General features: G+C 73.0%; 50 protein-coding genes (2 of these 50 running past the window's edge). 26 read left to right on the top strand and 24 right to left on the bottom strand.

The genetic code is table 11. The features are described 5' to 3' along the window. The 3 genes from galE to LX83_RS26665 all read right to left on the bottom strand — a co-directional run. Positions 1-836 carry the 5' portion of a UDP-glucose 4-epimerase GalE gene (gene galE / locus LX83_RS26675; protein WP_253776178.1) on the bottom strand. The gene continues 127 nt to the left of window position 1, outside the view, so only the first 836 of its 963 coding nucleotides appear in the window; it begins with the start codon at positions 834-836; the stop codon falls past the left edge of the window. A 91-nt stretch (positions 837-927) separates the two neighbouring features. Further along, entirely contained in the window at positions 928-2,199 is a 1,272-nt protein-coding gene (locus LX83_RS26670) for a galactokinase (RefSeq protein WP_253776177.1), read from the bottom strand. Further along, entirely contained in the window at positions 2,196-2,894 is a 699-nt protein-coding gene (locus LX83_RS26665; protein ID WP_253776176.1) for a metal-dependent transcriptional regulator, read from the bottom strand. The genes LX83_RS26670 and LX83_RS26665 overlap by 4 nt, the downstream gene beginning before the upstream one ends. Positions 2,895-3,037: 143 nt before the next feature. On the opposite strand from LX83_RS26665, the gene LX83_RS26660 reads away from it, so the two are divergent. Then, positions 3,038-4,015: a sulfurtransferase gene (locus tag LX83_RS26660; protein ID WP_253776175.1), complete on the top strand. Its 978-nt coding sequence runs from the start codon at positions 3,038-3,040 to the stop codon at positions 4,013-4,015. Between the two features lie 80 nt (positions 4,016-4,095). Here LX83_RS26660 and LX83_RS26655 read toward each other — a convergent pair whose 3' ends face one another. Then, positions 4,096-4,725 carry a DUF3558 family protein gene (locus LX83_RS26655; protein ID WP_253776174.1) on the bottom strand — a complete coding sequence of 210 codons (630 nt, stop codon included), beginning with the start codon at positions 4,723-4,725 and terminating at the stop codon, positions 4,096-4,098. 332 nt (positions 4,726-5,057) lie between these two features. Between LX83_RS26655 and LX83_RS26650 the strand changes: the two genes are divergently transcribed. The 3 genes from LX83_RS26650 (at position 5,058) to LX83_RS26640 (ending at position 9,416) form a co-directional block, all read left to right on the top strand. Continuing rightward, positions 5,058-6,236, top strand: coding sequence for an acetoin utilization protein AcuC (locus LX83_RS26650; protein ID WP_253776173.1), 1,179 nt, complete (start codon positions 5,058-5,060; stop codon positions 6,234-6,236). 109 nt (positions 6,237-6,345) lie between these two features. After that, the gene (locus tag LX83_RS26645) at positions 6,346-9,045 is read left to right on the top strand and encodes a bifunctional acetate--CoA ligase family protein/GNAT family N-acetyltransferase (protein ID WP_253776271.1); all 2,700 of its coding nucleotides are present in this window, start codon (positions 6,346-6,348) and stop codon (positions 9,043-9,045) included. Between the two features lie 125 nt (positions 9,046-9,170). After that, entirely contained in the window at positions 9,171-9,416 is a 246-nt protein-coding gene (locus LX83_RS26640; RefSeq protein WP_253776172.1) for a hypothetical protein, read from the top strand. Between the two features lie 15 nt (positions 9,417-9,431). On the opposite strand, the gene LX83_RS26635 is transcribed toward LX83_RS26640, so the two are convergent. Together LX83_RS26635 and LX83_RS26630 are read right to left on the bottom strand one after the other, a co-directional pair. After that, positions 9,432-9,899: a contact-dependent growth inhibition system immunity protein gene (locus LX83_RS26635; protein WP_253776169.1), complete on the bottom strand. Its 468-nt coding sequence runs from the start codon at positions 9,897-9,899 to the stop codon at positions 9,432-9,434. A 220-nt stretch (positions 9,900-10,119) separates the two neighbouring features. Further along, positions 10,120-11,460, bottom strand: coding sequence for a YeeE/YedE family protein (locus LX83_RS26630; RefSeq protein ID WP_253776167.1), 1,341 nt, complete (start codon positions 11,458-11,460; stop codon positions 10,120-10,122). A 270-nt stretch (positions 11,461-11,730) separates the two neighbouring features. On the opposite strand from LX83_RS26630, the gene LX83_RS26625 reads away from it, so the two are divergent. Next, complete coding sequence (locus tag LX83_RS26625; protein WP_253776165.1) at positions 11,731-15,603, top strand: ABC transporter substrate-binding protein; 3,873 nt, start codon at positions 11,731-11,733, stop codon at positions 15,601-15,603. Between the two features lie 264 nt (positions 15,604-15,867). After that, a complete protein-coding gene (locus LX83_RS26620; RefSeq protein WP_253776162.1) occupies positions 15,868-16,341 on the top strand; it encodes a carboxymuconolactone decarboxylase family protein in 474 nt (157 codons plus the stop codon). Here LX83_RS26620 and LX83_RS26615 read toward each other — a convergent pair. Further along, a complete protein-coding gene (locus LX83_RS26615; protein ID WP_253776160.1) occupies positions 16,317-16,901 on the bottom strand; it encodes a GNAT family N-acetyltransferase in 585 nt (194 codons plus the stop codon). The two genes, LX83_RS26620 and LX83_RS26615, sit on opposite strands and share 25 nt — an antisense overlap. A gap of 248 nt (positions 16,902-17,149) precedes the next feature. On the opposite strand from LX83_RS26615, the gene LX83_RS26610 reads away from it, so the two are divergent. Together LX83_RS26610 and LX83_RS26605 are read left to right on the top strand one after the other, a co-directional pair. Beyond that, the gene (locus tag LX83_RS26610) at positions 17,150-18,535 is read left to right on the top strand and encodes a bifunctional glycosyltransferase family 2/GtrA family protein (RefSeq protein WP_253776157.1); all 1,386 of its coding nucleotides are present in this window, start codon (positions 17,150-17,152) and stop codon (positions 18,533-18,535) included. Then, on the top strand, positions 18,532-20,961 hold the full coding sequence (locus LX83_RS26605; protein ID WP_253776155.1) for a glycosyltransferase family 39 protein: 2,430 nt from the start codon (positions 18,532-18,534) through the stop codon (positions 20,959-20,961). Before LX83_RS26610 ends, LX83_RS26605 begins: the two co-directional genes overlap by 4 nt. Positions 20,962-21,049: 88 nt before the next feature. Here LX83_RS26605 and LX83_RS26600 read toward each other — a convergent pair whose 3' ends face one another. Together LX83_RS26600 and LX83_RS26595 are read right to left on the bottom strand one after the other, a co-directional pair. Beyond that, on the bottom strand, positions 21,050-22,279 hold the full coding sequence (locus LX83_RS26600; protein ID WP_253776153.1) for a CU044_5270 family protein: 1,230 nt from the start codon (positions 22,277-22,279) through the stop codon (positions 21,050-21,052). Continuing rightward, positions 22,272-22,877 (bottom strand): RNA polymerase sigma factor, encoded by a 606-nt coding sequence (locus LX83_RS26595; protein ID WP_407649670.1) that lies wholly within the window; start codon positions 22,875-22,877, stop codon positions 22,272-22,274. Before LX83_RS26595 ends, LX83_RS26600 begins: the two co-directional genes overlap by 8 nt. A gap of 145 nt (positions 22,878-23,022) precedes the next feature. Between LX83_RS26595 and LX83_RS26590 the strand changes: the two genes are divergently transcribed. Both LX83_RS26590 and LX83_RS26585 read left to right on the top strand, forming a co-directional pair. Beyond that, complete coding sequence (locus LX83_RS26590) at positions 23,023-23,766, top strand: response regulator transcription factor (RefSeq protein WP_253776148.1); 744 nt, start codon at positions 23,023-23,025, stop codon at positions 23,764-23,766. Beyond that, positions 23,766-25,319 carry a sensor histidine kinase gene (locus LX83_RS26585; protein ID WP_253776146.1) on the top strand — a complete coding sequence of 518 codons (1,554 nt, stop codon included), beginning with the start codon at positions 23,766-23,768 and terminating at the stop codon, positions 25,317-25,319. The genes LX83_RS26590 and LX83_RS26585 overlap by 1 nt, the downstream gene beginning before the upstream one ends. Before the next feature lie 16 nt (positions 25,320-25,335). Here the strand turns inward: LX83_RS26585 and LX83_RS26580 are convergent, their stop codons facing one another. Together LX83_RS26580 and LX83_RS26575 are read right to left on the bottom strand one after the other, a co-directional pair. Then, the gene (locus LX83_RS26580; RefSeq protein WP_253776143.1) at positions 25,336-25,935 is read right to left on the bottom strand and encodes a hypothetical protein; all 600 of its coding nucleotides are present in this window, start codon (positions 25,933-25,935) and stop codon (positions 25,336-25,338) included. After that, complete coding sequence (locus LX83_RS26575) at positions 25,928-26,623, bottom strand: hypothetical protein (protein ID WP_253776140.1); 696 nt, start codon at positions 26,621-26,623, stop codon at positions 25,928-25,930. Before LX83_RS26575 ends, LX83_RS26580 begins: the two co-directional genes overlap by 8 nt. Positions 26,624-26,803: 180 nt before the next feature. Here LX83_RS26575 and add point away from each other — a divergent pair, with 180 nt between their 5' ends. From add to LX83_RS26555, 4 genes are read left to right on the top strand one after another with little or no spacing between them, the layout of a single operon-like run. Continuing rightward, positions 26,804-27,850, top strand: a complete 1,047-nt coding sequence (gene add, locus LX83_RS26570) for an adenosine deaminase (protein WP_253776136.1) — start codon at positions 26,804-26,806, stop codon at positions 27,848-27,850. Further along, positions 27,847-28,356, top strand: coding sequence for a cupin domain-containing protein (locus LX83_RS26565; protein ID WP_253776133.1), 510 nt, complete (start codon positions 27,847-27,849; stop codon positions 28,354-28,356). The genes add and LX83_RS26565 overlap by 4 nt, the downstream gene beginning before the upstream one ends. Positions 28,357-28,378: 22 nt before the next feature. After that, the gene (locus tag LX83_RS26560) at positions 28,379-29,170 is read left to right on the top strand and encodes a GntR family transcriptional regulator (protein ID WP_253776131.1); all 792 of its coding nucleotides are present in this window, start codon (positions 28,379-28,381) and stop codon (positions 29,168-29,170) included. Positions 29,171-29,205: 35 nt separating this feature from the next. Then, complete coding sequence (locus LX83_RS26555; protein ID WP_253776129.1) at positions 29,206-29,634, top strand: HIT family protein; 429 nt, start codon at positions 29,206-29,208, stop codon at positions 29,632-29,634. A 14-nt stretch (positions 29,635-29,648) separates the two neighbouring features. Here the strand turns inward: LX83_RS26555 and LX83_RS26550 are convergent, their stop codons facing one another. Then, on the bottom strand, positions 29,649-30,542 hold the full coding sequence (locus LX83_RS26550; RefSeq protein ID WP_253776126.1) for a hypothetical protein: 894 nt from the start codon (positions 30,540-30,542) through the stop codon (positions 29,649-29,651). 763 nt (positions 30,543-31,305) lie between these two features. Between LX83_RS26550 and LX83_RS26545 the strand changes: the two genes are divergently transcribed. Continuing rightward, positions 31,306-32,337, top strand: coding sequence for a transcriptional regulator (locus LX83_RS26545; RefSeq protein ID WP_253776124.1), 1,032 nt, complete (start codon positions 31,306-31,308; stop codon positions 32,335-32,337). Between the two features lie 574 nt (positions 32,338-32,911). Here LX83_RS26545 and LX83_RS26540 read toward each other — a convergent pair. The 4 genes from LX83_RS26540 to LX83_RS26525 all read right to left on the bottom strand — a co-directional run bounded on the left by LX83_RS26540 (position 32,912) and on the right by LX83_RS26525 (position 37,500). Continuing rightward, positions 32,912-34,090 carry an RtcB family protein gene (locus LX83_RS26540; RefSeq protein WP_253776121.1) on the bottom strand — a complete coding sequence of 393 codons (1,179 nt, stop codon included), beginning with the start codon at positions 34,088-34,090 and terminating at the stop codon, positions 32,912-32,914. A 128-nt stretch (positions 34,091-34,218) separates the two neighbouring features. After that, positions 34,219-35,736, bottom strand: coding sequence for an aldehyde dehydrogenase (NADP(+)) (locus LX83_RS26535; protein WP_253776120.1), 1,518 nt, complete (start codon positions 35,734-35,736; stop codon positions 34,219-34,221). Positions 35,737-35,738: 2 nt separating this feature from the next. Then, positions 35,739-36,557, bottom strand: coding sequence for an NAD-dependent epimerase/dehydratase family protein (locus LX83_RS26530; protein WP_308204055.1), 819 nt, complete (start codon positions 36,555-36,557; stop codon positions 35,739-35,741). 106 nt (positions 36,558-36,663) lie between these two features. Beyond that, on the bottom strand, positions 36,664-37,500 hold the full coding sequence (locus LX83_RS26525; protein ID WP_253776118.1) for an IclR family transcriptional regulator: 837 nt from the start codon (positions 37,498-37,500) through the stop codon (positions 36,664-36,666). 149 nt (positions 37,501-37,649) lie between these two features. Between LX83_RS26525 and LX83_RS26520 the strand changes: the two genes are divergently transcribed. The 7 genes from LX83_RS26520 (at position 37,650) to LX83_RS26490 (ending at position 44,970) form a co-directional block, all read left to right on the top strand. Next, positions 37,650-38,957, top strand: coding sequence for an ABC transporter substrate-binding protein (locus tag LX83_RS26520; RefSeq protein WP_253776115.1), 1,308 nt, complete (start codon positions 37,650-37,652; stop codon positions 38,955-38,957). 140 nt (positions 38,958-39,097) lie between these two features. Next, entirely contained in the window at positions 39,098-39,946 is an 849-nt protein-coding gene (locus LX83_RS26515; protein ID WP_253776112.1) for a carbohydrate ABC transporter permease, read from the top strand. Next, positions 39,943-40,884 carry a carbohydrate ABC transporter permease gene (locus LX83_RS26510; RefSeq protein WP_253776109.1) on the top strand — a complete coding sequence of 314 codons (942 nt, stop codon included), beginning with the start codon at positions 39,943-39,945 and terminating at the stop codon, positions 40,882-40,884. Before LX83_RS26515 ends, LX83_RS26510 begins: the two co-directional genes overlap by 4 nt. Positions 40,885-40,924: 40 nt before the next feature. Then, positions 40,925-41,836, top strand: a complete 912-nt coding sequence (locus LX83_RS26505) for a 5-dehydro-4-deoxyglucarate dehydratase (RefSeq protein ID WP_253776107.1) — start codon at positions 40,925-40,927, stop codon at positions 41,834-41,836. Beyond that, positions 41,833-43,092, top strand: coding sequence for a glucarate dehydratase family protein (locus LX83_RS26500; protein ID WP_253776105.1), 1,260 nt, complete (start codon positions 41,833-41,835; stop codon positions 43,090-43,092). The genes LX83_RS26505 and LX83_RS26500 overlap by 4 nt, the downstream gene beginning before the upstream one ends. Next, positions 43,086-44,309, top strand: a complete 1,224-nt coding sequence (locus LX83_RS26495) for a hypothetical protein (protein WP_253776103.1) — start codon at positions 43,086-43,088, stop codon at positions 44,307-44,309. The genes LX83_RS26500 and LX83_RS26495 overlap by 7 nt, the downstream gene beginning before the upstream one ends. Positions 44,310-44,463: 154 nt before the next feature. Then, a complete protein-coding gene (locus LX83_RS26490; RefSeq protein ID WP_253776101.1) occupies positions 44,464-44,970 on the top strand; it encodes a hypothetical protein in 507 nt (168 codons plus the stop codon). Between the two features lie 75 nt (positions 44,971-45,045). Here the strand turns inward: LX83_RS26490 and LX83_RS26485 are convergent, their stop codons facing one another. Next, positions 45,046-46,674 carry a fumarate hydratase gene (locus LX83_RS26485; RefSeq protein ID WP_253776269.1) on the bottom strand — a complete coding sequence of 543 codons (1,629 nt, stop codon included), beginning with the start codon at positions 46,672-46,674 and terminating at the stop codon, positions 45,046-45,048. Positions 46,675-46,840: 166 nt separating this feature from the next. Between LX83_RS26485 and LX83_RS26480 the strand changes: the two genes are divergently transcribed. After that, positions 46,841-47,860 (top strand): phosphotransferase family protein, encoded by a 1,020-nt coding sequence (locus LX83_RS26480; protein WP_253776098.1) that lies wholly within the window; start codon positions 46,841-46,843, stop codon positions 47,858-47,860. Between the two features lie 316 nt (positions 47,861-48,176). Here the strand turns inward: LX83_RS26480 and LX83_RS26475 are convergent, their stop codons facing one another. The 4 genes from LX83_RS26475 to LX83_RS26460 all read right to left on the bottom strand — a co-directional run bounded on the left by LX83_RS26475 (position 48,177) and on the right by LX83_RS26460 (position 53,110). Next, positions 48,177-49,148, bottom strand: coding sequence for a sigma-70 family RNA polymerase sigma factor (locus LX83_RS26475; RefSeq protein WP_253776095.1), 972 nt, complete (start codon positions 49,146-49,148; stop codon positions 48,177-48,179). 268 nt (positions 49,149-49,416) lie between these two features. Continuing rightward, on the bottom strand, positions 49,417-49,842 hold the full coding sequence (dtd, locus tag LX83_RS26470; RefSeq protein ID WP_253776092.1) for a D-aminoacyl-tRNA deacylase: 426 nt from the start codon (positions 49,840-49,842) through the stop codon (positions 49,417-49,419). Next, positions 49,839-51,389 carry a DUF7782 domain-containing protein gene (locus LX83_RS26465; protein WP_253776089.1) on the bottom strand — a complete coding sequence of 517 codons (1,551 nt, stop codon included), beginning with the start codon at positions 51,387-51,389 and terminating at the stop codon, positions 49,839-49,841. Before LX83_RS26465 ends, dtd begins: the two co-directional genes overlap by 4 nt. A gap of 128 nt (positions 51,390-51,517) precedes the next feature. Then, the gene (locus LX83_RS26460; protein ID WP_253776087.1) at positions 51,518-53,110 is read right to left on the bottom strand and encodes a PucR family transcriptional regulator; all 1,593 of its coding nucleotides are present in this window, start codon (positions 53,108-53,110) and stop codon (positions 51,518-51,520) included. Positions 53,111-53,225: 115 nt separating this feature from the next. Between LX83_RS26460 and LX83_RS26455 the strand changes: the two genes are divergently transcribed. Then, positions 53,226-54,494, top strand: a complete 1,269-nt coding sequence (locus tag LX83_RS26455) for an amidohydrolase (protein ID WP_253776085.1) — start codon at positions 53,226-53,228, stop codon at positions 54,492-54,494. Between the two features lie 105 nt (positions 54,495-54,599). Further along, the gene (locus LX83_RS26450; RefSeq protein ID WP_253776082.1) at positions 54,600-54,914 is read left to right on the top strand and encodes a DUF3099 domain-containing protein; all 315 of its coding nucleotides are present in this window, start codon (positions 54,600-54,602) and stop codon (positions 54,912-54,914) included. A gap of 113 nt (positions 54,915-55,027) precedes the next feature. On the opposite strand, the gene LX83_RS26445 is transcribed toward LX83_RS26450, so the two are convergent. Then, positions 55,028-55,963 (bottom strand): carbohydrate kinase family protein, encoded by a 936-nt coding sequence (locus LX83_RS26445; RefSeq protein WP_253776079.1) that lies wholly within the window; start codon positions 55,961-55,963, stop codon positions 55,028-55,030. Continuing rightward, positions 55,951-56,877 (bottom strand): pseudouridine-5'-phosphate glycosidase, encoded by a 927-nt coding sequence (locus LX83_RS26440; RefSeq protein ID WP_301328927.1) that lies wholly within the window; start codon positions 56,875-56,877, stop codon positions 55,951-55,953. The genes LX83_RS26445 and LX83_RS26440 overlap by 13 nt, the downstream gene beginning before the upstream one ends. Before the next feature lie 112 nt (positions 56,878-56,989). Here LX83_RS26440 and LX83_RS26435 point away from each other — a divergent pair, with 112 nt between their 5' ends. After that, on the top strand, positions 56,990-57,256 hold the full coding sequence (locus tag LX83_RS26435; RefSeq protein WP_253776076.1) for a DUF3039 domain-containing protein: 267 nt from the start codon (positions 56,990-56,992) through the stop codon (positions 57,254-57,256). 100 nt (positions 57,257-57,356) lie between these two features. Here LX83_RS26435 and LX83_RS26430 read toward each other — a convergent pair whose 3' ends face one another. After that, positions 57,357-57,671, bottom strand: partial view of a cation:dicarboxylate symporter family transporter gene (locus tag LX83_RS26430; protein ID WP_301328926.1) — the 3' end only. It continues 1,089 nt past the right edge of the window; the window shows 315 of its 1,404 coding nt (coding positions 1,090-1,404); the start codon falls outside the window, past its right edge; the stop codon is at positions 57,357-57,359.

Genomic DNA, 57,671 nt, shown 5'->3' with positions numbered 1-57,671 from the left:
TCGCCGGCGCGGCGCGGGGCCACGGCCGCGGGGATCGGGTGGCCGGTCACCGCGCGGCAGGTGTCGATCACCTGCCGCACCGAGAAGCCGGTGCCGTTGCCGAGGTTGTAGATCTGGTGCTCACCGGGCTTGGCGTGGTCCAGGGCCAGCAGGTGGGCGTCGGCCAGGTCGGTGACGTGGATGTAGTCGCGCACGCACGTGCCGTCCTCGGTGGGCCAGTCCTCGCCGTAGATCTGCACCTGCTCCCGCTGGCCCAGCGCGACCTGCAGCACGAGCGGGATGAGGTGCGTCTCGGTGGCGTGCCGCTCACCGAACCGGCCGTGCGCGCCGGCCACGTTGAAGTAGCGCAGGCTCACCGCGGCCAGCCCGTGCGCCGCGGCGTAGGAGGTGATCGCGTAGTCGATGGCCAGCTTGGTGGCGCCGTAGGTGTTGGTCGGCTGGGTGGCCGCGGTCTCCGGGATCGGCACCACGTCCGGCTCGCCGTAGGTGGCCGCGGTCGAGGAGAAGACCAACCGGGGGGTGCCGTGCTCGCGCATGGCGTCCAGCAGTCGAACGGAGGTGATCACGTTGCCGTGCCAGTACTTGGCCGGGTCCTGCATGGACTCGCCCACCAGTGACTTGGCCGCGAAGTGCAGCACCCCGTCGAAGCCCTCGCCCAGCAGCGAGCCGGCCACGTCGGCGAGGTCACCCTCGACGAACCGGCAACCGTCGGGAACCGCGTCCGCGTGGCCGGTGGACAGGTCGTCCACCACGACGACCTCGTGCCCGGCCTCCACCAGCCTGGCGGCGCACACGCTGCCGACGTATCCCGCACCGCCCGTCACGAGCAGCTTCACCGCGTACCTCGTCTTTCCGTGGAAGGGGTTGTTGGCCAGCCGCCCCGCCCGCCGGCCCACCGGCCGGACAGGAGGGGTTGTGCCGGCGAGACTACTGATCCCGCCCGGCACCGGCCGACGGCACCGCCGTGAACAGCCGCGGCGTGGCCAGCGACCGCTCGGCGAAGGCCGTGAGCACCGCCCGCTCCACGGATTCCCGCTCGTCGGAGCGCACCAGCGCGATCGCCGAGCCGCCGAAGCCACCGCCGATCATCCGGGCGCCCAGGGCACCCGCGGCCAGCGCGGCGTCCACGGCGACGTCCAGCTCCAGACAGGAGATGCGGTAGTCGTCGCGCAGGCTCACGTGCGAGGCCGTCAGCACCGGCCCGACCTCGGCCAGCTGCTTGTCCCGCAGCAGCGCCACAGTGGACAGCACCCGGTCGTTCTCGGTGACCACGTGCCGGACCAGGGGCCGCAGCTGTTCGGGCAGCCGCGCCAGGGCGTCGGTCAGCCCGGCCGACTCGACCTCGCGCAGCGACGGCACGCCCAGCAGTTCGGCGGCGCGCTCACAGCCCCGCCGCCGCTCGCCGTAGCCGGACTCGCTGTGCGAGTGGTTCGCCCGGGTGTCGATGACCAGCACGTCCAGTCCGGACGCGGCCGCGTCGAAGGCCACCTGCTCGGTCTCGAACGACCGCACGTCCAGGAACAGCGCGTGCGCCTCGACGCAGCACAGCGACGCGGTCTGGTCCAACAGGCCGGTCGGGGCACCGACGAAGTCGTTCTCGCTGCGCTGCACCCACCGGGCGATCTCCTGCCGGCTGGGCACTGCGCTGGTGGGTGCTGTGCTGGTGGGTGCTGTGCTGGTGGGTGTCGGGCTGGCCGGCACCGTGCTGGTGGGTGTCGGGTGGCTGGCCGCGTCCTCGGCCGGGTCGACCTCGATGCCGGCCAGCCCGAGCAGGGCCAGCGCGACCGCGCACTCCAGGGCGTGCGACGAGGACAGGCCCGCGCCCGTGGGCACGTCACCGGCGATCACCAGGTCGGCGCCACCGGCCAGCAGCCCCTGGTCCCGCAGCACCCAGGCCACGCCGGCCACGTACGCGGCCCACCCGGTGACCCGCCCTGGCTCCAGGTCGGCCACGGCCACCGGGGCGGCGTGCTGGAGGGCGCCGTCCGAGCCGAGCGTGGCCGCGACCAGCTGCCCGTCACCGCGCGGGGCCGCGGCCACCGCGGTGCGGTGGGGCAGGGCGAACGGCAGCACGAAGCCGTTGTTGTAGTCGGTGTGCTCGCCGATCAGGTTGACCCGGCCGGGAGCCGACCACACGCCCACCGGGGGACGCCCGTGCACCTCGGCGAAGGTCGTCGCCGCGCGCTCAGCCGGCCTCACCGGGGCAGCACCATGACGGCGTGGGCCACGGACAGGTCCAGTTCGGCGGTGTTGTCGTTGCCGGAGACCTGCACGGTGCGCACGGCAGGGGCCTGGGGCAGCACCCGCACGGTGGCGCCGGGGACCACGTTGGCCTCCTTCAGGTCGGCCATCAGCTCCGGGTCGAGCTGGACGTGCTCGGCGATGCGGCGCACCTCGACCTCGCCGCCGCCGCGCCGGGCCACCTCGTCCACCCGCACCAGGCCGGGCTCCACCGGCGGCGCCGGCTTGCCGCCGTTGCCCAACCGGTCCAGACCGGGGATGGGGTTGCCGTACGGGGAGGTGGTGGGGTTGTTGAGCAGCTTGACGAGCTTGCGCTCGACCGCCTCGCTCATCACGTGCTCCCACCGGCACGCCTCGCTGTGCACGTGCTCCCACTCCAGGCCGATCACGTCCACCAGCAGCCGCTCGGCCAGGCGGTGCTTGCGCATCACCGCGATCGCCAGGTCCCGCCCCTGCGAGGTCAGCTGGAGGTGCCGGTCCTCGGCGACCATCACCAACCCGTCCCGCTCCATCCGGCCCACCGTCTGACTGACCGTCGGGCCGCTCTGGCCCAGCCGCTCCGCGATGCGGGCGCGCAGCGGCACAACACCCTCTTCTTCCAGTTCGAAGATGGTCTTGAGGTACATCTCAGTGGTGTCGATGAGGTCGTTCACACCGTTCCCCTTCGTCAGTGTTAATGCTAGTCGCTTCGAGTGAGGCGGTTCCGACCGCTCGTCGCCGCGCTCGGTCCGCTCCGCGCTGGCCGGTCCCGCCTGGACACCGCCACGCGCGGGCGCGGACCAGGCAGGATGGTGCGGTGCAGTCACTGAGCAGTCACCCTCTGGTCAGCACCGCGGTGCTCGCCGAGGCACTCGAAGGCCCCAACCCACCGGTCGTCCTCGACGTCCGCTGGCGGCTGGGCGGTCCCCCTGGGCGCAACGACTACCAGCAGGCCCATCTTCCCGGTGCGGTGTTCGTGGACCTGGACCGGGAACTGGCCGGGCCGCCGGGACCGGCCGGCCGCCACCCGCTGCCCGACGCCGAGGACCTCCAGCGGGTGCTGCGTGCCGCCGGGGTGCGCGCCGGCCACCCGGTCGTGGCCTACGACGACGGGGACGGGTCGGTGGCGGCTCGGGTCTGGTGGCTGCTGCGCTGGGGCGGCCACCGGCAGGTGGCCGTGCTCGACGGCGGGTACGCCGCGTGGGTCGGCCAGGGCCGACCGGTCACCGACCGGGTGCCCGACCCGGTGCCCGGCGACATCGTGCTGCGGCCCGGCGCCATGCCGGTGCTGGACGCCGACCAGGCGGCCGGCCTGGCCCGGAACGGCGTGCTGCTCGACGCCAGGGCGCCGCAGCGCTACCGGGGCGAGGTCGAGCCGGTCGACCCCCGGGCCGGGCACATCCCGGGCGCGGTCAACGCCCCGGCCGCCGGCAACGTGGGCGCGGACGGCCACTGGCTGAGCCCGGCGCGGCTGCGGGACCGGTTCACCGAACTGGGCGTCCCTGAGCAGGGTGTCGCTGGGCAGGACGTCGCTGAGCAGGGGGGCGTTGGGCTGGACGTCGCTGGGAGCGGGGCGACCCGCCCCGCCGTGGGCGCCTACTGCGGGTCGGGGGTCACCGCCTCGTCCGTGGTGCTCGCCCTGGAGGTCGCCGGACTGACCACCGCCGAGCACCCGGCCGCCCTGTACGCGGGTTCCTGGTCGAACTGGAGCGCCGACCCCGACCGCCCCGCCGCCACCGGCCCGGAACCCGACGGCGACCAGGAACCCGACGGCGACCCGACCCGGGGCTGCTGACACCGGGGGTCCCTGACTCCAGCGGGTCGGACGCCGGGAGGCGGGGTGGGGCCAGCCCGCCCACCCCGCCTCCCGCCACCTCAGGCGTTGGGCAGCTTGGCGAACACCGCCTCGGCCAGCTTCCGCGCGCCCTCGCACGCGTCACCGCCGCCGGAGATGACCGCCACGCCCGCGTCGAGCGTGTTGATGAAGGCCTTGGGGTCGTCGGTGAGCATGACGTGCAGGTCGCAGGCGCCGTCCTCGTCCACCACCTGGTAGGCGGTGTTGCCGCCGACCGTGGTCTGCTCGCCCTTGGCCTTGGTCTCGTCGTCCAGCACCGTCACGATCAGGCTGACCACCTGGTACGGGTCCTTGGTCTGCAGGATGCAGAACCCCGAGCCGGCGGGGTCGTTGGTGAACGTGCCGCCCACGACGCGCTGCAACTCGTCCTTGCTCAGCAGGGTGCAGACCTCGTAGCCGTCGGTGGCCTTGCGGGTCGCCATGGTGACATCACCGGTCGACCCGCCGGGTGTGCTGCCCGAGCTGGGCCTGGTCGACGCGCTGGACCCGGTGGACGGGCGGGTGCCGGAGGACTTCTCGCTGCTGCTGTCCGAGGACCCTGCCGCCGCCCCGGCGACCGGAGTGCCCGCGACCTGCTGTGCGCAGCCGGCAACACCAACGGAGAACGCGGCGACAGCCAGCGCGGCCACGAGTCGTCGGGAGGAGTACATACCGCTTTGAGCCTTTCAACGTCGGTTCGGTTCCACGGAGGTGGTGCCCCGCCCGGAGAACTCGCGCTGGAGCCGATCAGCCGCGGGCCGTCACGATCGGGTGCCGACCACACGCGGCAGTGCGTGGCGTGCGAAGGTGTCTTCCCGTCGACGACAGGCCGTGGAACTGCGGACGAGGAATGCTAAACCGCCCGCATCACCCGTCGCGGTCACGGGCCGCCACCAACTCTGTCACGGCTGGGGGCGGAACCACCCCGGGTCGCGGACCCGGGCCGGCGCGAACACGATCGGTAACCGTGCCGGTGCGGGCGTTCGACCGGTAGGTTCGGCGCATGGCCGCACCGCCAGCAGCAGTGATCTGGGACGACGCCCTGCTCGCCTACGACCTGGGTGGCGACCACCCGTTCGATCCCGTGCGCATCGACCTGACCATGCGGCTGGCCCGCTCGCTCGGGGTGCTGGACGGCGTGCACCCGCTGTCGCCCACGGCCGCGCCCGACGCCGAGATCGAACGCGTGCACCGGCCCGAGTACCTGGCCGCGGTGCGCGCGGCGCCCACCGCCGGCTGGGACGTCGGGCACGGCCTCGGCACCATCGACAACCCGGTGTTCGACCGGATGCACGAGGCGGCGGCGCTGGTGGTGGGCGGCTCGCTGCTGGCGGCCGAGCGGATCGCCTCGGGCGCGGCCCGGCGGGCGATCAACATCTCCGGCGGGCTGCACCACGCCATGGCCGACCACGCGGCCGGGTTCTGCGTGTACAACGACTGCGCGATCGCCATCTCCTGGCTGCTCGACCACGGCGTGGACCGGGTGGCCTACGTCGACGTGGACGTGCACCACGGCGACGGCGTGCAGGCCGCCTTCTACGACGATCCCCGGGTGCTCACCATCTCGCTGCACCAGCACCCGCTCACCCTGTGGCCGGGCACGGGCTGGCCGACCGAGCTGGGCACCGGCGCGGCCGAGGGCACCGCGGTGAACGTGCCGCTGCCGCCGGGCACCACCGACCAGGGCTGGCTGCGCGCGTTCCACGCGGTGGTGCCCTCACTGCTGGCGGCGTTCCGCCCGCAGGTGCTGGTCACCCAGTGCGGCGCGGACACCCACCGGGAGGACCCGATGGCCGGGTTGGGCCTGTCCGTGGACGGGCACCTGGCCACCTACCGGGCCCTGCGCGAGCTGGCCGAGCAGCACGCGGACGGGCGCTGGCTGGTCCTGGGCGGTGGCGGCTACGAGCTGTTCCGCGTGGTGCCCCGGTCGTGGACGCACCTGCTGGCCACCGTGCTGGACCGGGACATCGACCCGAACACGCCGCTGCCCGCCAACTGGGTGGCGCACGCCGTGCGGCTGGCCGGCGACCGGCCGCTGCCCTCATCCATGACCGACGGCCGCGACCCCGGCCACCAGCCGTGGGACGGGGTGGCCGAGGAGCCGGTCGACATCGCGGTCCGGGACACCCGCAGGGCGGTCTTTCCCCTGCACGGCCTCGACCCGGACGATCCACGAGACTAGGGCCGGTAATCCCGGCGGCGCGCGCCGGGACCGGTGACGGGGTAGGGAGTGAGGCCTGGTGGGCGGTGACACCGACCGGCGGGACGCGCGGTCCCCGAGTGAGCAGGCCATCAGCGCCCCCGGTCACGCCCCGAACCCGTTCGACTACCCGGCGCACTGGGAAGCCGACGTGGTGCTCACCGACGGCGGCACCGTCCACCTGCGACCGATCACCCCGGACGACGCCGACCGGCTGGTGGCCTTCCACCGAGGGCTGTCCGAGCGCACCCGCTACTTCCGCTACTTCGGCCCCTACCCGCGCATCCCCCAGCGCGACCTGGACCGGTTCACCACCGTGGACCACCACGACCGGGTGGCCCTGGTCGCCATGCTGGGCGACGACATCATCGCCGTGGGCCGCTACGACCGGGTGGCCGACGCGTCCGCCGAGGTCGCCTTCGTCGTCGCCGACGCCCACCAGGGCCGCGGCCTCGGCTCGATCCTGCTGGAACACCTGGCAGCCGCCGCCAGGGAACGCGGGCTGCGCCGGTTCGTCGCCGAGGTGCTGGCCGAGAACGGGCAGATGGTGCGGGTGTTCCGGGACGCCGGCTACCAGATCCGGCGGGAGTTCGAGGAGAGCGTGCTGCACCTGGAGTTCGCCATCGACCCCACCGAGGAGTCGGTGGCGGTGGCCCAGGCCCGCGAGCAGGCCGCTGAGGCGCGCAGCGTGGACAACCTGCTGCACCCCACCTCCATCGCGGTGATCGGCGCGTCCACCGACCCCACCAAGATCGGCCACGCCGTGCTGACCCACCTGCTGGCCGCCGACTTCGCCGGCCCGGTCTACCCGGTCAACCCCGAGCACCGGTCGGTGCGCGGGGTGCGCGCCTACCCGTCGGTGCTGGACATCCCCGACGCGGTGGACCTCGCCGTGGTCACCGTGCCAGCGGCCAGCGTGGACGAGGTGATGGACGCCTGCCTGGCCAAGCAGGTCAAGGCGCTGGTCGTGGTCACCTCCGGGTTCGGCGAGACCGGCCCGGACGGGCGCAGCGCCGAGCGCCGGATGGTGGCCGAGGCCCGCGCCCACGGCATGCGCGTGGTCGGCCCGAACGCGCTGGGCGTGCTCAACACCGACCCGGCGGTGCGGCTCAACGCCACGCTCGCGCCCGCGCTGCCGGCCAGGGGCCGCACCGGGTTCTTCTGCCAGTCCGGCGCGCTGGGCACCGCGATCCTGGCCACCGCCGCCGCCCGCGGCCTCGGCCTGTCCACGTTCGTGTCCGCCGGCAACCGCGCCGACGTGTCCGGCAACGACCTGCTGCAGTACTGGGAGACCGACCCGGACACCGACGTGGTGCTGCTGTACCTGGAGTCGTTCGGCAACCCCCGCAAGTTCGCCCGGCTGGCCCGCCGGCTGGGCCGCAGCAAGCCGATCGTGGCGGTGAAGTCCGGCCGGCACGCCGTGCGCCCCGGGCTGGCCGCCACCTCGGTGCCGGTGGACGAGTCCAGTGTGCAGGCGCTGTTCGAGCAGGCCGGCGTGATCCGGGTGGAGTCGCTGGCGCAGCTGTTCGACACCGCCCTGGTGCTCGCCCACCAGCCGCTGCCGGCCGGGCCCCGGGTGGCGGTGGTCGGCAACTCCGCGGCCATCGGCGTGCTCGCCGCGGACACCGCGCTGGCCCAGGGCCTGGAGCTGGCCGGCGAACCCGTGGACGTGGGCTCCCAGGCCGGCCCCGAGGCGTTCGCCTCGGCTGTGCGGGACGCGCTGGGCCGGCCGGACGCGGACGCGCTGGTGGTGGTGTTCGTGCCGCCGCTGGCCGTGCCGGGCACCGCGTACGCGCGGGCGCTGCGCGAGGTGGTGGACGAGTCCGGGCCGGGCGCGGCCAAACCGATCGTGTCCACCTTCCTGGCGGTGGAGGGCGTGCCCGACGAGCTGGCCGTGCCCGGACCGGGCGGGGCGCCCGGCCGCGGCTCGATCCCGTCCTACCCCAGCCCGGAGCGCGCGGTGGCCGCGCTGGCCAGGGTCACCAACTACGCGCGCTGGCGGTCCGCGCCGCAGGGCAGCTTCGTCCGCCCCACCGGCATCGACCGCGCCACCGCACGCGCCGTCGTGGCCGCCGAACTGTCCACGGTGGACGATTCCGGGGAGCGGGAACTCACCGACGAGGTGATCGTGAGGCTGCTCGCCTGCTACGGCATCGAGCTGGTGCCGTTCCAGATCGTCTCCAGTGCCGACGCGGCCGTGGCCGCCGCCGAGGAACTCGGCTACCCGGTGGCGCTGAAGTCCACCAGCCGCCGGCTGCGCCACCGCACCGACCTGGTCGGCGTGCGACTGGACCTGGCCGGGCCGGACGCGGTCCGCTCCGCGCACGCCGCGCTGCGCGCCGTCTCCGGCGAGCCCACCGTCTACGTGCAGCGCATGGCACCCAAGGGGCTGTCCTGTGTGCTCGGCCTGCAGGACGACCCCTCGTTCGGCTCGCTGGTGTCCTTCGGACTGTCCGGGGTGGTCAGCGACCTGCTCGGGGACCGCGCCTACCGGGCGGTGCCGCTGACCGACGCCGACGCCGCCGCCCTGGTGCGCGCGCCCCGCGCCGCCCCGCTGCTGGCCGGCTACCGCGGCGGCGAGCCCGTTGACCTGGCCGCGTTGCAGGACCTGGTGCTGCGGCTGGCCGCGCTCGCCGAGGACGTGCCCGAGGTGCGCTCGCTGGCCCTGGAACCCGTGCTGGCCTCGGCCCAGGGCGCGTTCGTGACCAGCGCGCGGATCACCCTGGGCCCGCCACCCGACCGGCGCGACACCGGCCCCCGCCGGCTGCGCACCCTGGGCGTGCCGTGGTGACCCGCGACCGGGCAACCCGGGAAACGTTGCCCAGTCGCGGTTTTCGCGTCGGCCGCGGCGCCGGGTGCGGCAGCATGAACGCTGTCGGACAGCGCGTTGCGGGTTGGAAGGCGCGGGTGATCGGGATGACCGGCCCAGGCGAGGACAGGCCGCCGCGCAGTGGCGGCACCATCTCGAACACCGTGGCGTCGTGCTCGGGCACCACTGTGCAGGCGGGGCACATCAACGCCGTGCACGTCCACACCACCACCGTCCGGTCGCGCCCACTGCTGCCGATCGCCGGGGTGCTGGCGATCGCCGTCGGGCTGATGGCGTGGGCGATGACGGCCCGGGCCGAGCGGGAGATCCCGGATCGCGGCGGTTCGGGTTGAGCCTGGGCCAGTAGGTCAGCCCCGCCGCCCGCGACGCCTACGACCGCCGTCAGTGGCGCCGCGTCGTTGACTCCGCTGGTCGGTTGGCGCCTGCGCGCGGAACCGCTCGACGTCGGCCGGCAGCGGCCTCGGCGGATCGGGCAGCAGGTCGAGCACGGCGTGGACCTGGTGGGCCAGCGCGGGATTGGCGGCCCAGAACTCGGCGTTGACCCGCAGCACCGCCCCGAGCAGGTCCCCGGGGTAGAAGTCGCCCTGCGCGAGCGGGTCGCGCCGCAGCTGTTGCAGTGCCAGCGGCACCAACCACGGTAAGCCGACCTGTTGACCGATGAGTATTCGGAAGTCCTCAGTGGACACCTCGCCGACCGGCTTGCGGCGGAGTTGGAGCACGGTGGTGATCAGGTAGGTGGAGTCGGCCGGTGGGTCACCCCACCGCTGTCCGTCGAGTTCCTCAAGAGAGCGGTTCAGGTATGCGGGCCGTTTCATCTGCCCATGATCGCTACCGCTCGCCGGCGTCCCGTCACCGCGTGGGCTTTGGGACGCCGGCACCCCCCGGCGGAGCATCCTCCCCCTGCGCAGCGACTCGGTCTCGTTGCCGTGCGTCAAGTGTGGCCCTGCTCGACCGGGTTGTCGTTGACGGTGTGCGCCCTGTTGTTGTCGCAGCGCGCCCAGTTGGCGGCCGGGTGGGTGGTGGTCGGGCGGCCGGTCAGCAGACCGAGTCGGACGGCTTGGGCACGCCGAGGCCGAACAGCGGGCGCAGCTTCAGGCCGATCCAGGTGCCGGCCAGTGCCATCGCGCCCCAGATCCAGCCGTGCAGGGAGAACGAGGCGATGCCGCTGAAGTAGGCGCCGATGTTGCAGCCGTAGGCCAGCCGCGCGCCGTAGCCCATCAGCAGGCCGCCGAGCACCGCGGCCAGCACGGTGCGTGCCGGCAGTCGCTTGGCCAGGACGAACACACCGGACGAGGCCGAGGCGACCAGTGCGCCGACCACGATCCCCAGGTCCAGCACGGACGTGGAGTCGGCGAGCACGGGCTTGGCCAGGCTGGCGGCGTTGGCGCCCTGCCAGTAGGTCCACGAGGCCACGTCCACGCCCAGCGCCTGCAACGCCTTGCTGCCCCACAGCACGAAGGCCGAGGTGATGCCCCACGGGGTGCCGCGCACCAGCAGCACCAGCGCGTTCAGCCCGGCCAGCACCAGCGCGCCGACCCACAGCGGCCACGACCCGCGCAGCACCCGCAGCGCGCCGCGCGCCGTGGGCGGGCGACCGGCCGGGGGTGGGGTGCGGCGCCGGCTCACCCGGACCGCGATCCAGGCCAGCGCGCCGAACACGGCCAGTTGCAGCACGAGCGCGCCGCCGTAGCCCAGGCCGGTGGACGTCGCGAGGGACACCGGCCCCCAGGTGAGCGCGTCCGAGGTCCAGAAGCCCCAGTGGGCCGCGCCGAGCACGGACCCGGCGATGAAGAAGAACAGCGTCACCAGCATCAGGGTGCTGCCGCCGCCCAGCGCGAACAGGGTGCCCGATGCGCACGCCCCGCCCAGCTGCATGCCGATGCCGAACAGCAGCGCGCCCACCAGCAGGCCGACGCCGATCGGGCTGACGCTGGCCCTGGGCGTGGTGTCGAACAGGCCGGCCCCGCCGGCCAGGATCGGGGCGAACAGCACCGAGGCCACGCCGAGCATCAGCAGGTGCGCGCGCAGGCCCGAGGTCTGGCCGACCGACACCAGCTGCCGCCAGGCCGAGGTGAAGCCGAACCGGGAGTGGAACAGCGCCAGCCCCAGGGCCAGGCCGAGACCGGTCAGCACGCCGAGCTGGGCGCCGGCGACCGCGACCACGGCGACCACCAGTGCCACGCCGACCAGCACGGCGATTGCGAGCACCAGCCACTGCGGTCTGCCCAGCGGGGTGGCGGGCGGGGTGCGCCGGGTGGTGGCGCGGGGTGTGTCGCCGTTGGCGGCGGCGGTGCTGGACGCGCCTGGGCTGGACGCGCCTGGGCTGGACGCGCCTGGGCTGGACGCGCCCGGGCTGGACGTGCGGGTGCTGGACATGGTGGTGCTGGCTACCTTCCGTGACGTGGACGACCGTGCGTCCGGTCCGGTCAACGCGCTCGCGCGCGTGGTTCCACGGTAGGTCGGCTGCCCGGGTGCTGGTCCAGGCCGCCCACATGATGGGAGTCCGCAGGTTGTCAGGTGGGGGTACACCACCGCGATCAAGCCGTTAGGTGGTTTTGGCGGTTTCTCCATGCCCGGCGCGTACCGTGGTAATCACGCAGAGTAGTTGCTCTGGGTGGTGGGGGTCGAGTCGCGCACGGGGGGAACATGGCGTTGGAACCGGAGGTCGGCCTGGTCGGCCGGGACGAGATCGCGGCGCTGTTCGAGCTGCTGGTGCACCGGCGCCGCACGCCGCTGCCGGTGGTGGTGGCCTTCGGGGCGGGCGGCAGCGGCAAGACCACCCTGCTCGACCACGTGGAGCGGCGCTACCACGAGATGCCGGTCGCCAAGGTCAACCTGGACGAGAGCGGGTCCAAGTCGTGCCGGGACATCCTGGACGCGGTGGCCGGGCAGTTCCGCTCCTACTCCCACCCCCAGTTCGGCACCCTGCGGCTGCCCCGCTACACCCTGGCCAAGCGGGTGCTCGACGCGGCCGGCACCCCGGACGACCTGGACGACCCGCACAAGCGGGCCCGCGCGCTGATCGCCGGGCGGATGGTGGGGCTGCCCACCGTGGCCGAGGCGGTGTCGTCGGTGGCCGACGGGGTCGCGGCGCTGGCGCCGCCGGCCGCGCCGCCCGCGCTGATCGGCAAGCTGTTCAGCCGGGTGGTCGGCTGGATGGTGACGCTGGCCGCGCTGACCCCCACCCCGCTGCGCTGGCTGCTGGCCGGTCCCGCCCTGGCCGCGGCCCTGCGCTGGTACGAGACCACGGCCGGCGAGCAGCTGTTGCAGCCCAAGGGCACCCGGGTCGACTCGGTGCTGGTGCACATGTGGCACCTGCTGGGCAGCACCGAGCAGCGCGACGTGGAGCGGGTGGACCGGCTGCTGGTGTCGGCGTTCGTGGCCGACATCAGGGCGGCCTACCGGTGGCGGCGCTACCGCAAGGTCAACTGCCTGCTGCTGCTGGACGGCGCCGACCTGCTGGGCCGCGACGACTACCACATCTACCCGCCGGACCGGCCGGAGTGGGAGGTCCCGCCCACCGACTTCCTCGAACTGCTCGCCGAGGCCAAGCTGCGCTCCCCGGACGTGCCGCTGCTGGTCATCGCCACCAAACAGGGCCAGCCCGACATCGAGGAGATCCCGACGTCCACCGCTGCCGCCGGGCCCGAGCGCGGCGAGCCCACCCCGGACGACGCGGCCAGGGCGTGGTACGCCAACTGGCAGCAGCGGTTCCTGGCGGCCGGGCCCACCGCCTCGGTCGAGGCCGCGTACCTGCCGGTGCGGCTGCGGCCGTTCGACCTCAACCAGGTGCGGCGGTTCCTGGCCGAGTGGAACCAGCGCAGGGGCGGCACCGGCCAGGCCGAGATCGTGGTCAACGAGCTGTACGAGGTGACCAGGGGGCACCCGCTCGCGGTCCGGCTGACCGCGCAGAGCGTGGACAACGTGTACCGCAGGGACCGGCTGATCCCCTCGGTGCGGACGGTCTTCGACGAGCCGGCGCCGTACAACGAGCCGGGTGTGCGGCCGGGGGAGACCATCGGTGAGTTCCTGCTGTTCAAGTTCCTGCAACGGTTCCGGGGCGTGGGCGAGCGCGGGGTGGACGAGCACGGCGTGGCCGAGCGGACGCTGACCAGGGAACTGCTCGCGGTGCTGGCCGCGCCGCGCCGGCTGGACGTGGCCACCATCGAGGCACTGGTGCCGCAGGAACAGGCCACCAAGATCTGGGCGCGACTGTGCCGCTACAGCTTCGCCAGCCGGGTCGGCGACGGCAGCACCGTCGTGCTGCACCCGCTGCTGCGCGACCTGCTGGCCAAGCAGTTGCAGACGCGGCCGGCTGGCACCCGGCCGTCGTACCACGAGGTGCACACCCGGCTGCACCACTACTACGCCGAGCAGGGCCGCTTCGAGGACATGCTCTACCACGCCCTGGCCCTGGAGGAGGTGCAGGAGGTCGCCACCCGGCTCGCGCCGCGCATCGGGGCCGGCAAGACCGAGTGGGTGGAGACGCTGATCGCGATCACCGAGGCGCCCATGCCGCCGAAAACCCCGGCCGTGGCCGAGTCCCGGCTGGTCCACCTGCTCGGCCGGGTGGTGCGGCAGTCGACGACGAGGGCGAACGCCACGCACGTGGCCGCGCTGGTGCGCGCGCTGTGGTGGCTGCGGTCCTGCACCAGCGCGCGCCGCCGCACCCCCGCGCGCTACGACGACGTGGTGCGCGGCTTCCGGGAGCTGGGCGAGGAGGCCATCCCGGCGGTGACCGCGTGGCTGGGCGAGTACCGGCGGCTGCTGCACGCGGCCGAGGACAACACCCCGGCCGGGCCCGCGCCGCAGCTGCCCAAGTACTGCCGGGCCGGGGTCAGCCTGGCCTACCCGAGGGTGTGGCCGCGCCGCAACACCATCCGCAAGACCGCGGCCGGCCTGGTGGTCGTGCTGCTGGCCGGCTACGTGCTCGTCTACGCCAACCACACCAGCCAGCACTGCGACCGGTTCGGCGTGCTCAACGTCGGCGCGGTGGCCTCGACGCTGTGGGACGACAGCTTCACGCTGTCCAAAGTGGACCACGGCCAGTGCGTGGGGCTCGCCGACACCGGCGGTCTGTTCGCCTACGGCGAGACCAAGCTCTCCGGCGACGACTACGAGGTGGAGCAGCTGACCCGGCTGATCCAGGAGCAGAACGAGCAGGTGCTCGCCGAGCACAACTCCCCGGGCGGCCGGTCCTACGTGACCATCGTGGTGGCCACCATGCTCAGCTCGGCGGACGAACCGCCCAAGCGGGACCTGTCCGCCGGGGTGAACGAGCTGCGCGGCGCCTACCTGACCCAGCGCGACTGGAACCGCTTCGCCGGTCCGGACGGGGGATCCTCCAGCCTGCTGCCGCGCAACCCGCTGCTGCGGGTGATCCCGGCCAACTTCGGCGGCAACTCCGTGTACGCCGAGGAAACCGCCGCGCGCATCCAGGAGTTGGCCGAGCGCGACCCCACCGTGGTCGCGGTCACCGGCATGGGCCAGACCAGGGAGGAGACCCTGGTCGCCGCGGAACTGCTCGGCAAGCCCGAGGGGGAGTGGCAGGGCATCCCCGTGGTCGGCTCGGTCCCCTCCGGGACCGGGTTCACCGGCAAGCCCGCGTTCTTCCGGACCGCGCCGACCAACGAGCGGCAGACCCAGGTGGCCATCGAGTTCGCGTTGCGCGACCCCAGGTTCGCCAACCGCCGGCCGTACCTGTTCGCCGACCCGAGGGACAACTACAGCAGCGACCTGAAGATCAACTACGAGCGGGCCATCCAGGCCGCGCACTACGGCGGGAACAGTCCGCTCTCACCCGCGCAGAGCCGCGACTACGAGGCCGACACCAACAACACCGCCACCTCGCTGGGCCAGAACATCGCGCGGATGTGCCAGGACGCCGACGCCAACCGCGCCGACCCGCTGCTGATCTACACCGGACGCACCAACGAGGTGCCCACCCTGCTGGACGAGCTGAGCCGCAGCAGCTGCGGCCAGCGCACCCTGGTGCTCGGCGCGGACGACCTGTCCCAGTTGGAGACGGCCAACTACGCCGACCTGCGGTCGCGCGCCGAGTTCGTCGACGGGCGGCTGTTCTTCACCACCTTCGGCGCGGACCGGCAGGGCTGGCTGCGGATGCGACCGGACTCGCCGCTGCCGGCCGGGGTCGACCGCTACTTCAACGACTACGAGCAGATGCGCGCGGCCGGTGCGGGCAGGACGTTCCGCTCACCGTCCAACGGCCACATCATGCTGTCCTACGACGCGGTGTGGGTGGTGCTGGACGCGGTCAGCCGGGTGGAGGCGGTCAAGGGCGACATCCACGACCGCCGGCTGCTGCGCGACACCCTGCGCCAGACCACCGGGGACAACGCGTTCACCGGCGTGACCGGGCGCATCGACTTCGGCCCGCCCACCGCGCCGTACTCCGAGCAGCGCGGCGCCGACGCCCAGGAGAAGCTGGTCGTGGTGCAGAACGTGGTGGCCGACCAGGACGGGCTGCGCTCGGAGTACCAGTTCAGCGCGGGCCGGTGAGCCCACCGGTCGGGCCGGCACCGCCCGACCACCTGAGTCCGCAGTGGACGGCCGCGGTGGTGTCTGGCCGCGCGGCCGGGCCGGCAGCGCGCGCGGCAGGTGGGTGATCAGTCCGGCGTCGCCGGGATCGTGCGCGTGGAACTCGACAAAGCCCTGTCCGCTGCTTCAGCCCGGCCGGGGGAGACGCACGCCACATCGGGTCACATCGCCTCGGGCGGATTCGTCAGGGATGTGTAGGCAACGGCAACGGCAGAGGAGCCCGGCATGGAAGCTCGCGTGAACGTCTTCGGCAACCCGATCGGGGGCAAGTTCCTCAAGCACGTCATCTCGGCGGCCAGGGCGACCGAGGAGTCGACGCTGCCGGCCGCGACGCAGGAACTGGTGCGGCTGCGGGTCAGCCAGATCAACGGCTGCGGCTTCTGCGTCGACATGCACGGCAAGGACGCCGTGGCGGCCGGGGAGTCCTGGGAACGCCTCAACCTGGTGGCGGTCTGGCGGGAGGCCACGGTCTTCACCGAGGCCGAGCGCGCCGCGCTGGAGCTGGCCGAGGAGGGCACCCGCATCGCCGACGCGGCCGGTGGCGTCCCGGACGAGGTGTGGGCGAACGCCGCCAAGCACTACGACGAGGACCAGCTCGTCGCCCTGGTGTCACTGATCGCCATCATGAACACCTTCAACCGGGTGAACGTCATCATCCAGCAGCCGGCCGGTGACTACCAGCCCGGCCAGTTCGCCTGACGGGAGGTAGCTGGCCGAGATCCGGTGCCGCCGCACCCCTCGTCCGACCAGCGCACGGGTGTGGTGGCACCGGTCAGCCAGTCGCGTCGCAGCACGGCGTAGCCGACCCCGTCGTGCGGTGCGCCGTGCTGGTCGGGCCAGGCCTGCCGGTAGTGCGCCTCCTTGACGTATCCGTTGCGGCGCAACACCGCGCGCATGGCGTGGTTGTCGTGCCTGGTGGTCGCCTCGATCCGGTTGATCTCGGGCAACTCGGTGAACAGGTACCGGGTCAACCAGCGCACCGCGGCCGAGCCGATGCCGCGACCCCGCCACGCCCCCGCGACGCGCAGGTCGAACAGCGGTGTTCCGTCGTCCAGGTCGAACAACCGCACCACCCCAACGGGGTTTCCGGCTTCCCGCAACCAGAACGTCCGCGCGGACGGGCCGTCCCAGTGTCCTTCGGCGACCTGGCGGAGCACCCGGGGCCGCTGCACAACGGTGCTGTGAAAGGGCCACTGCTCGCCGGTCAGGAAACCAGCGAGCTGGTCGGCCTGTTCGCGGGTGAAGCGGATCGTTTCCACGGCGTGCAGCCAAGCAGCCGGCCGCGTCCGGCGTCATCCGATTAAGCCTGTTGCCGTCGAGGCCGGCGACGCCGGTCGCCGAGCCACCGCACCGGCCTGTCCACTGTGTCCGGTTCGATCGGCTGGTGCCCGGGTTCCCAGCGATCTTTGAGGTTGTGTTCAGGCTGCTCGCACATGCGCCCGGCATACCTGTGAGCAACGGGCCGCGACCGCGGCGTCGGTGAGCGAGCAGCGGACAGGTGATCGGGATGGGTGGTGCGGCAGCGCCGGAGCAGCCACGGGTTCCAGCCGAACAGGGCACGGGGCGGGCGCGGTCACCGGTGTGGACGGCAACGGTGGACGTGGTGATCCCCGTCCACAACGAGGAGCGCGCGCTGCCGGGGTGCCTGCGGGTGCTGCACGACTACCTCAGCCAGCGCTTCCCCCTGCACTGGACGATCACCGTGGTGGACAACGCCAGCACGGACGACACCAGGCGGGTCGCGGCCGAGGTGGCCGAGCAGCTCGACGGGGTGCGCGTGCTGCACCTGGACCGCAAGGGGCGGGGCCTGGCGCTGCGCACGGCGTGGTCGTGGAGCGACGCCGACGTCGTGGTGTACATGGACGTGGACCTGTCCACCGACCTGGACGCGCTGCTGCCACTGGTCGCGCCGCTGGTGAACGGGCACTCCGACATCGCCATCGGATCGCGGCTGGCCAGGGGAGCGCGCACGGTGCGCGGACCACGGCGGGAGGTGATCTCCCGCTGCTACAACGCGTTGATCCGGCTCACCCACGGCGCCGGCTTCTCCGACGCGCAGTGCGGGTTCAAGGCGGCGCGCACCGAGGTGATCCGGCCGCTGCTCGACCACGTGCGCGACGACGCGTGGTTCTTCGACACCGAACTGCTGCTGCTCGCCGAGCACAACGGACTGCGCGTGCACGAGGTGCCGGTGGACTGGGTGGAGGACGTGGACAGCCGGGTGCACGTGGCCAAGACGGCACTGGACGACATCCGCGGACTGGTCCGGGTGGCCAGGGCCAAGGCGACCGGCGCGGCCAGGGTGAGCGGCCTGCCGCACCGGCCCGAGCCCCGGCCGCTGCACCCGGACGCGGTGGTGGCCAGGCGCGACACCGGGCTGCTCTGGCAGCTGCTGTCCTTCGGTGTCATCGGCGCACTGTCCACAGTGGCCACCCTGGTGCTGTACGCGGTGCTGCGCACCTGGTGCGGCCCACTGCTGGCCAACCTGCTCGCGCTGACCGCGACCACGCTGCTCAACACCGAGGCCAACCGCAGGTTCACCTTCACCGGCGCGCGCGGCCCGTCCGGTCGGGTGCACCTGCAGGGCGCGGTGGTCTTCGCGCTCTACTACGCGCTCACCTCGGTGGCGCTGCTGGCGCTGCACCAGTTCGCGCCCACCGCCACCCGGGGCACCGAACTGGCGGTGCTGCTGGTCGCCTCGGTGCTGGGCACGGCAGGGCGGTTCCTGCTGCTGCGCACCTGGGTGTTCCGCGCGGACCGGAGGCCGGCGGCCCGTGCCGGGCAGATCGCGAGCAACCCGCCAGCGAGCAACCCACCCGCGGACAACCCGCCAGCGGACAACGGGTCCGCGAGCGACAGGTCCGCGGACAACGACGAGAAGGGAACGGAATGACTTCCGCCGCGCAGCGGACGGGGCCGGAACCCGCCAGCCCCACCCCGGAGCCGACGCCGGGCGCCCCGGACATCCCGGGCACTCCGGACACACCCGACGCGCCGTCCACAGTGGAGGGAGCTGGCCCTGGGCGGCGGCCGACCGGGCGGCGCTGGCAGCCCTGGGCGCTGGCCGCCACCTGCGTGCTGGCCGCCGTGCTCTACTGCTGGTCGCTCAGCTCGATCGGGTGGGCCAACACCTACTACACCGCGGCTGTGAAGTCGATGTCGCGCAGCCTCACCAACTTCCTGTTCGGCGCGTTCGACCCGGCCGGCGTGATCACCGTGGACAAGCCGCCGATGGCGCTGTGGCCGCAGGTGATCTCCACCTGGATCTTCGGCTACCACGGCTGGTCGGTGCTGCTGCCCCAGGCGGTCGAGGGTGTGGCCGCGGTGTTCCTGCTGCACCGCACGGTGCGCCGGTGGGCGGGCGAGCACGCCGCGCTGATCGCGGCCCTGGTGCTCGCGCTCACCCCGATCACGGTGGCCATCAACCGGGACAACAACCCGGACACCCTGCTGGTGCTGCTGCTGGTCGCCGCCGCCTACGCGTTCACCAGGTCGGTGGAACCGGCGGCCGGCGCGGGCAGTGCCACCCGCTGGCTGCTGCTCAGCGCGTTCTTCATCGGCTGCGGGTTCGTCACCAAGATGATGCAGGCGTGGATCGTGCTGCCGGTGTTCGCCCTGGCCTACGTCGTGGCCAGCCCCCGCCCGGTGCCGCGCCGGCTGGCCGACCTGGGTGGGGCCGCGGTGGTGGCGGGGGTGGCGTCACTGTGGTGGGTGGCGCTGGTCGACCTGTGGCCCTCGCCCAAGCCGTTCATCGGCGGCAGCACCGACGGCTCCGCCTGGGACCTGGTCATCGGCTACAACGGGTTGGGCCGGGTGTTCGGCCAGGGCGGCGGTGGCGGCGGCGGGACGCAGTTCTTCGGCGACGGCAGCGGACCGCCGCCGGGCGCGGGCCAGAACGAGCCGGGGATGATCGTGGCCGGTCCCGGCGGAGGCGGCGGCGGGTTCGGCGGTGAGTCCGGCATCGGCCGGATGTTCAACGACGTGGTGGGCGGCCAGATCAGCTGGCTGCTGCCGTTGGCGCTGCTGGTGCTGGTCGCGGTGACGGTGGCCGGCATGTTCCGCTGGCAGGAGCGGCTGCCCGCGGACCGGCCGCAGCGCGGCGGCTGGGTGCTGTGGGGCGGCTGGCTGCTGCTGACCGGCGCGGTGTTCAGCTTCGCCCAGGGCATCTTCCACCCCTACTACACGACGATGCTCGCACCGGCGATCGCGGCGCTGACCGGCGCCGGGCTGGTGCGGCTGTGGCGGGACTTCCGCGCGCCCACCGGGTACGGCTGGGTGGTGCTGCCGCTGGGGGTGGCGCTCACCGCGGCGTGGGCGTGGGTGCTGGTCTCCCGGGACACCTCCTGGCACGGCTGGCTGCGTTACGCCGTCGCGGTGATCGGCGTGCTCGCCGTGGCCGGGCTGCTGGTGGCCCGGCTCGGGCGGGCCCGGCTGGCCGGTGGCGGTCTGGCGCGGGCGGGCACGGTGCTGGGACTGGTCACCGCGCTGCTGGCGCCGGGCGTGTGGTCGACCGCGACCGCGCTGGGGGCCAGCGGCAACATGGGCGGCGCCAACCCGCTGGCCGGCCCGAACACCGGTCCGGGCGGGCAGGGCGGCCCGGGCGCGCGGGCCGGTGGCGCTCCCGGTGGCACCGGCTACGTGATGGACGGCGACGGCCGGCGCGACGGCGGCCGGGACAACCCGCCCGGCCAGCAGCAGAACGGCCAGCAGCAGAACAGCCAGGAGCAGCCGAGGCGGGTGATGATCGGTGGTGGCGGTGAGTCGAGCCTGACCGACGAGCAGCGCAAGATCCTCGACTACGTCACCAGGAACGCCGGCGACGCCGAGATCAAGCTGGCCATCGACAACGGGGCCGCGGGCGCGTCCGCGTGGATCATCAACACCGACGAGACCGTCATCGGCATGGGCGGGTTCAGCAGCCGGGACGAGGCACCCACCGTGGACCAGCTCGACCAGTGGGTCCGGGACGGTCGGCTGAAGTACGTGCTGGGCAGCGGCGGGCAGGACCAGCCGGGTCCCGGCGCCGGCACGCGGTCCGGTGAACCCGACCAGGGGCAGCCACCACAGGACGGCGGCCAGGCCAACGGGGCCAACCAGTCCACTCAGGACGGTCGGGCCGGGCAGGGCCGGGGCGCCGGTGGGGACACCGGGATGGCCGAGCAGCGCACCCAGTGGATCCAGCAGCACTGCACCGCGGTCGACCCGGCCGCCTACGGCGGCACGCCCGTCGACCAGCAGCGGCAACAGCAGTCCCAGGGCGGTCCGGTGCGGGTCGGCCCCGGCGGCGGCGTGCAGACGCTGTACGAGTGCCGGGCCTGACCACGGCTCGACCACTCGCGCGGGCAACCGACCGACGGTGTTCTGGTGGTGGGGCTTGTTGTCGCACCCACCACCAGAACGGTTCGGATCAGCTGGCGGGCTTGTCGCCGATGTGGTCGACCACCGCGGTGGTGATGGCGGAGTAGCTGATGAGTGAGCCCTTGGGGATGCCGGCGAAGAACGTGTCGGACACCTCGCGCTCCCCGATCAGCTCGCCGGTGCCGGGGTTCAGGATGATCTCCTGACGCTCGCCGCCCTCGGAGACGCCCAGTGCCACGCCCCGGTGGCCGTCGAGGTCGGCGGCGCCGTCGACGACGTCCAGCCCGGGCAGGTAGGTCAACGCCCGCAGCAGGTTCGCGCGGGCCGGGGCGGGCAGCAGACCGGTGCGCAACGCGTCCGCGGCGTAGACCAGGGCGTGCTTACCGCCACCGCTGTCCGCACGCAGCCGCTCGTACAACTGCTCGGGGTCGGTGGGCAGGCTGGCGACGAACTCCGGCCTGGGGAACTGCCAGTTGCCGTGCTCGGGGAGGTTCCCGCTGAACTCGCCCCCCTTGGCGCGCTGCTCCGGCCACGGCGACTCCTCGATCACCACCCCGGCCGCGCGGGCCTCGGCCTCGGTGCCCTTGACCCACTTGCGGTTGCCGGTCTCGCTGCGCCGTTGCAGCCACTCGCCGCTCGGGTCGGCGGGAATCCAGGTCTCGATCAGGTTCTCGTTGAGGAAGGAGAAGTTCTGGTTCTGCGCGCCCACGCCCTTCATCCACCAGGCATGGGTGGCCACGTAGCGGTACTGGCCGTCGGCCAGCACCGGGTCCTTGGCGCGCGCGGCGACATCGGCGGCGCTGGTCAACGCCTCCTGCGCCTGGGCGGTGGCGGAGCTGGAGGAGAACAACACCGTCTGGGCCAGCACACCCCCGGTCGTCAGCACCGCGACCGCGGCCGCCGCGGCCAGCCAGCGGCGCACCGGCCGCCGTCGACGTGCGCCCACCCCGGTCTCTACCACGCCGGTCCGCACCGTGCCCGTGTCTGCTGTGCCGGTCTCCACCGTGCTGCTTTCCTCCGGGCGGCTTTCCTCCGTACTGCTTTCCCCTGGGCCGCTTTCCGCTGGGCGGCTTTCTCCTGTGCTGTTCTTCCCAGTGCTGTCCGCCACCGTGCTCAGCAGCGGCTGGGGCTGGGCGTCCACCGCCGCCATCAGCTTCTCCCGCACCCCGGCCAGACCGCGTTGATCAGGCTTGATCTCCATGTACAGTCCGGTCAGCGCGTGGTCGAGTTCGTCCGCGGTCCACACGTGCCGCACCTCGGCCCGATCCCCCTCACGCATCGCCGTCCTCCATTCCGCTGGTCGTAACAGAGCTGTGTGACTGCAACCACCGGCGCACCCGGTGCAGTCGCGAGTGGACGGTGCCGACGGGGATGCCCAGGGCCTGGGCCACCTCCGTCGAACTCAGGTGACCCCAGGAGGTCAGCAGCAGCACGTCCCGGTCCCCGGGCTCCAGCGCGGCCAGCGCCCCGGCCAACTGCCTGACCCGCTGCTGCGCCGAGACCCGATCGGTCGTGCGTCCCTCGTGCGACTCCGTCTGCACCTGGTCCGCGCCCAGCAGTCGGGCCCTGGCCCGCCAGCCCCGAACCTCCTGCCGCACGTGCCGACGCAGCAGATTGCTGGCGATCCCGTACAGCCACGGCCGCACCCCGGCCCGGGTCGAGTCGTAGGTGTGCCGCTGCTGCAACGCCACCAGGAACGTCTCGGACACCAGGTCGTCGGCGACCTGGTCGCCGACCCGGCGAGCCAGGTAGCCGTGCAACGACGGCGCGTGCTCGTCGAAGAGCCGCCCGAACACCGACCTCGGATCCGGCCCCGACAGGTCCAGACCATCCACCGGGGGTGGGTGCGGGCTGGGCCTCGCTGATTTCGCGGTCATCCTCGTCACCCCTCTACTTGCCCGCGGCCCACCCCGCCCTTCACGCACGCCACCGTGTCCTGCGTCACCCGGTTCACCCACCGGTGTGCTGGTTCTCAGCGTCCTCCCAGCAAACTCCCAGGTTCGTCCGCCAGGCTCAGCAGCCGTGCCGGTCCCCACACCTCATTCCCCGGCCACCGTGCTGGTGGTCGACGACGAGCCGAACATCCTCGAACTGCTGTCCGCGGCGCTGCGGCTGAGCGGGTTCGACGTCCGCGCCGCGGCCACCGGGGCGGAGGCGCTGGCGCTGGCCAGGGCCGACCGCCCGGACATCGTGGTGCTGGACGTGATGCTGCCCGACTACGACGGCTTCGAGCTGGCCCGCGTGCTGCGCGCCAGCCACGGCCTGGTGCCGGTGCTGTTCCTCACCGCGCGGGACGCGGTCGAGGACCGCATCGCCGGCCTGACCGCGGGCGGCGACGACTACGTCACCAAACCGTTCAGCCTGGAGGAACTGGTGCTGCGGCTGCGCGCGATCCTGCGGCGCAGCCAGCCCGTGCTCGGTGGCCAGGCCGAGGACAGCGTGCTGCGCTACGCCGACCTGGAGCTGGACGAGGACGCCCACGAGGTGCGCCGCGCCGGCCGCGCCGTGCGGCTGTCCCCGACCGAGTTCAACCTGCTGCGCTACCTGCTGATCAACGCCGAGAAGGTGGTCAGCAAGCCGCAGATCCTGGACCGGGTGTGGAACTACGACTTCGGCGGGGACAGCCGGATCGTCGAGTCCTACATCAGCTACCTGCGCCGCAAGATCGACTGCGTGGCGCCACCGCTGATCCACACCGTGCGGGGCGTCGGCTACTCGCTGCGGATGCCCAGGGACGGCGCGGCGGACCGGCGCGGGCTGGGCTGATGCTGACCAGTGCGCAGGCCGTCGGGCCGTCGGTCAGCGGCGACCCGGACGCGCCGGAGACCGGCACCGCCCCGGCCGGGCCGGCCAGGGCCAAATGGACGCTGCGGGCCCGCCTGGTGGCCGCCCTGCTGGTGCTGGCCACCGGCGCGTTGACCGCGTTCACGCTGGCCAGCGGTCTGCTGATCCAGCGGTCGCTGATGAGCAGGGTGGACGCGCAGCTCACCCAGTTCGTCGACGACCTGAAGCGACCGAGGCCGGGGCCGGCGCTGCCCAGGGCCCCGGCCTCGGACATGCGCGGCGACAGCCTGCCCACCGAGTTCCGGGTGGTCGTGGTCAACCGCGACCGCATCCCGATCGGCTCGCTGGGCCGGGAGCAGGGCGAGATGGGCGGCCCTGATCTGTCCGCTGTGGACATCGGGGCGTTCCTGCGCGGCCCGGCCGACCCGGTCACCGTGGCCGACCAGGCGGGCGGTGCCTCCTGGCGGGTGGACGTGTTCTCCCTGCCGGACGGCAACGTGGCCGTGGTGGCGTTGTCGCTGGCCAACACCGAGGCCACGGTGCGCCAGCTGTTCGTCATCGAGGCCGGGGTCGGCGTGCTGGTGCTGGTGCTGCTCGGCGCGGTCGCCCACGGGCTGGTGCGGGTCGGCCTGCGCCCGTTGACCCGGATCGAGCACACCGCCGAGCAGATCGCCGCCGGGGAACTGGACCGCCGGGTGCCGGACACCGACCCGAGCACCGAGGCCGGCCGGCTGGGCGTGGCGCTGAACACCATGCTGGGTCGGTTGAGCACGGCACTGCGGGCGCGCCAGCGCTCCGAGGAACGGCTGCGCCGGTTCGTCGCGGACGCCTCGCACGAGCTGCGCACCCCGCTCACCTCGATCCGGGGCTTCGCCGAGCTGTACCGCAGGGGCGGCGCCCCGGACCGGGCGGACGTGGACCGGCTGCTCGGCCGGATCGAGAGCGAGGCCATGCGGATGAGCCGGCTGGTCGAGGACCTGCTGCTGCTGGCCAGGATGGACGAGGAGCGCGCGCTGGACCTGGTCGACCTCGACCTGACCACGCTGGCCGCCGAGGTGGTGCAGGACGCCCGGGTGCGCGAGCCCGACCGGGCGATCACCCTGGACGCCCAGCCCGAGCCGGTGCGGGTGATCGGCGACGAGTACCGGCTGCGGCAGGTGGTGACCAACCTGGTGAACAACGCGCTCACGCACACCCCGGCGGGCACGCCCGTGGCGGTGCGGGTGCGCGCCGGGCGCAGCGGCGCGGAGGCGGGCCGGGTGCTGGCGGCAGCGGGGGCGGTGCTGCCGCCAGCGGTGCCCGTCGGTGTGATCGAGGTGGGGGACCAGGGGCCGGGAGTGCCGGCCGACCAGGCGCCGCACGTGTTCGACCGGTTCTACCGGGCCGATCCGGCCCGCTCCCGGCAGCGCGGCGGCGCCGGCCTCGGCCTGGCGATCAGCGCGGCGATCCTGGAGGCGCACCGGGGCCGCATCGAGCTGCACGCGGCCGACGGCGGGACCGGCGCGGTCTTCCGGGTGCTGGTCCCGGTCACGTGAGTTCCGCCGTGCCGGGTCAGTGCGTGACGCCCAGCAGGCGCTGGAAGAACGTGCGGTAGTCCTGCAACACCAGGCGCAGGTCCTCGGTGCGCGCCTGGTCGGACTCCCGCCACTGGTCCTCCAGGGTGGACTTGTGCTTGGCGAAGGTCGCGGCCAGCGCCTGCATCACGTCGGCGACCAGCTCGTCGGCGTCCCGCACCGCGCGCTTCGGATCGTCCACGAAGGACGCCTGCAGCCGTTGCCAGCGGGAGCGGAACTTGTCCAGCTCGTCCTCGCCGAACAGGTTGGGGTTGGCCCGGTCGCGGCCGGTGTGCAGCGGGGTGGGGGTGGTGGCCGCGTCGTCGTTGAGCGCCATCCGGGGCGGGCCGGCGGCCTGACCGGTGGTGGGTCGGGCCAGCGCGGTGGTCGAGCCCGTGCCGGCCGGGCCCGCGGTGTTCGGGCCCGCGGTGTTCGGGCCCCTGGCGGTCGGGTCCTCGCCGGTCGGGCCGCCGACCGGGGTGTTGTGCACCGCGGGCTGCTCGGTGGTCAGCCGGGTGCCGTTGACCGCGGATTCGGTGGTGGCGTGGCGGGGCGCGTCCGTGCCGCCGCGCGGGTGGTTCGGCTGCATGTCAGGCATTCCTTCCTGCTCGCGCCCGGTCCGGGGACGGCCGGAGGTCGCCGCTGAAGCGCTCCCGGGTGGCCTGGGTCGGCACCGGGTGGCCGGGCAGTTGCCCGGCCGGCGGCTGCTGGTCGTGCCGCTGGTGGTCGTGCTGTTCACCGCCGGGTTGCTCGCTGGCGTCGAGCAGCTCGTCGAACAGCGCGCGGTAGTGCACCATCGCGGTGCGCAGGTCCTCTGTGGACGCGTTGCCCTGGCTGTGCCGCACGGTGATGTCGTGCGCGCTGCGGTAGCGGTCCAGCGTGTTGGCGTGCTCCACGGACAGGTAGGCCAGCCGCTGCTCGTAGCCGTGCACGGGGTAGCCGCGGTCGGCCAGCAGCGCGGTCAGCAGCCGGTCGGCCTCGGTCACCGCGTAGGCGGGCTGGTCGACGAACTGCTCCTGGGCCCGCATCCAGCTGCGCCGGTAGTTGTCCCTGGCCGAGGGCGACAGCGGGCGCAGGGTCAGCTCGGCGTGCCGGCGTTCCCGCTCGGCCAGCTCTTGTTCGGCGGCCCGGCGGTTCGGGCTGGTGCGCACGGTCCGGTCGTACTCCGGGCCGAACGTGGCGCGCAGGTGCCGTCGGCGCGCCAGCGGCCGGGCCAGCAGCGCGACCAGCGCGAGCACGACCAGCACCGCGACGACGACGACCAGGACGGTCGTGGCGACGTTCATCGCATGCTCCTGGAATCCTCGGGGAGATCCGGTTCCCACCGGGCATTTCCCCGTGCCGGCCCGGCAAAACATCGCGTTCGCGGGCTTGGGCTGGCCGCGCCACAGCCGGCTACGACTTTCGGCCCAGCCCGCGCGGTGTCACGGCTGTTCGGCCGCCAAGTTGTATGGTAGACAGTACAAGTGGTTGATCAGACGGACGACATCACGCCGTGGCTGGCCCGGCTGCCCAAGGTCGAGCTGCACCTGCACCTGGAGGGCTCGCTGCGCCCGGCCACCCTGTTCCAGCTGGCCCAGCGCAACGGTGTCGAGCTGGGCGCGGACTCGCCCGCGGCGCTGACCGCGCTGTACCAGTTCAACGACTTCAACGACTTCGTCAGGCTGTTCCTCGCCGGGCTCGCCACGCTGCGCACCGCCGAGGACTTCACCGACGCCACCGTCGCACTGGCCGCCGAACTGGCCGAGCAGAACGTGCGCTACGCCGAGGTCACCACCACCCCGGGCAACCACCACCGGCGCGGCATCGACATGGCCGAGTACCGGGACGGGCTCAACGAGGGCCGGCGCCGCGCCCGCGCCGAGCACGGCGTGGACCTGGCCTGGGTCTGCGACATCTCCCGGGAGAGCGAGGACCCGGGTTCGGAGTGGACGGTCGACTACCTGCTCGGGCCGACCGCGCCCGACGGCGTGGTCGGGCTCGGCCTCGGCGGGGTCGAGGACGGCTACCCGCCCGAGCTGTTCACCTCGTCGTTCGCCAGGGCCCGCGCGGCCGGGCTGGCCTCGCTGCCGCACGCCGGTGAGACCGTGGGCGCGGCCAGCGTGTGGGGCGCGCTGCGGGCGTTGCGCGCCAACCGGATCGGCCACGGCATCCGCAGCCTGGACGACCCCGCCCTGCTCGACCACCTGGTGGCGCACGACATCCCGTTGGAAGTGGCGCCCACCTCCAACGCCTGCCTCAAGCTGGTGCCCAGCGTGGCCGAACACCCCCTGGCCCACCTAGCCGACGCGGGCGTGCCGGTCACCCTCAACACCGACGACCCGGCCTACTTCCAGACCACGCTCACCACCGAACTGCTCGTCGCGCACCGGCTGCACGGCTTCACCACCGAGCGCCTGCTGGCCGCACAGCACACCGCGCTCGCCGCGTGCTACGCCGACCCGGCCACCAAGGCCCGCATCCGCGAGGAACTCACCGACTTCGCCGCGTCCACCTCGGCGGACCAGCCGTGACCCCCGAGGCCGAGGCGATCATCGCCGCACTGGGGCTGACGCCGCTGCCGGTTGAGGGCGGCCTGTTCCGGCAGACCTGGCGCAGCGACCAGAGTCCCACGCCGGCCGGCACCGCCACCTACGGCGCGCTCACCGCCGAGCCCGACTCGTTCTCCGCGCTGCACCGGCTGTCCGTTGACGAGGTCTGGCACTTCTACCTGGGCGACCCCATCGACCTCCTGCTGCTGCACCCCGGCGGCGGCCACAGCACCGTCCGACTCGGACCGGACGTGCTCGGCGGCCAGCACCCCCAGTTCGTGGTGCCGGCGGGGCACTGGATGGGCGCGGCCCTGGCCCCGGGCGGCAGCTTCGCGCTGTTCGGCAACACCATGGCGCCGGGATTCCACAGTGGACTTTTCGAGGGCGGCCAGCGGGACGCGCTGATCGCCGGCTGGCCCCAGGCCGCCGACCGGATCACCGCGCTGACCCGCCCCGACGCCGACACCACCATGCCACCCGGCCTGTGACCGTCAAGCCAGGAAGGACACCGTGGTCAGACCCCCAGGCCCGGACCGCCCGCTCTACGCGCGCATCGCGGCCGTGCTGAAGAGCCGCGTGCTCGCCGGCACCTACCCGCCGGGTAGCCGGCTGCCCGGCGAGGACGACCTGGCCGCCGTCATGGGCGTCAGCCGCAGCACCATCCGCCAGGCCATCGCCGACCTGCGCCGCGCCGGCTACGTCACCAGCCAGCGCGGCTCCGGCACGTACGTGGCCGCCGAACTGCCCGTCGAACCGCTGTCCCCGCGCTCCGGCCCGGTCTACACCGGATTCCTCGACGACCTGGACAACGAGGCCCACCACGTCCGGGAAACCCACCGCGACCGCCGCGACCTGGTCGCGGACCAGCGCCTGGCCGCGGACCTGCGCGTGCCCGAGGGCAGCCCGGTGGTGGCGTTCACCGCGGTCCGCGCCAGGCACGGCACCGTCTACGGCGTGGCCACCGACGTGCTGCCCGCGCACGTGGCCGCCGCCATCACCCCCGAGGTGCTGGACCGCAGCCCCACCACGCCCGACGCGTTGACCAACGCCGGCCACCGGGTGGTGGAGAGTCTGCAACGGGTGGAGCCCACCCTGCTGGACGCGGCCACCGCCGCCCGCTGCGGCGTCGCGCCGGGCGCGCCCGCGTTGCTGCTCACCGGCATCGCCTACGACCAGCACCACACCCCGGTCGACAGCTACACCCTGACCATCGTCGCCGGCTACGGCATCGGCCTGCACCTGACCCGCGCCAACCCGATCGCGGCCACGCACCCGCCAACTCCGCCCCCAGCCACGCCGTAGCGCTGCCACCCGCCCGGTGACTAGCCTCGGTGGTCATGAGCGATCAGTGCGTGTTCTGCGGCATCGTGGCCGGCGACCTCCCCAGCGTGCGCGTGGCCGAGGACGACACGACGTACGCGTTCATGGACATCAACCCGGCATCCGAGGGTCACCTGCTCGTCGTGCCCAAGCGGCACAGCAGGGACCTGGTCGACATCGAGCCCGACGACCTGGCCGCCGTCACCCTGGCCGCGCAGCGGATCGCCAGGACAGCCGTCAAGGAGTTCGGCGCGGACGGGGTGAATCTGCTCAACTGCTGCGGCGCCGACGCGTGGCAGACGGTCTTCCACTTCCACCTGCACGTGATCCCGCGGTACGCCGACAAGTCCAGGGAACGGCTGGCCGCGCCCTGGCAACCAGGGGTGCCTGGCGACATGGACGTGATCGCCGCGCTCGGCCACCGGCTCGCCGCCGCCCTGGACTGACCGGGAGACCACGTTCAGCCGGCGATCCGGTGGTGCGCGCGGAGAATCCTGATCGCGCGCACGGTCACGTGACCGCGCCACTCCAGTGCCGAGGCTGGCGACTGGGTGGCGAAGTCCACGGTCCAGCCGCCGTCGGGCCGCTGCCCGGCGGCCAGCCGGTCCAGTTCGGCCTCGATCACCGCGGGGGAGAACAGCCGCCGCACCGGCCGGTCGGGAAGCGGGGAGATGTCCAGCGGTCGCAGGGTCTCGTCCTCGATCCCGCCCTCGACCGCCATCACCCCCGACTCCGGGACGAGCGCGCCCAGCCGGTCCAGTTCGGCCGGCGCCCACGGGAACACCTCGTGCGTCGCGTCCAGGAACGCCAGCACGAACCGGAACTCGTAGGCGTTGCGCGGCCCGGCCAGTGCCGCGATCTCCCGCCGGCAGTACTCGCTGGCCCTGGCCAGCCACGGGTGCTCGCGCACCCCGCGGTCGTGCCGGGCCACCCGGTGCGCCGCCGCCGCGACCATGGCCGTGCCGTGCAACGAGGACCTGTCCGGGTCGGCGCCCAGCCACCACGGCGCCGACCCGGCCGGATCACTCACCGGCAGGGAGAACGGCAGCCCGCCGTCCGGCAATGTGACCGTGTCCAGCCAGTCGCACAACCGTGCGGTGTGGACGGACGAGCCCGTCCCGATCTCCGCGAAGGTCTCGAACGCGTGCAGCGCCCCGGCCGGCTGACTGCGCGCCGACCGCATGTCCGGCTCCAACCCCCACCCGTACCCACCGTCAGCGTTGGCGTACCCGCTCAGCGCCGCCGCCACCGCGTCGGCACCACCCCGCCCCAACATCAGCTCGAACCGCCGCCGGTCCAACAGCCGCGCGTGCGTCGCCACGAACTCCGCGGCCTTGTCCACATCAACTGTCACGCCCCCATGCTCCCCGCTGGCGACGCGCCGGTCTTGAACAAATCGGACATCCCAGCGGACACCACCCGCGCGGTGGGTTCCGTGTACGGGGTTTGTCCAACCCGCACGGGGTGAGCGCGCCTGCCCTGTTCGCGCGTGATGGGGTTGGGCCCCTGCCCCGGGATCGCCGTACAGGGTTGTGTCCAACCCGAACTGGTTTAGCGAACTGCAGGTTCGGCGCGCGCCTGCCCTGTTCGCCACGTGGCGGTTTTGGGGCCCCTGCCCTGTTCGCGCGTGGTGGGTTTGGGGCCCCTGCCCTGTTTTCGGCGTACGGGTTTGTGTCCAACCAGAACTGGTTTAGCGAACTGCAGGTTCGGCGCCCCGGATTGTAGGTCGCGGCGAGTAGGTGCCATCTCAGCCCGGTCGCGACCTGCAATGCGGGTTTTTTAGCCGAACATGCGGTTCGCGTTAAAGATCAGGTGCGCGGCGATCGGTCAGCGCGCGGCGATGTGGCTCTGGGCCACAGGCGCAATCGCCCCGTGCGTGATCGCGCAACCTGGCCTGATCAACCTGGGGGCGCAGCGAAGCTCGCACCAGAGTGGTTGACCGCGCTGACAGATCTGGCGAGCACTGATCAGCTCTCACTCCGGCAATCCATAGATCCGCTGATTACTGGGAGGACAAGAAAAATATCCCGGTTGAAGTGCTAGAAACCAAAAACGAATGGGCTCCTGGCGGCGCGTAGCATGTCAGTTACCTGGTTCACCTCCATGCGGAGGCCACAGTGCCTGATCACCAGAGCGTCGGTGCTCGTGTAGCAGAAGAACGCAAACGGCGCGCGGAGCGAGAGCTGCATTCCGTTGTTCCCGCGCTGCGGCGAGAACTGGCGGCGTACTGCGCGGAGCTGGACGGCGAAGTACCGCCGCGCCCGTTCGACCAGTTGCGGGCCGGTGTTGCCGAAGCCTCGCGCCTGAGGCATGAGGTTAACCTGTCGAGCCTGGGTGCCAGTCTGCCCGCCCTGCTGGCGGAGATCCGAACAGCGCTCCACGCCGCGCGCCAGAACGAGAAGGAAAGGATTTACGCGCTTCTTGCCGAAGCGTATTACGCGGCTTCCCAGGTCGCGTGGAAGCTCGGCTACGCCGATCTCGCTTCGCTCGGTGTTGATCGTTACGTCTGGGCCGCTGGCCGGTCCGGTGACGAGCTGGCAGTGCTGGTCGGTGATTACCAACGTGCTGGCGAGATGATCGCGGTCGCCGACTGGACTGCGGCGCAACGGTTTCTGGAGAAGTCCCGGTCGGTCATTGAGCCGAGGCTGGGCAAGGCCAGTTCGGACACGTTGCAGGTGTCGGGCAGCCTGCACCTCAAGAGCGGCCTTGCCGCCGCCCGCGCCGGTGACCTGGACACCGCTGACGCGCACCTCGCCGAAGCACGGGAAACCGCCGAGCGGATCGGATCGGACGGGGACGCGTACCGCCTGGCCTTCGGGCCGACGAACGTCAACATCTGGGCTGTGGCACTCGCGGTGGAGGCCAACAACGGGACCGAAGCGGTGCAGCGGGCAGCGGATTTCCGCATTCCCAGCGATACCCCGCGTGAGCGCATCGGGCATCACTGGATTGACCTGAGCAGGGGTTACCTGCTGCACGGCGATCGTGAGAAGGCCCTGTCCGCCTTGTTGCTCGCGAAGCGGACCGCGCCGCAGCAGACCCGGTACCACCCGATGGTTCACGAAACCATCCGCAACCTGGTCCGGTCCGAGCGGCGGCGGTCCGACACGGCCGCTGGTTTTGCCGCGTGGGTCGGCGTCACGGTGTAGTTGGCGCAGCGCACGGAGGAGGGCGCTTGGCTGGTCGGCTGAGCGCCCTCTGATCAGTGCTCGCGAGATCTGTCAGCGCGGTCAACCACTCTGGTGCGAGCTTCGCTGCGCCCCCAGGTTGATCAGGCCAGGTTGCGCGATCACGCACGGGGCGATTGCGCCTGTGGCCCAGAGCCACATCGCCGCGCGCTGACCGATCGCCGCGCACCTGATCTTTAACGCGAACCGCATGTTCGGCTAAAAAACCCGCATTGCAGGTCGCGACCGGGCTGAGATGGCACCTACTCGCCGCGACCTACAATCCGGGGCGCCGAACCTGCAGTTCGCTAAACCAGTTCTGGTTGGACACAAACCCGTACGCCGAAACCGGGGCAGGGGCCCCAAACCCGCCACGCGCGGACGGGGCAGGCGCGCGCCGAACCTGCAGTTCGCTGAACCAGTTCGGGTTGGACACAACCCGGTACGGCGAACACAGGGCAGGGGCCCCAACCCCATCACGCGCGAACAGGGCAGGGGCGCTCACCCCGTACGGGCTGGACACAACCCCCAACGAACTCGGGGCACGGGGTTTGGGTCAGCCCTTGACGCAGACGACCTGCTTGAGCTTGGCGACGACCTCGATCAGGTCGGTCTGGTTGGCGATGACCTCGTCGATGTCCTTGTAGGCGGCGGGGATCTCGTCGACCACGCCACTGTCCTTGCGGCACTCGACGCCGGCGGTCTGCGCGGCCAGGTCCTCGGCGGTGAAGCGCTTGCGGGCGGCGTTGCGGGACATGCGGCGGCCGGCGCCGTGGGAGGCCGACTCGAACGAGTCGGGGTTGCCCAGGCCGCGCACGATGTAGGACGCCGTGCCCATCGAGCCGGGGATGATGCCCAGGTCGCCGCGGCCGGCGCGGATCGCGCCCTTGCGGGTGACCAGGACCTCCTCGCCGAAGTGGGTTTCCTCGGCCACGTAGTTGTGGTGGCAGGAGATCGGCTCGTCGAACTGGACGTGCGGGAACCGCGCGCGCAGCACCTCGGTGGCCAGCCGGAGCATGACGGCGCGGTTGCGCCGCGCGTAGTCCTGGGCCCAGTACAGGTCGTGCCGGTAGGCGGCCATCTCCGGGGTGCCGGCCAGGAACACGGCCAGGTCGGGGTCGGGCAGTTCGTCGTTGTGCGCGAGCTTGCGGGCCACCTCGATGTGGTACTTGGCCAGTTCGTTGCCGATGTTGCGGGAACCCGAGTGCAGCATGACCCACACCTGGTCGGTGGTGTCCAGGCAGATCTCCAGGAAGTGGTTGCCGCCGCCCAGGGTGCCCATCTGCCGCAGCGCGCGGTCCACCTTGTCCCGCACTACCGGGGTCAGGTTGTCGAAGCCGCGCCAGAAGCTGTCCCAGTCGCTGGCGTCGCGCTGGTCGAACGCGGGGTCCTGGTGCTGGTGGAAGCCGACCGGGACGACGGACTCCAGGGCGGAGCGGATGCGGCCCAGGTCGTCGGGCAGGTCCTCGGCGCGCAGCGAGGTGCGGACCGCGGCCATGCCGCAGCCGATGTCCACGCCCACGGCCGCGGGGGAGACGGCCTCGCGCATGGCGATGACCGAGCCGACCGTGGCGCCCTTGCCGTAGTGCACGTCCGGCATGACCGCGACGTGCTTGACCGCCCAGGGCAGCGCCGCGATGTTGTGCAGCTGCTGCATGGCGACGGGCTCGACCGTCTCCGGCCGGGTCCACAGGTGAATGTCCACGTGCTTGCCGGGCACGATGTTGGGTGCCATGGCCGCAAGACTAGGCGGACAACCGCTGCCGGGCGTGCGATTTTCCCGCAGCCGCACCGAAAAGAGGAACCGGTGGGCCACCGGGGTCACCGGCGCCCACCGGGTTCGTCACGTCCTGGACAGCCAGGTCAGTGCGTGCCGAGCACGCCGTCGCGGCGGCGCGGGATGCCCAGCGGGTTGTCGTCGCGCAGCTCCGGTGGCAGCAGCTCGTCCGGCCAGGACTGGTAGGTGACCGGCGCGAGCCAGCGGCGGATCGCGGTGGCACCCACCGAGGTGTGCAGCGGGTTGGTGGTGGACGGCCACGGGCCGCCGTGGTGCATGCCCCAGGCCACGGCCACCCCGGTCGGCCAGGCGTTGTAGATCAGCCGGCCCACCCGGGGGCGCAGCGCCTCACCCACGCGCCTGGCCAGCTCGGGTTCGCCGCTGGCCGCGTGCACGGTGCCGGTCAGCGAGCCGGGCAGCAGCGCCAGCACCTCGGTGAGCTGGTCCAGCTCGTCCTCGGTGTAGGTGATCACCAGGCCGGACGGGCCGAAGTACTCCTCGGACAGCTTCTCGGTGTTGTCGCGGAACTCGGCCAGCGACACCCGGAACAGCCGGGCGCCCACGGCCCAGCCCTGGTCCTCGGGTTCCGGGCCGGACGCGATCAGCTCGGCCAGGCCGCTGCCGGCCAGTTCGTCGGTGCCGGACCGGTAGGCGTCGCGCATCCGCTCGGTGAGCATGGCCCCGCCCTGGGCCCCGCCCACGGCGCTGGCCAGCGCGTCCACCAGGGACACCGGCGCGAACAGCAGGCCGGGGTTGGTGCAGAACTGGCCCACGCCCATGGTCAGCGACTGGGCGTAGCCGGCGGCGACCGACTCGGCCTGCTCGGCGGCGATGCCGGGCAGGATCACCGTGGGGTTCACGCTGCCCAGCTCCCCGTAGAACGGGATGGGCTCGGGCCGGGAGCTGGCCAGGTCGAACAGGGCCCGGCCGCCGTGGGTGGAGCCGGTGAAGCCCACGCCCTTGATCGCCGGGTGCTGGACCAGCCGCACCCCCGCGTCCTGGCCGTGCACGATGCCGAACACGCCCTCGGGCGCACCGGCGGCGCGCAGCGCGGCCGTGACCACCCGCGCGGTCTCCTGCGAGGTCGCCGGGTGACCGGGGTGGGCCTTGACCACCACCGGGCAGCCCGCGGCCAGCGCCGAGGCGGTGTCCCCGCCGGCGACGGAGAACGCGAACGGGAAGTTGCTGGCGGCGAACACCGCGACCGGCCCGATGGCGCGCAGCACGCGCCGCAGGTCCGGGCGCGGCGGGACGGTGTCCGGGTTGGGGGAGTCGATGGTCGCCTCGACGAAGCTGCCCTCCCGCAGCACCTCCCCGAACAGCCGCAGCTGGTTGGTGGTGCGCTTCAGCTCGGTGGTCAGCCGGGGCAGCCCGAGCGCGGTCTCACCGTCCGCAGTGGACAGCAGCAGGTCGGCCTCGGCGTCCAAGGCGTCGGCGACCTGGTCCAGCACGGCCGCCCGGTCCGCGGCGGGCAGGTTCGACCAGGCGGGGAACGCCGTGGCGGCGGCCGCGCAGATCCGGTCCACCTCGCTGTCCACAGTGGACTCGATTGGATCGCCGAACGGTTGACCGGTCCGAGGGTTGAAGCCTTGGACGGTGCTCACTCTCATGCTCCCTTCATGGACGCACCCAGTTCCCAGGTGCACCAGGTCCCGCCGAGGTGGCTCAGCGCGGGGTCGTCGGGGTCTGGTTCGCCGGTGCCGGCCAGCACCTCGGCCGCGTAGGCCTCGGCGTCGTCCACCGGCTCGAAGCCGAGTGTGCGCGCCTCGTCCAGCGAGAACCAGCGCCGGGTGTTGTTCGACACGCCCCAGATCACCCGGAACCCGGGCGCCGGCGTGCGCAGGCACACCTCGAACAGGCGCGCGCCGTCGTCCGGGGACAGCCAGGTGGACAGCATGCGCGCGTCCCTGGGGCGCTCGAAGCACGCGCCGATGCGCACGCAGATCACGTCCATGCCGAACCGGTCGGCGAACAGGCTGCCCAGCGCCTCCAGCGCCACCTTGCTGACCCCGTAGTAGGTGTCCGGCCGGGGGAACAGGTAGTCACCGGCCTCGCCGTCGGCCCGCCTGGTGAACCCGACCGCGTGGTTGGAGCTGGCCAGCACCACCCGGGACACGCCCTGCCGGCGGGCCGCCTCCAGCACGGTGTGGCTGCCGTTGATGTTGACGTCCAGCGTCTTCTCCCACGGCTCCTCCATGCTGTGCCCGCCGAGGTGGATCACGGCGTCCACGCCGGCGCAGGCGGCCTCCATGGTGGCCATGTCGGTCACCGAGCCGCGCAGCAGCTCCACGCGCTCGTCCGGACCGGCCGGGGGCAGCTCGGCGATGTCGAGCAGGCGCAGGGTCCGGCCCGGTGCGGCCAGTCTCGGGCGCATCAGCGTGCCAACGGTGCCGGCCGCGCCGGTGATCAGGATGCGTTCGGTCACGGGTGTCGAGCCTCTCCGGAATCGGTTCTGCGGGTGGGGTGGGGACTGCCAGTGGGCCCTCTTCTCGAACGACGCCGGGACACCGGGTACCCGGGTCCCACGCGGCTCACCGGCCGAACTGGCGAAGCAGGTCGGTGATGGTGCGCGCCGCGGTCAACAGCGCGGCGACCACCTGCTGCTCGTGCTCGGCGTCCAGCCGGCCCAGCGGCACCGAGCAGCTCAGCGCGTCCAGCACCGGGCGCCGGTAGGGCAGGGCCACGGCGAAGCAGCCCAGCCCCGGCGTGTTCTCCTCGCGCTCGTGCGCGTAGCCGGCCACGCGGAACCGGGCCAGCTGCTCGTGTAGGGCGGCGCGGTCGACCACGGTGTCCGGGGTCAGCGCGGCCAGCTCGCCCGGCAGCAGCACGTCGACCTCGTCGCGGTCCCGCTCGGCCAGCAGGGCCTTGCCCAGCGAGGTGGCGTGCGCCGGCAGCCGGCGGCCCACCCGGGACACCACGCGCAGGTGGTGCTCGGACTCCCGGCTGGCCAGGTACACCACGTCCGGGCCGTCCAGCCGGGCCAGGTGCACGGTCTCGTTGACCTCCTGGCGCACCTGCTCCATGACCCGCGCGGCGACCTGCACCACCGGGTCGTGGTCCAGGTAGGACGTGCCGACCAGCAGGGCGCGCACGCCGATGCCGTAGGTGCCCCGGTCGGCGTCCACCTCCACCCAGCCGCGACCGACCAGCGTCTGCAACAGCATGTACAGGCTGGACTTGGGGTAGTTCAGGGTGCGGTGCAGCTCGGTGAGGGTCAGCCGGCGGTCGGCCGAGGCCAGCACCTCCAGCAGCTCCACCGTGCGGTCGGCGGACTTGACCGCCGCGGGTCTGGCCGGCGCCCCGGCCGGGACGACGTCGCCCGCGGCCTCGCCCACCACTTCGGCCACCACGACCTCCTCAGCAGCCATCACCTGGCTCGGGCCAGGAGATCTTTGCGCAACGCCCTTGACACGCGGATGTGGCGATTCTTACAGTCCGGCAGCACGTTCACAAGCTCGACTCTAGTTCACATACATGAAAACGGTGACGAGGAGGGGTGTTGGGCACATCGACCCGCTTGCGTTCCCTCCTGATCGCCGTGCTCGGCGTGGTCGGACTGGTCGGCGCCGGCTGTGGGTTCAGCCCGGCCGCGGCCAAGGACCCCACCGCGCCGCTGGAGGTGTGGACCCGAAGCAACGCGGCCAGCGCCAAGGTCTACGAGGCGATCTTCGCCGCGTTCGAGCAGGCCACCGGCATCGAGGTGGACTACAAGGCGGTGCCGATCGACTTCGACAAGTGGATCCAGCGCCGCGCCGCCGCCAGGAACCTGCCGGACGTGCTGATCAACGACACCGGCATGCTCGGCCTCTACCACTCGCAGGGCCTGGTCACCGAGATCCAGCCGACCAGCATCGCCGGCGGCACCGACATCACCGACCGGGCCTGGGACAGCGCCAGGGCCAGCGACGGCCACCACTACGGCGTGCCGTTCTCCGCGCAGGCCATGGTCACCCTCGTCCGCCGCGACTGGCGGGAGAAGCTGGGCCGGCCGGTGCCCACCACCTGGGCGGAACTGGTCGAGCTGGCCACCGCGTTCACCACGCAGGACCCGGACGGCGACGGCCAGGCCGACACCTACGGCATGCTCGTGCCCGGCACCACCGACCGCGGCTACCTGTCCTGGTGGGCCGCGTCCTACCTGTGGCAGGGCGGCGGCGACATCCTGGCGCCCACCGGGGACGGCGGCTACCGGGTCGCGGTGGACTCCGCCGAGAGCGTCGCGGCCGTGCGGTGGCTGCGCGGGCTGTTCTGCGACAGCAAGGTGATCCAGCCCGGCGCGCTGACCACCAGCACCGCCGACGCCCACCCGTTCTTCGAGACCGGCAAGGCCGGCATCTACCTGACCGGCCCCTACAACTTCGGCCGCTTCGACAAGTCGCTGGGCAAGGACCGCTACGAGGTGATCCCCACCCCGGCCGGCCCGGCCGGGACCACCGTGCTCGGCGAGGGCGAGAACGTCTACCTGATGGCCGGCTCGGCCCGGCCGGACGCCCAGCGCGCCCTGGCCGAGTTCCTGATCAGCCCGCCCGCCCAGCAGATCGGCATGCGCGGCCAGCCCCAGCCGGTGGTGCGGCTGCCGGTCAACCGCACGGTCGACGTGCACGCCACCTACCAGGACCCGCGCTGGGACCTGGTCGCCAGCAGTTACGCCGAGGACGCCAGGCCCTTCCCCAACGTGCCCAACTTCCAGCCGTTCCGGCAGCAGACCGCCGAGGCGCTGAACACCATCTTCGCCTCGTGCACCGACGACGTGCCCGGTGAACTCGGCGCGCTCGCCACGGCGCTGACCGCGGAACTCCAGGCGCAGGGGATGGCGGTGCCATGAGCTTCACCCAGCACACCGGCCAGGGGGCCGGCCGGTCCGGGGGGACCACCGACGTGGGCTCGGCGGCTAGTGGCGGCGGTGCCGCTGGTGCCCACCCTCCCGCTGGACGGCGCGGAACGCGCCGTCCAGCGGGAACCCTGGTGCCCTGGCTGTTCCTGGCGCCGGCCCTGGTGTTGTTCGCGCTGTTCAAGTACGTGCCGATGGTCGAGGGCGTGCGGCTGAGCCTGTACGAGGTGCGGCCGTTCCTCGGCGACGTCTGGGTGGGGCTGGACAACTACGCCAGCGTGCTCACCGACCCGCTGTTCCGCACCGCGGCCGGCCACACCCTGCTGCTCGCCCTCGGCACCACGTTCGGCTCCATGCTGGTCGGCTTCGGGCTGGCGCTGCTGCTGGAGGGGCAGGCCCGCACCCTGTGGTTCGTGCGCTCGGCGGTGTTCCTGCCGGTGGTCACGGCCGCCGCCGTGGTCGGCGAGATCTGGCGGATGCTCTACTACCCGGCCCCGGACGGGTTCGTGAACACCCTGCTGTCCTGGGTGGGCCTGGGCCCGTGGCCGTTCCTGGACAGCCCGGACACCTCGCTGTGGTCGGTCATGGCGGTGGGCGTGTGGAAGGGCGCGCCCTACGACATGGTGATCATCCTGGCCGGGCTGGCCGGCATCGACCGGCAGCAGTACGAGGCCGCCGCCATCGACGGCGCCTCGGTCTGGCAGCGGCTGCGCCACGTCACCGTGCCGGCGCTGCGGCCGGTGGCCTCCATCCTGCTCACCCTGGCCGCCATCCGGGGCCTGCGCGTGTTCACCGAGGTCTACGTGCTCACCGGCGGCGGCCCGGCCAACTCCACCACGGTGTGGATGACCACGCTGATCTCCCGGGGCTTCGAGAAGCAGGACATCGGGGTGGCCTCGGCAGCGGCCGTGCTGCTGTTCCTGGTCACCCTGGCGCTCACCGTGGCGGTGCGGGTCTACCGGGCCAGGAAGGAGATCGGGTGAGCACGCGGGAGCGGGTGGCACGCGGTCGCGGCGTGGCCCAGCGCTACGACACCGCACTGGGCTGGGTCGGTGGGCGCGCGGTCCGGGCCGGCGCGGGCGGCCGGGTGCACTGGCCGGCGCTGGCCGGGGTGGCCGTGCGCGTGCTGCTGTGCGTGGCCGCGGTGCTGGTGTTCTGCGGCCCGCTGGTCACCGTGGTCTCCGGTGCCTTCGACCACACCCCCGATCCCACCGAGCTGTCGCTGCTGCCCAGGCACCCCTCGCTGACCAACTTCACCACCGCCGGCGAGTACGGCGTGTGGCACTACCTGGTCAACTCGCTGGTGATCGCCGGCGGCGCCCTGGTGCTCCAGGTCGCGGTCAGCGTGTTCGCCGCCTACGCGTTGGCGCGCAAGCGGTTCCGGTTCAGCGCGGTGGTGTCGCTGCTGATCCTGGTGACCATGATGCTGCCCGAGGAGGCCATCGCCATCCCGCTGTCGCTGGTGCTCGGCGACGTGCCCGTGGTGCACGTGAACCTGCAGGGCAGCCTGCTCGGCGTGATCCTGCCGCTGGGCGCGTGGGGGTTCTCCATCTTCGTGATGACCGAGTTCATGCGGGAGATCCCGGTCGAGCTGGAGGAAGCGGCCACAGTGGACGGTGCGGGCGAGTTCCGGGTGTTCGCCCAGATCGTGCTGCCGCTGTGCCGGCCGGCGCTCGGCGTGATCGCGGTGCTCGGCTTCAACATGATCTGGGAGCAGTACCTGCTGCCCATGGTGGTGGCCACCGACCCGGCCGACTACACCCTCACCGTGGCGCTGGTGTCACTGCGCTCCAACGAGGAGGTCGGACCGGGCATCGTGCTCGCCGGCGCGCTGCTCGCCCTGGTCCCAAGCCTGATCGTGTACCTGTCGCTGCAGAAGTCGTTCCTGCGCGGCATCACCACCGGCGCGGTCAAGGGATGATCGAGGCGACCACGCCTACCAGCGAGATGATGGGGTCTGTATGCATTTGGACGGTGTGCTCTTCTTTCCCGTGACGCCCTTCGACCCGACCGGCGCGCTCGCTGAGGACGTGCTGGCCGAGCACGTCGACCGGGGCGTGGCCGCCGGTCCGGGCGGGGTGTTCGTCGCCTGCGGCACCGGGGAGTTCCACGCGCTCGAACCCGCCGAGTTCGAGCGCGTCGTGCGCGTGGCAGTGAACACCGTCGCCGGTCGCGTGCCGGTGTTCGCCGGCGCCGGCGGGGCCCTGCCGCTGGCCACGACCTACGCACGGGCCGCGGCGCGCGCCGGCGCGGACGGCCTGCTGCTGCTCCCGCCCTACCTGGTGGCCAGCCCGCCGCAGGGGCTGACCCGCTACATCGCCGCCGTGGCCGGCGCCACCGACCTGCCGGTCATCGTCTACCAGCGCAACAACGCGGTGTTCACGCCGAGCAGCGCGGTCGAGGTGGCCAGGCTGCCCACCGTGGTCGGCCTCAAGGACGGCCTTGGCGACCTGGACCTGTTGCACCGCATCGTGCTCGCGGTGCGCGCCGAGGTGGACAAGCCGTTCCAGTTCTTCAACGGCCTGCCCACCGCCGAACTGACCCAGCCGGCCTACCGGGGCATCGGCGTGGACCTGTACTCCTCGGCGGTGTTCTGCTTCGCACCCGAGATCTCCCTGGCCTTCTACCGGGCCCTGCGCGACGGCGACACCGACCTGGTGACGGCCCTGCTCACCACGTTCTACCGGCCGCTGGTGGAACTGCGCGACAGGGTGCCCGGCTATGCCGTGTCCCTGGTCAAGGCCGGGGTCAGAGCGGGCGGGCTGGCCGTCGGCGGGGTCCGCCCGCCGCTGGTCGACCCCACCGAGGAACACCTGGCCGAACTGGCGCGCATCGTGCACGCCGGCCGCACGCTGGTGGAGGAGCGTTCATGAAGATCACCGACATCGTGCTCACCCCGGTCGCCTTCCGCGACCCGCCCCTGCTCAACGCCACCGGCGTGCACGAGCCGTGGGCGCTGCGCACCATCGTCGAGGTGCACACCGACGAGGGGCTGACCGGGCTCGGCGAGACCTACGGTGACCTCGGCCACCTGGAGCGGCTGCGCGCGGTCGCGCCCGCACTGTCCGGTGTGGACGTCTACGCGCTCAACCGGGTGCACGCCGAGGTGGCCGCCACGCTCGGCGGTGCGACCGGCGCGGACAAGCACGGCCTGACCGGGCAGATCACCCCGGAGGGCACGGTCAACCGGGTGTTCTCCGCGTTCGAGGTGGCGCTGCTGGACATCCAGGGCAAGGCCGTCGGCCGGCCCGTGGCCGACCTGCTCGGCGGCGCCGTGCGCGACGCCGTCCCCTACAGCGCCTACCTGTTCTACAAGTGGGCCGGCCACCCCGACGCCGAGCCCGACGAGTGGGGCGCGGCCCTGGACCCGGCCGGTGTGGTCGCCCAGGCCCGGAAGATGATCGACGAGTACGGGTTCGGCTCGATCAAGCTCAAGGGCGGGGTGTTCCCGCCGGAACAGGAGATCGAGGCGATCCGCGCGCTGCGCGCGGCCTTCCCCGACCACCCGCTGCGGCTGGACCCGAACACCGCGTGGACCCCGCGGACCTCGCTTGAGGTGGCCAGGGAACTGGACGGGGTGCTGGAGTACCTGGAGGACCCCACCCCGGACATCCCGGGCATGGCCGAGGTGGCCCGCGAGGCGCCGATGCCGTTGGCCACCAACATGTGCGTGGTCGCGTTCGAGCACCTGGCCCCGGCCGTGGCGCAGAACGCCGTGCAGGTCATCCTGTCCGACCACCACTACTGGGGCGGGCTGACCCGCTCGCGCCACCTCGCCGCGATCTGCGACACCTTCGGCATCGGCCTGTCCATGCACTCCAACTCGCACCTGGGCATCAGCCTGGCCGCCATGACCCACCTGGCCGCGGCCACCCCCAACCTGAACTACGCCTGCGACACGCACTACCCGTGGAACCGGGCCGACGACGTGGTCAAGCCCGGTGTTCTGTCCTTTGTGGACGGGGCGGTGCCGGTGCCGGCCGGGCCGGGGCTCGGCGTGGAGCTGGACCGCGACGTGCTGGCCCGGCTCGCCGAGAACTACCGGACCTGCGGCATCCGCCAGCGCGACGACACCGGGTACATGCGCACCGTCGACCCGAGCTACGAGAGGAAGCAGCCCAGGTGGTGACCCAGGCGGACAACCCGGCGGCGGCGCCGGGACAGGCGGCCGACGAGGTGCGCGCCGTGGCCCACGCCTACCCGTGGGACCTCATCGGCGACCCGGACGCGGCCGGGCGCATCGCCGGACTGGGCGTGGACGCGGTGGCCCTGGCCGCCTCCTACCACACCGTGCGGGCGGACACCCCGCTGCACCCGACGCACCGCCTGGTGGACGCCCGGCACGCCGCGTTCTACCTGCCGGTGCGGGAACACGTGTGGCGGGGCCGACGGCTGGCCCCGGCCGGACCGTCCTGGGTGGACGGTGAGGGCCCGTTCGCGGGCAACTCGTTCGGCCAGGCCGCCGCCGCGGTGCGCGCCACCGGCCTGCCGGTCCACGCGTGGACCGTGCTCACCCACGCCAGCCGGCTCGGCTCGGCCCACCCCGAGCTGAGCGTGCGCAACGCCTTCGGCGACCACTACCCGTACGCGCTGTGCCCGGCCAACGCCGAGGTCGTGGACTACTGCCACACCCTGGTGTCCGAGGTGATCGAGGTGGGCGCGCCGGACGGGATCATCCTGGAGGCGTGCGGCCCGCTGGGCGTGGTGCACGGCGGCCACCACGAGAAGACCGAGGGCGCCGACTGGGGCCCGGTCCGGCAGAGCCTGCTGTCGCTGTGCTTCTGCGCCGGCTGCCGCCAGCGCTACACCGACGCCGGTCTGGACATGGCGGAGCTGGCCGCCCGGGTGCGGGCCGGCGTGGACGGCGGTGAGCCGGCCAGCGTGGCCGAGGCCCTTGGCGGGGAACTGGCCGCCGCGCTGTCGGCGGTGCGCACCGGCGTGGCCAGGGACCTGCGCCAGCTGCTGGTCGGCCGGGTCCGCGAACTGGCCCCGGACACCCGGGTGGTCGTGCACGCCAACGCCGACGAGTGGGCCACCGGCCCGTTCGCCACGGTCGCCCCGGCGGTGGCCGCCGACGTGGACGTGCTCACGGTGAACTGCTGGCAGGGCCCGGAGCGCAGCATCCCGGGCATCCGCGCGCTGCGCGAGCTGGCCGGCCCGGACACCCGGCTCGCCGGCTACGTGCTGGCGCTGCCGCCCACCCCGGCCGACGGCGCCCTGCTCGCCGACCACCTGCGCCAGTACCAGGCCGAGGGCGTGCGCGAGTTCCACCTCTACCACGCCGGCATGGCCTCACCCGCCCGCCTCGCCGCCCTCCGCCACGCCGTCACCCACCTCGCGAGTTGACTTTGCAAACCCCGCGAGTCGACAGTTCAGGCAGGGCCATGTGGGTGAACCCGGCCCGAGGACAGGTCCCGCCGGCCGCGCGCCGGCGGGACCGGCCCACAGCGAATTCCCGGTTCCGGGCAACCCCGGCGGCGGGGTGCTCCGTCCTCTGGACATGAAACGCACAGAACGCATGGCAACCGTGGTGGGCGCTGGTCTGCTGCTGGTGGTGGCGAGTGCGTGCGCGCCATCGGAGCGGGACAGCGTCGCGGCCGGATCCGGGAGCGGTGGCTCCGGAACGGTGTTGACCACCTCGCCGAACCCGCCGAGCAGCTCGGCTGATCCGTCCACTTCGGACCAGGTGGTGCCCAACGGGGGCACGGCCGTGCCCGGTGACCGGGTGGACGCGACCGCGCTGCCCGAGGGGTACCCGGTGCAGGTGTGGACCGAGGGCGACGGCACGACCGTGGGCGTGACCGGCCAGGAGGGCGGCTGCGGCAAGGTCCGCGCCGAGGTGACCGGGCAGTCCGCCGCGGCCGTGGCCATCGACCTGGTCGAGACCGTGCCCGCCGGGGAGCAGTTGTGCACCATGGATCTGCGCTACCCGCCGCTGAGCGTGCGGATCGACCAGCCGCTGGGCGAGCGGACCGTGGTGCTGACCGAGCGGACCGAGCAGAAGTGACCGAACCGACCGAACGCGACACGGACACCGCGCGGTCAGCGGGCCGGTGGTCGACCCGCTGACCGCGCGGTCGCGTCAGCGGCGGAACGAGATCTGCAGGGTGGGCGCGGCGGACTCGGCGAAGAAGTCGTTGCCCTTGTCGTCGACCACGACGAACGCGGGGAAGTCCTCGACCTCGATGCGCCAGACCGCCTCCATGCCCAGTTCCGGGTACTCCAGCACCTCGACCTTGCGGATGCAGTCCTGGGCCAGCCGCGCGGCCGGACCACCGATCGAACCCAGGTAGAACCCGCCGTGCCGCTGGCAGGCCTCGGTGACCTGGCGGGAGCGGTTGCCCTTGGCCAGCATCACCAGGGAACCGCCGGCCGCCTGGAACTGCTCCACATAGGAGTCCATCCGGCCGGCCGTGGTCGGGCCGAACGAACCGGACGCGTACCCCTCGGGCGTCTTGGCCGGGCCGGCGTAGTACACGGCGTGGTCGCGCAGGTACTGCGGCATGGGCTCACCCGCGTCCAGCCGCTCCTTGATCTTGGCGTGCGCGATGTCGCGGGCCACCACCAGCGGGCCGGTCAGCGACAGCCGCGTCTTCACCGGCAGCTTGGCCAACTCGGCGCGGATCTCGGCCATCGGCCGGTTCAGGTCGATCCGCACCACCTCGTCGGACAGGTCGGTGTCGGTGACCTCGGGCAGGAACCGGGCCGGGTCGCGCTCCAGCTGTTCCAGGAACACGCCCTCGGGCGTGATCTTGGCCTTGGCCTGGCGGTCGGCCGAACAGGACACGGCGATGCCGACCGGGCAGGACGCACCGTGCCGGGGCAGCCGGATCACCCGCACGTCGTGGCAGAAGTACTTGCCGCCGAACTGCGCGCCGATGCCGAACTGCCTGGTCATCTCCAGCACCTGCTGTTCCAGGTCCACGTCGCGGAAACCGTGTCCCAGCGCGGAACCCTCGGTGGGCAGGTTGTCCAGGTAGCGGGCGGAGGCGAGCTTGGCGACCTTGAGGTTGTACTCGGCCGAGGTGCCGCCGACCACGATCGCCAGGTGGTAGGGCGGGCAGGCGGCCGTGCCCAGGCTGCGCAGCTTCTCGTCGAGGAACTTGGCCAGCCGGCTCGGGTTGAGCAGCGCCTTGGTCTCCTGGTACAGGAACGTCTTGTTGGCGCTGCCGCCGCCCTTGGCCATGAACAGGAACTCGTAGCGCGGCTCGGTGCCCGGCGCCGCGTACAGCTCGATCTGGGCGGGCAGGTTGCTGCCGGTGTTGCGCTCCTCCCAGAACGACACCGGAGCCAGCTGCGAGTAGCGCAGGTTCAGCTCCTGGTAGGCGTCGAAGATGCCGCGCGAGAGCGCCTCCTCGTCGGTGCCACCGGTCAGCACCGACTCGGTGCGCTTGCCGACCACGATCGCGGTGCCGGTGTCCTGGCACATCGGCAGCACGCCACCCGCGGAGATGCAGGCGTTGCGCAGCAGGTCCATGGCCACGAACCGGTCGTTGCCGCTGGCCTCCGGGTCGTCCACGATGGCCCGCAGCTGGGCCAGGTGCGAGGACCGCAGCAGGTGCTGGATGTCCCGGATCGCTTCCTTGGCCAGCAGGGTCAACGCGGCCGGGTCGACCTGGAGGAAGCGGCGTCCAGCGGCTTCGACAACGCTCACGCCGTCCGAGGAGACCAGCCGGTACTCGGTGTGGTTGTCCTGGCCGAGCGGCAGCATGTCGGTGTACTGGAACGTGGTGGTGGGCACGTCGCGGGCTCCCTTGCGCGCAATCTGGGATACCCGAGGGAAAGTACCGTGCCCGCCCCCGCCGAGGCCCACCTGGCGCGCTGTGATCTGTGTCTAGGAGGATCGGACACCAGTCGCGGTGGAGAGGGGGCACGCGGTGGACAGTCGAACCAAGGCGCCGGTGACCGACGCACAGCTCGCCGAGATCGTGCGGGCGGCGTGCGGGGCGGGTGAGCGGCTGGTCGGGCACGTCGAGTTGACCGACGGCACGTTCAACACGGCCTACCGGCTGCGCCTGGCCAGCGGCGGCGAGCTGGTGCTCAAGGTGGCGCCGCCGGCCGGCACGGCGTTGCTGCGCTACGAACACGACCTGCTGCGCACCGAGGCCATGGTCTACGAGCTGGTCGGTGCGGCCGGCGGGGTTCCGGTGCCCGCGGTGGTGGCGACCGGGTTCGACCAGGCCGTGCTGGACCGGGACTACCTGCTGGTGACCGCGCTGCCCGGGCAGCCGTGGCCGGCGGTGCGGGAAGAACTGACCGAGCCGGTGCGCCGTGCGCTGCGCCACCAGCTGGGCGGCCTGACCGCCCGGCTGCACACCATCGCGGGCCCGGAGTTCGGCTACCCGCAACCCGGTGCCGGGCTGCGTGCGGACACCTGGCGGGCGGCGTTTCTGGCCATGGTGGACGCGGTGCTGGACGACGCCGTGCGCTACCGGGTCGCGTTACCGCTGCCGGTGCCCGAGATCGCCGCGCTGGTCCGGTCGGCGGCGGACGTGCTGGACGAGGTGACCACGCCCCGCCTGGTGCACTTCGACCTGTGGGAGGGCAACGTGTTCGTGGCGTTGACCGAACCCGGCCGGCCGAGGGTGACCGGGCTGATCGACCCGGAGCGGGCGTTCTGGGGCGACGAGTGCGCCGACTTCGTGTCGCTGGCGCTGTTCGCCGACATCGAGGCGGATGCCGACTTCCTGGCCGGCTACCGGGCGGCCGGGGGACGGGTGGAGTTCACCCCGGCGCTGCGGCGGCGGCTCACCCTCTACCGCGCCTACCTGGACCTGGTGATGGTGGTGGAGGCCAGCCCACGGGGCTATGTGGACGATCCGACGAACCTGCCGCGCGACCGGTTCTGCCGGGCCAGGCTGGCCGAAGAACTGGCCAGGCTGGCCGAGTCGGCCTGACGGACCGCGAAGCCCGGCCGGCCCGGCAGAGCCGACCAGCCAGCAGCGCCGGGCGCCGCGGAAGAACCGGACGACGACCAGTGGAGCCGGACGACACGGAGCAGCCGGAAAAGCCGGAGGAGTGGGAAAACCCGGAAATAGGCGGAAGGCCGGGCCCGACCCCGACGGCCCCGACCTTCCTCAGTGCGCGACGGCGGTTGTGCTGAGCGACCCGCGCCGCGTGGTCTGTGACTACGCAAGACCGTGCCGTGATTTCAGTCACAAGTCAATGCGTCCAAACAGGTGATTCAGGGGGAGAGCGAGTTCACCGAGCGCATCAGCTCGCGTAGGCGCGCAGTCGTTCCGCCCGGTCACCCTGCCTGAGCTTGGCCATGACCTCCCGCTCGATCTGCCGGACCCGCTCCCGGGACAGCCCGAACCGCTTGCCGATCTGGTCCAGCGTCTTGGGCTGGCCGTCCTCCAGGCCGTAGCGCAGCCGGATCACCGCCTGCTCCCGTTCGTCCAGGGTGGCCAGTACCCGGCGCAGGTCGTCCTGCAACAGGCCGGAAATCACCGCGCCCTCGGCGTCGGTGGCCTCGGCGTCCTCGATGAAGTCGCCCAGCGGGGCGTCCTCCTCGGCGCCGACCGGCATGTCCAGGCTCACCGGGTCGCGCGCGTGGTCGAGCAGATCGGAAACCTTCTCCGGGGTCAGGCCGCATTCCTTGGCGAGTTCGACATTTGTGGCCTCGCGCCCCAGTTGCTGGTGCAGATCACGCTTGATCCGCGCGAGTTTGTTTACCTGCTCCACCAGGTGGACGGGCAGTCGGATGGTTCGCCCCTGATCCGCCATTCCACGAGTGATGGCCTGCCTGATCCACCACGTCGCGTATGTGGAGAACTTGTAACCCTTGGTGTAGTCGAACTTCTCCACCGCGCGGATCAGGCCCAGGTTGCCTTCCTGGATCAGATCAAGAAGCGGCATTCCGCGCCCGGTGTAACGCTTGGCAAGAGAAACGACCAGCCGCAGATTGGCTTCCAGCAGATGGTTCTTGGCCAGATTGCCGTCCCGCACCAGCTCGTTCAGCTCGGCGCGCCGCTCCGGGGGCAGCCGCTTGGCGGTGTCCAGCATGTGCCTGGCGAAGACGCCCGCCTCGATCCGCTTGGCGAGATCGACTTCCTGGGCCGCGGTGAGCAGGGCGGTCCGCCCGATCCCGTTCAGGTAGACGCGGACCAGGTCGGCGGCTGGCCCCTGCGCGTCGAGGTCGGCCTCGGCGACGAGCTCGTGGTCGTTGTTCTGTGGGACGGTCATGGTGCTCCCTCCCCTTTCGCGGGCTGGCGTGCGGACACGTCACATACCGGCGCTGCGCTGCGCGGCGAGCCTTTCCGGCGTGGCCACCCGGGGGATACCCATCGCCTGTCTGGCTGGACACTTGGGGAAACGAGTTCGAATGGAAATTCGTTCCCGACTCCTCACGCTGGAAGACGTCGCAGCCCTCACACCGGTTGCGCCGCGAATCCTGAGGATTGGCTGAGAGAGCGGGAGTCCCGACCCGACGCCCGCCCACCGCGGCGCTTCTTCAGACTTCGACCAACACCGTGAACGGCCCGTCGTTCTCGCTGCGCACCGACATCATCGCGCCGAACCGCCCGGTTTCCACCCGCGCGCCCCGCGCCCGCAACTCCGCCACCACCGCGTTGACCAGCCGTTCGGCCTGCTCCGGCCGGGCCGCCGCGGTCCACGAGGGACGCCGGCCCCTGCGGGTGTCGCCGTAGAGCGTGAACTGGCTCACCACCAGCAGGGGCGCGCCCGAGGTGGCGCACGACCGCTCGTCGCGCAGCACCCGCAGCTCGTGCAGCTTGCGGGCCATGGTCGCGGCCTGCTCGGCGGTGTCGTCGTGGTGAATCCCCAGCAGCACCAGCAGACCCGGCTCGTCGATCGCGCCGACCACCTCGTCACCCACGGTCACACTGGCGCTGCTGACCCGGGCCGCGACCGCCCTCACCGGGCCCCCGCGGTGTCCACCCCGGACGCCTGCCCGGCGGGCAGCCACTCGGCCGGCACGACCATGCCGTAGCGCACCAGGTCGCGCACCACCGGCAGGGCCGCGGCCACCAGCGCGTCCGTGGGCAGCCCGTGCCCGAACGCCAGCAGGTCGAGCAGGTCGGCCAGGGGCATGGCACCGCGGCAGCCGGCCAGCAGGGCCGCGGCCAGCTCGTCCAGCTCCTGCTGCCAGCCGGGGCCGTCGCCGCGGTGCAGCCGCCGCACCACGGTCCGCCAGCCGTCCTCGCCCGGCTCGGCGATCTCCTCCAGCGCCACCGTGGGCGGCACCACCAGCCGGGCCGCCAGCAACCGGTCGGCCGAGCCGTTGCGGCGCAGCCAGTCGACCCGGTCCAGCCAGGCCGCGCTCTCCGGCCCCAGCGGGTCGTCGAAGGCGTGCCGCAGGTCCTCGCACACCACCTGGCCCTGGCCGGCGGGCGCCGGCCGCAGCGTGACGAACCCGAAGCCGATGCCCGCCACGTCGTTGGCCTCGAACCAGTCCAGCCACGCCGAGGACTGCTCCCGGCCCTGCGGCGAGCGCGGGTCGATGCCGGCGTCGCGCAGCCAGGTGCCCACGTACAGCGCGGGGTCGGCCACGTCCCGCTGCACGAACCAGGCGTCCACGGCGTCGCCGCCGGGCAGCCACCCGCTCACCCGGTCGGCCCAGTCCTGGCCGCGCACGTGCAGCCAGGACGCCAGCAGCTGGCCGGTGCCGCCCTCGGTGAGGTGGCCGGGCAGCTGGTTGACGACCAGGGCGCTGGCCCCGTCCCCGGCCAGGCCCGAGTCGCGGTAGACGAAGTCGACCCGGGGCGGGCCCACCACGAACGGCGGGTTGCACACCACCTGGTCGAACCGCCGGCCGGCCACCGGCTCGAACCACGGGCCGGCCAGCAGCTCGACGTCCAGCTCGTTGAGCCGGAACGTGCCGGCGGCCAGCGCCAGGGCGCGCGGGGCCAGGTCGGTGGCGGTGATCCGGCGCGCGTGCCCGCTGGCGTGCAGTGCCTGCACGCCGCAGCCGGTGCCCAGGTCGAGCAGGGTGTCCACGGGCCGGCGCGCGGTGGCCCTGGCCAGGCTCAGCGAGGCGTGGCCCACACCCAGCACGTGGTCGGCGCGCACCTGGCCGCGCCGCTGGTCGGCGTCCAGGTCGGCGATCACCCACCAGGACTCGGTGTCCGTGCCGTGCGGGCGCACGTCCAGGCCGGCCCGCAGCTGGTCGGCGGACTCGGCCGGGGCCAGCAGCTCGGCCGCGACCGCCTCGTCCAGCGACAGCGGGGCCAGGGCCGCGCGCACGTCGGCGACCGGCTCGGCGTCGCCGAGCAGGAACAGCCGGACCAGCGTGCCCAGCTGGCCGCCGTCCAGGCTGGCCCGCCGCGCCGGCTCCGGCTCGCCCCGCCCGAGCGCGGCGTGCGCCTCGGAACCCAGCAGGTCGACGACGTCATCGGCCTGGTAGCCGGCGGTGCGGAAGGCCTCGCGCAGCCGCGCGCAGAAGCTCGGTGAGAGATCAGGAACCACGGCCCCATGCTCGCACGCGCCCCCGACCCCCACCGCCCACCACCACCGCGCGAGTCGACTTTGCAAACCCCCCGAGTCGCATTTCCAAACAGGGCCATGTGGGTGACATCCCACGCCGGCGCGCCGGTCTACTGGGCCGGCCGCTGGTCCTGGTCGGCCGGCGCCGACGGCACCTGCCCGCGCCGGGCGGCCACGGCCAGCGCCACCGCCATGGCCAGCCGCTGCGCCGGGTCGTCCAGCCGCACCGGGGTCACCTCGCTCAGCCGCGCCAACCGGTAGCGCAGCGTGTTCGGGTGCACCGCCAGCCGCCGCGCGGCCGTGCGCACGTCCCCCTGGGCGGCCAGCCACGCGTCCAGGGTGGCCGCGTACTGGGTGCCGTGGTGCGCGTCGTGGCGCAGCAGGTCGGCCACGGGCCCCCGGCTGGGCAGCCGGCCGGCGTCGGCGGCGTCGGCCAGCCGCTGCAGCAGCACCCGGGCCCACGCCTCGTCGTAGACCAGCGGGTCGCCCCCGTCAGCGGTGTGCAGCGCCAGGCACTCGTCCGCCTCCTGCCGGCTGATCGGCAGCTGGTTGGCGTCGGCGCAGCCACCGATCCCGGCGCGCACGGTCGCTCCCGCCGGCAGCTCCCTGGCCAGCGTGCGCACCCACGCGCGGGCCTGGTCCGGCTCCTCACCGCACGGCAGCACCGTGTACAGCACGTTGCCGAACAGGGCGCTGCGCCCCGGCCGGGACCAGCCGAAGCCCGCGGTGGCCCGCTCGAAGGCCAGCAGCGCCGCCCCGTGCTCACCCTCACCGACGTGCGCCTGCAGCGCGATCACCCGCAGCTCGGTGCTGGGCAGGCCGAGCCGGGCCAGCGCCGCGGGCGCGCTGGTGGCGTCGTCCAGCAGACCGATCACCAGGTCCGCCTCGGCCTGGCGCTCCAGATCGGCCCGCGCCCTGGCCCGCAACAGGTGCAGCGCGGCGGCGCGCGCCCCGTCCAGCAGGGCGGCGCTGCGCCGGGCCAGCTCCGCGCCGTCCGCCTCGTCGATCTCCACCCACACCGAGCCGAGCAGCTCCCGCCCGGCGCGCACCGCCGCGACCAGCCGACAGCCCAGGCTGTCGGTCAGCTTGGGCACCAGCAGCGGCTCGGCCGACCGGGCCAGGTGGTCGAACACGCCGTAGTCGTCCAGGGCCCGTCTGGCCTCCTCGGGCACCCGCCGGCCCAGGATGGTCTGCACCCGCACCGGGTCCACGTCCTGCTGGCGGTAGGAGTAGGCGAGCACCCGGGACTGCTGGTCCTCGATGGTCACCGGGCCGTCCACCACCGCGGCGATCGCGTCGGCCAGCGCGAACAGGTCACCACCGGCCTCGGTGGCCGAGCCGTGCCGGGGATCGCCCAGCACCAGGGTCTGGGCGGCGTTGGCCAGCTGGCTCCACGGCACGGCCGGGTCGATCAGCAGCACGGCCGCGCCCGAGCGGCGCGCCGCGGCCAGCACCCGCTCGTCCACGGGCGGGTGCCCGTGCAGCACCACCGCCGCCGCGGCGGTGCGCGCCACCAGCCGGGCCGCCGCCGAGGGCGTGCCCGTGCCCAGGCCGAGCAGCACGTCGTCCGGGGCGGCCGAGGGGCGCTCGACCGGATCGTGCAGGGCCACCCCGCGCAGCTGCACGTCCCGGCCGCGCGGCGCGCAGACCAGCTGCCCGCCCAGGCTGGTGAGCACGTCGACCAGCCGGCCAAGTGCCACCATCGTCCACTCGCTCACCTGCGTGGATACCGAACCCGCTGATGGTATCCGCCAAGTGGCACACCGGGCAGGTCTCGGGGACGCTGCCAGCGAGTGCCCATTCCGGAGAGGGGTGGCCGTGGCGGCGGTGACCGAGGTGAGCGAGACGCTGGCCGGGCTGACCGGGCTGCTCGGTCAGCTGGAGGACTTCTACCTGGACCTGCACCGGCACCCGGAGCTGGCCTTCCAGGAGCGGCGCACCGCCAACCTGGTGGCCCAGCAACTGCGGCGGCTGGGCTACCGGGTCAGCGCCGGCATCGGGCGGACCGGCGTGGTGGGGGAGCTGGCCAACGGTGACGGGCCGACGGTGCTGCTGCGCGCCGACATGGACGCGCTGCCGCTGGCCGAGCTGACCGGCCTGCCCTATCTGAGCCGGGAGACCGTGGTGACCGAGCAGGGCCGCGAGGTGCCGGTGATGCACGCCTGCGGCCACGACATGCACGTCACCTGGCTGCTCGGCGCCGCCGCCCTGCTCGCCCGCAGGCCCCGGCGCTGGGCCGGGCGGCTGCTGGTGGTGTTCCAGCCGGGGGAGGAGTCCGGTGAGGGCGCCCAGCGCATGGTCGATGACGGCCTGTTCGACCGGTTCGGCCGGCCCGACGTGCTGTTCGGCCAGCACGTCTCCCCGGCGCCGGCCGCCAGGATCGGCATGCGGGCCGGGCCGCTGATGGCCGCGATGGACGCGCTGCGCGTGCGCCTGTTCGGCCAGGGCGCGTCCGCGGCGCGGCCGGAGGCGTCGGTCGACCCGGTGGTGCTGGCGGCGGCCACGGTGATGCGGCTGCAGACCGTGGTGTCCCGGGAGGTCAGCCCGGCCGAACGGGTGGTGCTCACCGTCGGGCAGATCCACGCGGGCACCGCGGAGACGCTGATCCCCGCCGAGGCCCAACTGGGCCTGAGCGTGCGCACCTTCGAGGAGCCGGTCCGGAAGCGGGTGCTGGACGCGGTGGAGCGGATCGTCCGGGCCGAGGCGGCCGCCGCCGCGGCACCCCGGCCGCCGGAGATCGAACGGGTCAGCTCCTACCCGCAGCTGGTCAACGACGAGGCCGCGACCCACCGGCTGTGGGCGGCCTTCGCCGAGCACTTCGGCGCGACCGAGGTGTTCGAGTCGGAGCTGATCGCCGGCAGCGAGGACTTCGGGGTGCTCAGCGCCGCGGCCCAGGCGCCCTCGGTGTTCTGGACGGTCGGCTGCAGCGACCCGGAGCGCTATGCCAGGGCCAAGGCCAAGGGCAGGTTCGCCCAGGACATCCCGTCCATCCACTCGCCCCGCTTCGCGCCGCAGCGCCACCCCACCCTGCCGGTGGGCGTGCGGGCCCTGGTGACCGCGGCGATGACCTGGCTGAACCCCGGCTGACCCGGCACGCGGCGGCCGGGTGTTCCGGCCCCCGGGCGGGCGCGCCCGCGCCGACGGGTGTTGGATGGGGGGCGACGGTGGGACGATGGACCCGGAGGTGGTGTCGTGAAGAATCCCGAGCCAGACGGCACCCCGGTCCTGATCACCGAGGCCGCGCCCTCCTACGACGATCAGCAGGCCGCGCGCCGCCGCAAGTACGCGATCATGATGTCCATGCGCATCCCGTGCCTGGTCCTGGCCGGGGTGTTCTACCAGGTGTGGTGGCTGGCCCTGGCGTTCGTGGTGCTGTCGGTGCCGCTGCCGTGGATGGCGGTGCTGATCGCCAACGACCGGCCGCCGCGCAAGGCCGAGCACGCCAACAAGTACCGGCCCGACCGCAGGGCGATCGAACCCCGCCAGCACCCGGTCATCAACGGCTGACGGCGAACCGAGTTCACGTGGCCCAGGCCCGGCACGGGGTCCTGGGCCACCGCCCTGTCGTGCGGCCAGCCCTGACCGTCCGGCCCTGACTGGCTAGCACTGACCGTCCGGCGCTACCCGTTCAGTCCGGTGTCCGGGCGCTGCTGGCGGGCGGGCTGGGCGCCGACCAGCCGCACCGCGCTGGCCCCGGCCGCGACCCCGGCCCGCAGCGCCTCGACCGGACCGCGTCCGGCCAGCCACGCGGCCAGCAGCCCGGCGTCGAACGCGTCACCCGCGCCGGTGGAGTCCACGCACACCGCCGGTTCGGCCGGCACCGCCACGACCCCGTCCTGGTCCACCCAGCTCGCGCCCTGCTCGCCGGTGGTCACCGCGACCGCGCCCACCACGTCCAGCAGCTCGCGCGCGGCCGCCGGGTCACCGCTGCCGGTCAGCGCGGCCAGCTCGTCCTGGTTGGGCAGCAGCAGGTCCACGCCCCGGATCGCGGCCAGGAACCCGGCCGGGTCGGTGATCAGCGCCGCGGCCTGCGGGTCCACCGACGTGGTCAGCCCGGCCCGGTGCGCGGCGGCCAGCGCGGCCAGCCCCGCGGCCCGGGACGAGGCGTCCAGCAGCACGTACCCGGACAGGTGCAGGTGGCTGGCGCCGGCCAGCAGCGCCGGGTCCAGGTCGGCGGGGGAGAACCGGGCGTTGGCGCCCCGGTCGGGCAGCATGGTGCGCTGGCCGTGCTCGTCGACCAGCACCACCACGCAGCAGGTCGCCGCGTCCGGGTCAACGGCGAACGCGCAGCGCACCCCGATCGCGGTGAGTTCGGCGTGCACCTGCCGGCCGGCCGAGTCCGCGCCGACCCTGGCGACCAGCACCGGCGACGCCCCGCACTGCGCCAGCCACGCGGCCGTGTTGGCGCCGGCCCCACCCGGTTCGATGCTCACCCTGGCCCGGCTGTCACCGCCGTGCACGATGCGTCCGGTGTACCTGGCCACCACGTCCAGGCCGGCGTCGCCGACCACGATGACCGGGCCGCCGAGGGGCGCGCTCCGGCTCACTCCCGCCATCCGGCCAGGGCCACGGCCGTCTCGGCGGCGAGTGCCGCGTTGGACAGCACCAGCGCCTCGTTGGCGTCCAGGCTGACCCCGCCGCTGGCGGTGTGGAAGTGCTCCAGCAGCACCGGGGTGACGTCCTTGCCGTGCACCTGCCGCTCGGCGAGCAGGGCCAGGCCCTCCTCCAGCAGCCGGTCGTGCAGGTCCCTGGGCATCTCGTGGTCGACCGGCACCGGGTTGGCCAGCAGCACGCCCGAGCCACCGGGCACCTGGGCGCGGTGCGCGGCCACCACCGCGGCGGCCTGCGCGGCGTCGTCCACCCGCCACGGCACCTCGAACTCGGATTCACGCAGGTAGAAGGCGGGGAAGGCGTCGGTGCGGTAGCCGAGCACGGGCACCGAGCGGGTCTCCAGCACCTCCAGGGTGGCGCCGATGTCCAGCACCGACTTCACCCCGGAGCAGACCACCAGCACCGGGGTGCTGGCCAGCACGTCCAGGTCGGCGGAGACGTCCCAGGACAGCCGCGCGCCCCGGTGCACGCCGCCGAGGCCGCCGGTGGCGAACACGCCGATGCCGGCGGCGTCGGCCAGGGCGGCGGTGCTGGCCACGGTGGTGGCGCCGGAGCGGCCCAGCGCCAGGGCCGGCGCCAGGTCCCGGCGGGACAGCTTGACCAGGTCCGCGTCGGGCGCGCAGACCCGGTCCAGTTCGGCCGCGCTCAGCCCGACCACCGGCTGTCCGTCCAGCACGGCGATGGTGGCGGGGATCGCTCCGGCGGCCCGGACCGTGTCCTCCAGCCGCTGGGCCACCTCCCGGTTGCGGCCCGGCGGCAGCCCGTGGGCCAGCAGCGTGCTCTCCAGCGCGACCACGGCCTGCTGGGCGGCCAGTGCGTCGGCGACTTCGTCAGCGATCCTCATTGTCACGGCAATCATCATGACCGACCGGAGGTGTCCTTCCCGAATCCAGCCCGAGCCGGCGGCCTGCGACAACGCCCCGGGGCGGGGTGCTGGCTGGCCCGGACGGGGGCCGGCGACGTGGGGCATCATGGAATCCGTGAGCACTCCCACGCAGACGCTGCCGGACACCGGGACGCGCCCGGAGACCACCGACCAGACCGGCGACGACTCGCCGAAGATGTTCCACTACGTGCGCAAGGCCAAGATCGCGGAGAGCGCGGTGCTGGGCACGCACGTGGTGGCGCTGTGCGGCGAGGTCTTCCCGGTGACCAGGGCACCCAAGCCGGGGTCCCCGGTGTGCCCGGAATGCAAGCGCATCTACGACGGCCTGCCCCCTGGCGGCGACGACGACTGAGTCCCGGCCGGCCCGGCCGGGTGCACGCGTGCCCCGACCCCGGTGCTGACCGGGGCCGGGGCCGTCGCCCGTGCTGGCCCCGCGGGCTGTCCGGGCGGGCTCAGCCGCGCTTGCCCGCCGGGGCGCCGACCGGGGTCGCGTCGCCCTCGTCCGCCTCGTCCGCCTCGTCCTGCTCGGCGGCGGGGCCGTGCTCGTCGTTCATGGTCGCCTCGTTGAACGGGTCCTGGCCGGCGAGCACCCGGCGCATCTGCTCCCGGTCGATCTCCTTGGTCCAGGTGCCGATCAGCACCGTGGCCACCGAGTTGCCGGCGAAGTTGGTCAGCGCCCGCGCCTCGGACATGAACCGGTCGATGCCCACGATCAGGCCGACCCCGTCGACCAGTTCGGGCCGGTGCGACTGCAGGCCACCGGCCAG

Origin of the sequence: Goodfellowiella coeruleoviolacea (assembly GCF_024171785.1) — a bacterium.
Lineage (GTDB): Bacteria > Actinomycetota > Actinomycetes > Mycobacteriales > Pseudonocardiaceae > Goodfellowiella > Goodfellowiella coeruleoviolacea.
This window is presented reverse-complemented; position numbering and strand designations above follow the sequence as displayed.

Bases quoted from the DNA above. Each gene is read 5' to 3' on its own strand.
- LX83_RS26655 (WP_253776174.1), bottom strand. From the start codon at position 4,725: ATGTACTCCTCCCGACGACTCGTGGCCGCGCTGGCTGTCGCCGCGTTC.
- LX83_RS26650 (WP_253776173.1), top strand. From the start codon at position 5,058: ATGGCCGCACCGCCAGCAGCAGTGATCTGGGACGACGCCCTGCTCGCC.
- LX83_RS26640 (WP_253776172.1), top strand. From the start codon at position 9,171: ATGACCGGCCCAGGCGAGGACAGGCCGCCGCGCAGTGGCGGCACCATC.
- LX83_RS26635 (WP_253776169.1), bottom strand. From the start codon at position 9,899: ATGAAACGGCCCGCATACCTGAACCGCTCTCTTGAGGAACTCGACGGA.
- LX83_RS26630 (WP_253776167.1), bottom strand. From the start codon at position 11,460: ATGTCCAGCACCCGCACGTCCAGCCCGGGCGCGTCCAGCCCAGGCGCG.
- LX83_RS26625 (WP_253776165.1), top strand. From the start codon at position 11,731: ATGGCGTTGGAACCGGAGGTCGGCCTGGTCGGCCGGGACGAGATCGCG.
- LX83_RS26620 (WP_253776162.1), top strand. From the start codon at position 15,868: ATGGAAGCTCGCGTGAACGTCTTCGGCAACCCGATCGGGGGCAAGTTC.
- LX83_RS26610 (WP_253776157.1), top strand. From the start codon at position 17,150: ATGGGTGGTGCGGCAGCGCCGGAGCAGCCACGGGTTCCAGCCGAACAG.
- LX83_RS26605 (WP_253776155.1), top strand. From the start codon at position 18,532: ATGACTTCCGCCGCGCAGCGGACGGGGCCGGAACCCGCCAGCCCCACC.
- LX83_RS26600 (WP_253776153.1), bottom strand. From the start codon at position 22,279: ATGCGTGAGGGGGATCGGGCCGAGGTGCGGCACGTGTGGACCGCGGAC.
- LX83_RS26595 (WP_407649670.1), bottom strand. From the start codon at position 22,877: ATGACCGCGAAATCAGCGAGGCCCAGCCCGCACCCACCCCCGGTGGAT.
- LX83_RS26585 (WP_253776146.1), top strand. From the start codon at position 23,766: ATGCTGACCAGTGCGCAGGCCGTCGGGCCGTCGGTCAGCGGCGACCCG.
- LX83_RS26580 (WP_253776143.1), bottom strand. From the start codon at position 25,935: ATGCCTGACATGCAGCCGAACCACCCGCGCGGCGGCACGGACGCGCCC.
- LX83_RS26575 (WP_253776140.1), bottom strand. From the start codon at position 26,623: ATGAACGTCGCCACGACCGTCCTGGTCGTCGTCGTCGCGGTGCTGGTC.
- LX83_RS26555 (WP_253776129.1), top strand. From the start codon at position 29,206: ATGAGCGATCAGTGCGTGTTCTGCGGCATCGTGGCCGGCGACCTCCCC.
- LX83_RS26540 (WP_253776121.1), bottom strand. From the start codon at position 34,090: ATGGCACCCAACATCGTGCCCGGCAAGCACGTGGACATTCACCTGTGG.
- LX83_RS26525 (WP_253776118.1), bottom strand. From the start codon at position 37,500: ATGGCTGCTGAGGAGGTCGTGGTGGCCGAAGTGGTGGGCGAGGCCGCG.
- LX83_RS26505 (WP_253776107.1), top strand. From the start codon at position 40,925: ATGCATTTGGACGGTGTGCTCTTCTTTCCCGTGACGCCCTTCGACCCG.
- LX83_RS26500 (WP_253776105.1), top strand. From the start codon at position 41,833: ATGAAGATCACCGACATCGTGCTCACCCCGGTCGCCTTCCGCGACCCG.
- LX83_RS26490 (WP_253776101.1), top strand. From the start codon at position 44,464: ATGAAACGCACAGAACGCATGGCAACCGTGGTGGGCGCTGGTCTGCTG.
- LX83_RS26485 (WP_253776269.1), bottom strand. From the start codon at position 46,674: ATGCTGCCGCTCGGCCAGGACAACCACACCGAGTACCGGCTGGTCTCC.
- LX83_RS26475 (WP_253776095.1), bottom strand. From the start codon at position 49,148: ATGACCGTCCCACAGAACAACGACCACGAGCTCGTCGCCGAGGCCGAC.
- LX83_RS26460 (WP_253776087.1), bottom strand. From the start codon at position 53,110: ATGGTGGCACTTGGCCGGCTGGTCGACGTGCTCACCAGCCTGGGCGGG.
- LX83_RS26445 (WP_253776079.1), bottom strand. From the start codon at position 55,963: ATGGCGGGAGTGAGCCGGAGCGCGCCCCTCGGCGGCCCGGTCATCGTG.
- LX83_RS26440 (WP_301328927.1), bottom strand. From the start codon at position 56,877: ATGATTGCCGTGACAATGAGGATCGCTGACGAAGTCGCCGACGCACTG.
- LX83_RS26435 (WP_253776076.1), top strand. From the start codon at position 56,990: ATGGAATCCGTGAGCACTCCCACGCAGACGCTGCCGGACACCGGGACG.